Here is a 57,671-nt window from a genome sequence, read left to right on the forward strand (position 1 = left end):
CCGGCGAGCGCATGTACCGCACGGGCGATCTCGCGCGTTATCGTGCCGATGGCAACATCGAGTTCCTCGGCCGCAACGATCACCAGGTGAAGGTGCGCGGCTTCCGTATCGAACTCGGCGAGATCGAAGCGCAACTCGTGGATCATGCCGCCGTGCGTGAAGCGGTGGTCATCGCGCGGGCCCGAAGCGAAGCCTCGCAGGATCAGCAACTCATCGCTTATGTCACGCTGCTTGCCGATGTCGATGCCAGTGTCTTGCGCGAGCATCTCGCGGAGCGCCTGCCCGATTACATGGTGCCATCGGCGATCGTCATGCTCGATGCACTGCCGCTCACGCCTAACGGCAAGCTCGACCGTCACGCGCTGCCCGATCCGCACGCCGATGCCTTTGCGCTGCGTCCCTTCGAAGCGCCTTTGGGTGAGACCGAATCATCGCTCGCCGATCTGTGGGCCGAGTTGCTGGGCCTCGATCGCGTGGGCCGGCAGGATAACTTCTTCGCGCTCGGCGGCCATTCGCTGCTGGCCGTGACGCTCATCGAACGCATGCGCCGCATCGGCCTGCACGCCAACGTGCGCGATCTCTTCGCGACGCCCGTCCTCAGTACGCTCGCGGCATCGATCGAGCGCGGTGCGATTCCGGACGATATCGTCGTGCCGCCCAATGTCATCACGCGCGACACGACTGCGCTCACGCCTGCCATGCTGCCGCTCATCGCCTTGACGCAAGCGGATATCGATCACATCGTCGGGCAAGTGCCTGGTGGTCTCGCCAACGTGCAAGACATTTACGCGCTTGCACCGCTTCAGGAAGGCATTCTGTTCCATCACATGCTGACCACCGAGGGCGACCCGTATCTGCAAACCGCGCGTATCGCCTTCGATAGCCGCGCGCGTCTCGATGCCTGGCTCGATGCGCTGCAACGGATCATCGCACGGCACGACATCCTGCGCACCGCCTTCATTCACGATGGCATCAGCACGCCCGCGCAAGTCGTCTGTCGCGAAGCGCCTGTCACCATCGACGAGATCGAGCTCGATCCCGCGCACGGTCCGGCAGCCGATCAACTCGCGCGTCTGTTCGATGCGCGCTCTCAACGCCTGCCTTTGCATCAGGCGCCCCTGCTTCGGCTCACCATCGCGAAGGAGCACGATTCGCCGCGCTGGCTCGCGCTGCTCGTGTGGCATCACCTGATCGGCGACCACGTTACGCTCGAAGTAATTCAGAAGGAGATCAGCGCACTGCTCGAGGGTCGTGCGGATGCTCTCAATGTGGCGCAACCGTTTCGCGATCTGGTTGCGCAGGCTCGGCTCGGCGCCACTCAGCAGGAGCATGAAGCGTTCTTCCGCGACATGCTCGCCGATGTCAGCGAGCCCACGCTGCCCTTTGGCTTCACCGATGTACATCACGACGGCTCCGCTGTTGCCGAAGCTCGCGTGACGTTGCCCGCGGCGTTGAACACGCGTCTGCGCACGCAGGCGCGAGAACTCGGCGTCAGTCTCGCCAGTCTCTGTCATCTCGCATGGGCGCGTGTGCTCGACGCGGCAAGCGCCAGCGATGGCCGCATCGTCTTCGGCACCGTGCTGCTCGGACGCATGCAGGCAGGTGTCGATCAGGCGCTCGGGCTGCTCATCAACACCTTGCCGATTCGTCTCGATGTGAACGATGCCTCTGTTGTCGATAGCGTGCGTGACACGCACCGACGTCTGGCGGCCTTGCTGCAGCATCAGCATGCCCCGCTCGCGCTCGCTCAGCGATGCAGTGGCGTGGCCGCGCCCGCGCCGCTCTTTAGCGCGCTGCTGAACTATCGGCACAATCAGGCCGTCGCCGATGAACAGTACGCCTTCGAGGGCATCGAACTGCTCGGCGCCGAAGAGCGCACCAACTATCCGCTCATGCTCGCTGTCGAAGACAACGGCGAGAGCCTTGGTTTGACCGCGCAAACGCTCGCGCCGCTGTCGCCCGATCAGTTGTGCGGGTACATGGAGCAAGCGTTATCGAGTCTCGTGCAGGCGCTCGAGCAGGCACCGCAGACGCCCGTCGATCAACTCGATGTGCTGCCGCCCGACACGCGTCAGTTACTGGTCCAGACGTGGAACGATACCGCCGCGCCTTACCCTGTCGAGCTGTGCATTCATCAGTTGTTCGAGCAGCAGGTCGAGCGCACACCCGATGCGATCGCGCTCGTCTTCGACGATCAAACGCTCACGTACGCGCAACTCAATGCGCGTGCCAATCGGCTCGCGCGTCGTCTGCTCGCGCTCGGGGTCGAGCCGGAAGATCGCGTGGCGCTGTGCGTGGAGCGTGGCATCGGCATGGTGGTGTCATTGCTCGCGATACTCAAAGCGGGCGGCGCCTATGTGCCGCTCGATCCGGCCTATCCCGGCGAGCGCCTGACTCACATCCTCACCGACTCGACACCTCGGCTGCTAATCGCCGATGCCACCGGCCGCGAAGCGCTCGGTGATACGGGTACGTTGAGCGTGCTCGATCCGAACGCATCGCTCGATGAATCGGCAGGCAATCCGCAAACAAGGCTCGCGCCGCATCATCTCGCTTACGTGCTCTTCACTTCGGGCTCCACAGGCAAGCCCAAAGGCGTGATGGTCGAGCATCGCGAGATGCTGAACTTCCTGTGCTCGATGCGCGATATCACCTCGATGAGCGCCGCCGACAAACTGCTCGCCGTCACGACGATATCCTTCGATATCGCGGGGCTGGAGTTGTATTTGCCCTTGAGCACCGGCGCGTGCATCGTGCTCGCGTCCCGCAGCGACGCGGCCGATCCGCTCGCGTTGCAAGCGCTCATCGATGCGCACGCCATCAGCTTCATGCAGGCGACGCCGGCCACCTGGCGCATGCTGCTCGATACGCAGTGGAGCGGCAGCGCGAAGCTTACCGCGCTGTGCGGCGGCGAAGCGTTGTCCGCGAACCTCGCGGCGCGTCTGAACGAGAAGGTCAAGGCGCTGTGGAATCTCTACGGTCCGACTGAAACAACGGTCTGGTCGTCGTGCTATCGCACGGGCCCCGAAGCGCATAGGTCATCGACGATATCGGTCGGTCGGCCGATCGCCAACACGCGTCTGTACGTGCTCGATGCGCACTACCGGCTCGTGCCGCCCGGTGCCGTGGGCGAGTTGTATATCGGTGGCGCGGGTGTGGCGCGCGGTTATCTCAATCGTCCCGATCTCACCGCCGAACGCTTCCTCGACGATCCATTCATTGCCGATGCCCGCATCTATCGCACGGGCGATCTCGCGCGTTATCGCGCCGATGGCAATCTCGAGTTCCTCGGACGCAACGATCATCAGGTCAAGATTCGCGGCTTCCGCATCGAACTCGGCGAGATCGAAGCGCAGCTCGCCAGTCATCCGGCCGTGCGCGAAGCCGTCGTAATCGCACGGGCACGGCGTGAAGCGACACAAGACCAGCAACTCATCGCCTATGTCACGGGACTTGCCGATGTCGATACGAACGCGCTTCGCGAGCATGTGAGTGCGCGCTTGCCCGATTACATGGTGCCATCTGCGTTCGTGACGCTCGATGCGCTGCCGCTCACGCCCAACGGCAAGCTCGATCGCCGCGCATTGCCCGATCCGCAGTGGCAGGATCTTGGCGCTTATGTCGCGCCGCGCACCTCGCTCGAACACACGCTCGCGCAGTGCTTCGCCAGCGTCCTCGGCCTCGAGCGCGTGAGTGTCTTCGACAACTTCTTCGCGCTTGGGGGGCATTCGCTGCTGGCCACGCAACTCGTATCGCGCTTGCGTCAGGCGCTTTCCATCGAATTGCCCTTGCGAACGTTGTTCGATGCGCCGACCGTGGCTTCGCTCGCCGAAACGTTGCAGCAGGAAACGGGTCACGTCAGCGCAATCCCGACACTGCAAGCGCGCACGCGGCCGCGGCATTTACCGCTGTCTTTCGCGCAGGAACGATTGTGGTTCCTCGAACAGCTCAACCCCGGACAATCCACCTATAACATTCCGGTAGCCGTGCGCCTGAGCGGGTCGCTCGATGTTCGGTCGCTCGAAACTGCTTTGAATGCCCTCCTGGAGCGTCACGAAAGCCTGCGTACTTCTTTCGTGCAACAAGGTGGTCAGGCCGTTCAATGCATCGCGGCGCAATTGCAAATCGCACTGCCCCTCGTCGAACTCGACACGCTCGCCACCGATGCGCAAGCCGCCGAAGTCCGCCGGATCACGCAAGCCGAAGCCACGCGAGCGTTCGATCTTCAGCACGGGCCGCTTCTTCGCGCGCAACTGCTTCGCCTCGCGCAAGACGAGCATATGCTGCTCTTCACGATGCATCACATCATCTCCGATGGCTGGTCCATCGGCGTGCTCGTGCGGGAACTCGGCGCCTGCTATAAGGCCATGTTGCATGACGAACCGCTCGCTTTGCCGCGCCTGGTCGTGCAGTATGCCGACTTCACATTGTGGCAGCGGGATTGGCTCGCCGGTGCGGAACTCGATCGACAGACGCAATACTGGTGCACTCAGCTCGCCGAACTCGCACCGCTCGATCTGCCGACCGATCGTCCTCGCCCTGCACGAATCAGCGGACGTGGCGCGACGTTGCCCTTTTCGCTGAGTCCTGACTTGTCGGAGCGCGTGAACACGCTCGCGCATCGCGAAGGCGTAACGCCGTACATGGTGGTGCTCGCCGCGTTCCAGACGCTTCTTGCTCGCCTGTCCGGGCAATCGCAAGTGGCAGTCGGCTCGCCGATCGCCAATCGCACGCATGCGCAGATCGAACCGCTCATCGGGCTGTTCGTTAATACGCTCGTATTGCGTGCGGATCTCTCGGGCGAGCCCTGCTTGCGTGAATTGCTCGCGCAAGTGCGCGATACGACGCTCGCCGCTTACGCGCATCAGGACCTGCCCTTCGAAAAACTCGTCGAAGCGCTCGCGCCGGTGCGTGACATGAGCCGCACGCCGCTGTTTCAAGTGATGCTCGTCTTGCAGAACGCGCCGCTCGAGGCACTTGCTTTGCCGGGCCTCACGCTGGAACTCCTGCCTCCGGCCGAAGCCGGCGCCAAGTTCGACCTCACGCTGAACCTGACTCATACGCACGACCGCTTCACAGGCAGCATCAGCTACGCGACCGATCTTTTCGATAAGCACACTATCGTTCGTTTCGGTGAACGCTTCACGCGATTGCTCGATCAGGCGCTCGCGCGGCCGGATGCACCGCTGCATGCGCTCGAGCTCGTGTTGCCTGAAGAGCATGCGCTGTTCAATCAATGGAACGATACGGCGTGCGCCTACCCCGACCACCTCTGCATGCATCAGCTCTTCGAGCAACAGGTTCGACGCACGCCCGATGCGACGGCGCTCGTCTTCGAAGACGAATCCCTTACGTATGCGGAGCTGAATGCGCGTGCGAATCGGCTTGCGCATCGACTGATCGCGCTGCGCGTGCAGCCGGAAGATCGCGTCGCGTTATGCATGGAGCGGCGCATCGGCATGATCGTCTCGTTGATAGCAACGCTCAAGGCGGGCGGCGCATACGTGCCGCTCGATCCTGCCTATCCCGGTGAACGGCTGAATCACATTCTTGCCGATGCCGAGCCGCGACTGCTGATCGCCGATGCAGTCGGCCGTGATGCGTTGGGCGACACAGGCCCGCTAACGGTACTCGATCTTCATGCATCCGACGAGGAAGCGCTCTCGCCGGCCGATCCGCAGGCACCTGTCGCGCCGCATAACCTCGCGTATGTGATCTATACGTCGGGATCGACGGGCAAGCCGAAGGGCGTCGCCATCGAACATCGAAATGCCGTCAACTTCCTCAGCTGGGCGCTGAACGCCTTCACATCGAAAGAGCTTTCACACACGCTGTTTGCCACATCGGTCAACTTCGATCTTTCGGTCTATGAATGCTTCGCACCGTTGACCTGCGGGGCCACAGTGCATCTCGTCGACAACGTCCTGGCACTTTCTAGAAAGCCGCACGATGTGAGCCTCGTCAACACGGTGCCATCGGCGATCACTTCGCTACTCGATGCGGGCGCATCGCTGGCGTCTGTCAAGACGATCAACCTTGCCGGCGAGCCGCTCAAGCTCGCACTGATGAAACGCATCTTCGCCGAGACCGATATCGAACGATTGTGCAATCTGTATGGGCCGTCCGAGACGACCACTTACTCGACGTGGATCGAGATGCATAAGGGCGATCGCGTGACGGAGACCATCGGCAAGCCGATCGGCAACACGCGCGTCTATCTGCTCGATGCTCGATGCAAGCCGGTGCCGCTCGGCACGGTGGGCGAAGTGTATATCGGCGGCGCGGGCGTGGCGCGTGGTTATCTCAACCGGCCTGAACTCACCGCCGAACGCTTCCTCGACGATCCGTTCATGCCCGGCGAGCGCATGTACCGCACGGGCGATCTCGCGCGTTATCGTGCCGATGGCAACATCGAGTTCCTCGGCCGCAACGATCACCAGGTGAAGGTGCGCGGCTTCCGTATCGAACTCGGCGAGATCGAAGCGCAACTCGTGGATCATGCCGCCGTGCGTGAAGCGGTGGTCATCGCGCGGGCCCGAAGCGAAGCCTCGCAGGATCAGCAACTCATCGCTTATGTCACGCTGCTTGCCGATGTCGATGCCAGTGTCTTGCGCGAGCATCTCGCGGAGCGCCTGCCCGATTACATGGTGCCATCGGCGATCGTCATGCTCGATGCACTGCCGCTCACGCCTAACGGCAAGCTCGACCGTCACGCGCTGCCCGATCCGCACGCCGATGCCTTTGCGCTGCGTCCCTTCGAAGCGCCTTTGGGTGAGACCGAATCATCGCTCGCCGATCTGTGGGCCGAGTTGCTGGGCCTCGATCGCGTGGGCCGGCAGGATAACTTCTTCGCGCTCGGCGGCCATTCGCTGCTGGCCGTGACGCTCATCGAACGCATGCGCCGCATCGGCCTGCACGCCAACGTGCGCGATCTCTTCGCGACGCCCGTCCTCAGTACGCTCGCGGCATCGATCGAGCGCGGTGCGATTCCGGACGATATCGTCGTGCCGCCCAATGTCATCACGCGCGACACGACTGCGCTCACGCCTGCCATGCTGCCGCTCATCGCCTTGACGCAAGCGGATATCGATCACATCGTCGGGCAAGTGCCTGGTGGTCTCGCCAACGTGCAAGACATTTACGCGCTTGCACCGCTTCAGGAAGGCATTCTGTTCCATCACATGCTGACCACCGAGGGCGACCCGTATCTGCAAACCGCGCGTATCGCCTTCGATAGCCGCGCGCGTCTCGATGCCTGGCTCGATGCGCTGCAACGGATCATCGCACGGCACGACATCCTGCGCACCGCCTTCATTCACGATGGCATCAGCACGCCCGCGCAAGTCGTCTGTCGCGAAGCGCCTGTCACCATCGACGAGATCGAGCTCGATCCCGCGCACGGTCCGGCAGCCGATCAACTCGCGCGTCTGTTCGATGCGCGCTCTCAACGCCTGCCTTTGCATCAGGCGCCCCTGCTTCGGCTCACCATCGCGAAGGAGCACGATTCGCCGCGCTGGCTCGCGCTGCTCGTGTGGCATCACCTGATCGGCGACCACGTTACGCTCGAAGTAATTCAGAAGGAGATCAGCGCACTGCTCGAGGGTCGTGCGGATGCTCTCAATGTGGCGCAACCGTTTCGCGATCTGGTTGCGCAGGCTCGGCTCGGCGCCACTCAGCAGGAGCATGAAGCGTTCTTCCGCGACATGCTCGCCGATGTCAGCGAGCCCACGCTGCCCTTTGGCTTCACCGATGTACATCACGACGGCTCCGCTGTTGCCGAAGCTCGCGTGACGTTGCCCGCGGCGTTGAACACGCGTCTGCGCACGCAGGCGCGAGAACTCGGCGTCAGTCTCGCCAGTCTCTGTCATCTCGCATGGGCGCGTGTGCTCGACGCGGCAAGCGCCAGCGATGGCCGCATCGTCTTCGGCACCGTGCTGCTCGGACGCATGCAGGCAGGTGTCGATCAGGCGCTCGGGCTGCTCATCAACACCTTGCCGATTCGTCTCGATGTGAACGATGCCTCTGTTGTCGATAGCGTGCGTGACACGCACCGACGTCTGGCGGCCTTGCTGCAGCATCAGCATGCCCCGCTCGCGCTCGCTCAGCGATGCAGTGGCGTGGCCGCGCCCGCGCCGCTCTTTAGCGCGCTGCTGAACTATCGGCACAATCAGGCCGTCGCCGATGAACAGTACGCCTTCGAGGGCATCGAACTGCTCGGCGCCGAAGAGCGCACCAACTATCCGCTCATGCTCGCTGTCGAAGACAACGGCGAGAGCCTTGGTTTGACCGCGCAAACGCTCGCGCCGCTGTCGCCCGATCAGTTGTGCGGGTACATGGAGCAAGCGTTATCGAGTCTCGTGCAGGCGCTCGAGCAGGCACCGCAGACGCCCGTCGATCAACTCGATGTGCTGCCGCCCGACACGCGTCAGTTACTGGTCCAGACGTGGAACGATACCGCCGCGCCTTACCCTGTCGAGCTGTGCATTCATCAGTTGTTCGAGCAGCAGGTCGAGCGCACACCCGATGCGATCGCGCTCGTCTTCGACGATCAAACGCTCACGTACGCGCAACTCAATGCGCGTGCCAATCGGCTCGCGCGTCGTCTGCTCGCGCTCGGGGTCGAGCCGGAAGATCGCGTGGCGCTGTGCGTGGAGCGTGGCATCGGCATGGTGGTGTCATTGCTCGCGATACTCAAAGCGGGCGGCGCCTATGTGCCGCTCGATCCGGCCTATCCCGGCGAGCGCCTGACTCACATCCTCACCGACTCGACACCTCGGCTGCTAATCGCCGATGCCACCGGCCGCGAAGCGCTCGGTGATACGGGTACGTTGAGCGTGCTCGATCCGAACGCATCGCTCGATGAATCGGCAGGCAATCCGCAAACAAGGCTCGCGCCGCATCATCTCGCTTACGTGCTCTTCACTTCGGGCTCCACAGGCAAGCCCAAAGGCGTGATGGTCGAGCATCGCGAGATGCTGAACTTCCTGTGCTCGATGCGCGATATCACCTCGATGAGCGCCGCCGACAAACTGCTCGCCGTCACGACGATATCCTTCGATATCGCGGGGCTGGAGTTGTATTTGCCCTTGAGCACCGGCGCGTGCATCGTGCTCGCGTCCCGCAGCGACGCGGCCGATCCGCTCGCGTTGCAAGCGCTCATCGATGCGCACGCCATCAGCTTCATGCAGGCGACGCCGGCCACCTGGCGCATGCTGCTCGATACGCAGTGGAGCGGCAGCGCGAAGCTTACCGCGCTGTGCGGCGGCGAAGCGTTGTCCGCGAACCTCGCGGCGCGTCTGAACGAGAAGGTCAAGGCGCTGTGGAATCTCTACGGTCCGACTGAAACAACGGTCTGGTCGTCGTGCTATCGCACGGGCCCCGAAGCGCATAGGTCATCGACGATATCGGTCGGTCGGCCGATCGCCAACACGCGTCTGTACGTGCTCGATGCGCACTACCGGCTCGTGCCGCCCGGTGCCGTGGGCGAGTTGTATATCGGTGGCGCGGGTGTGGCGCGCGGTTATCTCAATCGTCCCGATCTCACCGCCGAACGCTTCCTCGACGATCCATTCATTGCCGATGCCCGCATCTATCGCACGGGCGATCTCGCGCGTTATCGCGCCGATGGCAATCTCGAGTTCCTCGGACGCAACGATCATCAGGTCAAGATTCGCGGCTTCCGCATCGAACTCGGCGAGATCGAAGCGCAGCTCGCCAGTCATCCGGCCGTGCGCGAAGCCGTCGTAATCGCACGGGCACGGCGTGAAGCGACACAAGACCAGCAACTCATCGCCTATGTCACGGGACTTGCCGATGTCGATACGAACGCGCTTCGCGAGCATGTGAGTGCGCGCTTGCCCGATTACATGGTGCCATCTGCGTTCGTGACGCTCGATGCGCTGCCGCTCACGCCCAACGGCAAGCTCGATCGCCGCGCATTGCCCGATCCGCAGTGGCAGGATCTTGGCGCTTATGTCGCGCCGCGCACCTCGCTCGAACACACGCTCGCGCAGTGCTTCGCCAGCGTGCTCGGCCTCGAGCGCGTGAGTGTCTTCGACAACTTCTTCGCGCTTGGGGGGCATTCATTGCTGGCCGTTCAGTTGATGGCATCGATTCACGCGAAGCTCGGCCAGGACATTTCGATTCGCGTTCTCTTCAATGCGCCATCGGTGGCGGAACTGGCAAATCAACTGAACGCCGCACCTTCAAACAACGAATTCGATCCGATTCTGCCGATCCGCACACCGGGCGATGGCGCACCGCTCTTCTGCATTCATCCGGTCGGCGGATTGGCGTGGAGTTATGCGGGTCTCGCGAAGATCATCGATGGCGACCGGCCGATCTATGCGGTCCAGACGCCGGCGTTAAAGCACCCCGGTTACGGTCCCGCTAGCATCGCCGAGATGGCGGCCGACTACATCGCGCGCATCCGCACGATCCAGCCTCACGGTCCGTATCACCTCCTCGGCTGGTCATTTGGCGGACTGCTTGCGTACGAAATGGCGACGCAACTGCAAAGCCTCGGCGAGAAGGTCGGCGAACTCGTATTGCTGGATTCGCGTCTGCCTGACGGACTCGCTGCACCCGAAGTCGATGAATGCGCGCTGTTCGCAGCCACGTTCCCGAGCATGTCGCCCGATCTGATGCTCACGCTTCAGGCGATGCGATCGACCAACGAGCGCGTGGTCGCGCTGCGTGAGCATCGGCTGATACCCGCGTATATCACGGACGACCACATTACGACGCTGATAGGTACAACGCAGCGGAACATGCAGTTGCAATCGATGTTCACGCCCAAGTCGTTCCATGGCGATATCGTCTATTTCACGGCGACGCGCTCCGAAGCGCCCGGACAACCCCGACGTATCGCGCAATGGCGAGACTGCGTGAATGGTTCGATAGCGAATTACGACATCGATTGCATGCATACCGAGATGTGCCTGCCATCGTCGCTCGCGATGATCGGACAGAACCTTGCATCGATGAATGTGATCGGCGCGTCGGCGAAGTAGAGAACCAGCATCGCCACCGCTCAAGAGGCCGTGGCGATGCTATCGAACGAAGGCATGGAAGGAGTCAAACGAGTGCGCCGAGCCCGCCAATATGACGATCGCTCAACCTTCGCGCCGCTGCTTGCGATCGCTGTGCTTGCGCACGTTGCTGGCGAGTTCAGAAATGATTTCGGTGGCCGCGCCGATGATCTGATTGAAGTCGAATCCCGCGCGCGTCATCTCTCGATAGAACGATCGTGCAAGCATCTTGGAGAGCTGGCTCGGGTTCTGGACGGATTGCGCGACGATGTCGCCGATCGTCTGATCCGACGATCGCCTGATCGTTGCCTGGGCGAACGGCGAGGCGACGAGCTTCTCCAGCCGGTCCGCCTCGACGGATCGCGTGACGAACGTACCGAGAATCTGGAGCAGCTTCAGATCATGTTCATCGAATTGCCGTCCGAGCCGCGGTCCCGATACTTGCACGACGCCTATCGTCTTTCCATTCAGCGCGAGGACGGCGAACATCTTGTCGTGCGCGTCCGAGTATTCGACGATGGCCGTCTTCTCGCCAATATGGACTTCGCCGAATGCCTCGGTGTGCGCGGAGCACAACTCGGCGACGCGATCATCGACGGGTATCGAAACGACGCATCGCTTCACGTGCATTGCCTCGGCGACCATCGCTGCGAGGGCTTCCGGCGAGACGTCGACCCTCTCGGTGTCTGCAAACTCGACGAGCTGAGAATCCTGCTCTTCATAGGCATGTTCGGCGCTTTTCATGAGGACTCCACCGGTAGGTTGCGATGTGCGTCAGGTTATGCGTCGAAAGTTAGTTCGCCCTTAGCCCATGACCACGATTCGAAACGACCCGCGCCCTCATCGCCCGCTAACTTTCGAAAGACACACTAAGCCTGGTTCCAGATAGGTGCTCAAGATGAAACGTCCCTTATTCATGCAGCGGCGCAGTATCAAGGTTCGCGACGGCCGTTTTGATATCTCCGTTGAAGAGTCCGGAAGTATCGGCACGCCCTGCGTCTTGCTGCACGGCCGCGGCGAGTGCAGCGGCGTATGGCGAACGTTGACCGACGTAGCGTCGGCCGAACATCGCTTCGTGTCGATCGATTTAAGGGGCCACGGCGATTCGAGCTGGGACCCGGAGCGCGCTTACGATTCACCAACCCTTGCTGGCGACGTGTTACAGGTTCTGCTTGCAATGAACATAAGAAAGCCCGTTCTTATCGGTCATTCGCTCGGCGGCAGTGTCGCGTTGCAATTGGATGCCCTGCTCGGGCACCATGTTTCCGGACTGGTCATGGTGGACTTTGGACCGGAATCCGACGCATCGGGTTCACAACGCGTTCGTGCCGACATACGCGAGACGCCGGCTACGTTCGACACGATCGACGGATACGTATCGTGGTTGCTCGACCGGCGTCCGCTGGCGAACGGCCGTGCACTTCGCAATCTCGCCCTGCATGCGTTGCGCCGAACGCCGGCCGGCATGTTCGAGCCGAAGCTAGACCGGCGCGTCGCTGATGAGTCGCCGCAAAACATGGAGCCGCGCGCGGAACAGCTGTGGCAGATGATGGCGTCCGTGCGCTGCCCGACGCTCGTCGTGAGAGGCGTCGGGTCAGCGGTGCTCAAACCGCAGGATGCACAGCGCATGGCGCATCACGCGCTGCGCGAAGGACAGCTCGCCACGATATCCCGCGCCGGCCATGCGGTGATGACCGATAACCCCGATGAATTCAATCGCACGATCGAGGCATTCCTTGCTTCCCTGCCGCATGCCGCAAGCGGAGGTCAGTGATGTTCTCCATCATTCCCGCGCAGCTTCGCCGACAGTCCATGCCGCGACTGGTCATCGCAGTCATCGCCGGGTTCGCCGGGGCGCTGTGCAGTGCGGAGATCGCGCGTCTAATCAGCAAAGTCGCCGCCGGTCAGATCGAAACGCGCGGACTGGTGATCGTTTTCTTCGCGGTGTGCGCGGCGCAACTGCTGTTCAGAACGAGTTCGCAGATCATCGTGCTGGATTTCGGTCAGCAGGTGATATGCAGTCTTCGAATCGAGCTATGCCGCAAGATTCTGCGCACGCCCTACAAGAAGCTGCAAACGCTTGGCAAGCCGCGCCTGCTCGCCATTCTTACCACAGACATCAACACGTTCGCGCAAGCTTCGCAAATGCTGCCGCTCGCGTTCGGCAACGTGGTGCTCATCGCCGTATGCCTCGTGTATATGGCGTGGCTTTCGTGGCAGGCGTTCGCGTGCTTTTTCGTCTTTCTCGTCGTCGGAGGGGCGATTTATCATGTTATCGAGCGCTGGCCCTTGCGCGAAATGCAAGCGGTGAGAGATCAGCTCGATGTCATCTTCAGGCACTTTCGTTCCTTGCTGGAAGGCACGCGGGAATTGCAACTCAACGACGCGCGAGCCCGATACTTCACCGAGCACGTCGTTCATTCGACCGCACACGCATTCCGCCGATCGTTCACCCGCGCGATGCTCGTCTATTCGCTCGTCGCCAACGCGGGTGGCATGCTCTTCTATGTGGCGATCGGCCTGATTCTGCTCGTCGTGCCGCATTGGTTTCCACAATCGCACGGCGTGCTCGTGACGCTCACCCTCTTGCTTCTCTTCCTGATCCAGCCGGTCAGCGAAGTCATGACGACTTTGCCGATTCTTCGTCAGGCGTCGATTGCGCTGGGGCGCATCCGCATTCTCGATGCCGAGCTCACGCAGCAACCGGATGATGATGCTCATGTCACGCCAGACGATCCCTTCGGGGACGCAGCCGAAGGCGTGCCGCTGATCCGGTTCTCCGCCGTATCGCATCGATATCCGGGGCTGACGGAAGATCATCCGTTCACATTGGGGCCGATTGATCTATCGATTCGTCAGGGCGAAGTGGTCTACTTGATCGGCGGCAACGGCAGCGGCAAGACTACGCTCGCGATGCTGCTGCTCGGACTGTACGAACCCGAGCAAGGGCATGTGGAATTGAACGGCGTAAGAGTCGAGCGGGAGAACCTTGCGCATTATCGCGAGCGCTTCTCGGCCGTGTTCGCCGACTTTCATCTGTTCGATGAGGTGCTGTGTGAAGACCAGTCGCAGATTGCGAAGCAGGCGGCGCAGTATCTTCACAAGCTCGAACTCGATCACAAGGTCAGCATGAAGGGCAACCGGTTCAGCACGGTCAATCTCTCTTCCGGACAACGCAAGCGCATGGCGCTCATAGCGTCGTATCTGGAAGATCGCCCAATCTATCTGTTCGACGAATGGGCCGCCGATCAGGATCCCGTATTCAGGCGCGTGTTCTACACGCAGTTGATTCCCGAGCTCAAGCGCAAGGGGAAGACAGTCATCGTCATCTCTCACGACGATGCCTATTTCGAATGCGCCGATCGTCTCGTTCAGGTTGCGAACGGGCGCCTTACCGACGTATCCTCGGAAGCACTGAAAGAAGGCCTGTTCGCCGGACGCGGTGGCTCGGCAGTGGCGGAATGAGCTTGCCGTTCACTCGAACACCGCGTCTCCGCCCACGGCGTTGTGTCGCGACGCCTGCTGAATGCGGTGGCTACTAACGACACCGTGAGCCGCCCAGGCGGTGATGAGTTCACGGTACTGCTCGACGGCGTCGGTCACGCCAGCGAAGTCTGGAATAGCGGGATCGATGACGGGCTATGCCGACAAACTCGAACGCGCGAAACATGTCGGCGTGACGATTCTTTCCAAGCCGTTCAATATCGGCGACTTGCAGGCGCTGCTGCAGAGCGTGAAACTGTCGCGGCCGGCGGGTGCATAGCGTTGCGATCGTCCGTTATGGAATGCTGTGCTCGGAACCACATGGCTAAAGGAAGCGAATATGGACTTTGATGTAATGGTGCTCGGCGCGGGTATCGTCGGAACCTCGATAGCCGTTCACTTGCAGCGCCGTGGAGCGAAGGTCGCGCTGATCGACCGAAAGGCGCCCGGTAACGAGACATCGCTGGGCAATGCCGGCATCATCCAGCGAGAAGGCGTCTACCCGTATGCCTTTCCGCGCGACCTTGCCACGATCTCGCGATACGCGTCGAACCGCGCAACCGACGTCAGATACCATGCGGCCGCCATGCCGAAGCTGCTGCCGTTCCTGCTTCGCTACTGGCATCATTCCCGACCCGACCGTCACGCGAAGATCGCGCGTGCTTATTCGGCGCTGATCGGACATAGCGTTTCCGAACATCGGGAACTGATCGACGCAGCCGGTGCTGACGCGCTGCTGAGAACCGGAGGATGGATCAACGCTTTCCGGACAACCAAAGCGTTCGACATTGCCGTGAACGAGGCTTCGCGCTGGAAAGACGAATATGGCATTCCGTTCGATGCCCTTTCCTACGAGGCCCTGCATGACGCGGAGCCTTCGCTCGGCCGCGCACTCAAAGCGGCTCTCCGATACACATCCGCAGATTCGGTGAGCGATCCGTCGGGCCTCGTGCGGGCGTATGCGAAGCTGTTCGAGACGCTTGGCGGCACCGTATTGATCGGCGATGCATCGACGCTCGAAACCGGATGGCGGTTGACTACCGCATCAGGCGTCGTATCGGCGAAACAGGCCGTCGTCGCGCTGGGACCGTGGTCGACTGATGCGATTGCGAAGCTGGGCTATCGCTTTCCGCTCGAGGTCAAACGCGGCTATCACATGCACTACGCGGCGAAGCCCGGTGCAACGCTTAATCAACCTGTGCTCGATGCGGAAGTCGGCTATGTCATCACGCCCATGACACGCGGCATCCGCTTGACGACAGGCGTCGAGCTCGGCCTCAGGGATTCGCCGAAGACGCCCGTGCAACTGGCGGCGGTGGAGCCTTTCGCTCGCGAAACGTTTCCGCTCGGCGAGCGCCTCGATGCGCAACCCTGGCTCGGGCGCCGACCGTGCACGCCCGACATGATGCCCGTGATCGGCCCGGCGCCGCGCCATGCAAATCTGTGGTTCGCCTTCGGTCATGCGCATCATGGGCTCACGCTCGGCCCGGTCACCGGACGCATCATCGCCGAGATGATGACCGGCGAGACTCCGCTCGTGGACCCTCGCCCGTTTCGTGCGGACCGGTTCTGATCGAGCGATGCGCTAAGCGCGATTCGCCATCAGCAACAGCGTTTGCCCGTCCTGCAGCACAGCTCCGTGCTGGTTCAGCACGGTCAGCCTCAACGTCGCGATGCCGCGGTCGGTTCGTTTGGTGACGCGCTTCTCCACGACTTCGATACGCACCTGGATTCGATCGCCGATCATCAGCGGCGCGCGAAACGCCCAGTTCCAGCTCAACGTCGCGAGTGCGCTGAAGCGGACGTCGCTGCGCGTCTTGAGGCCGTCGGCCAGCGCGAGTCCCAGAAGTCCATGCGCGATGCGCCCGGGAAAGCCCGCCTCCTGCGCGGCGACATCGTCCATATGCAGGTCGTACAGATCGCCCGAGACGCCCGCGTAGTTGACGACGTGCGACTCCGTGACCGTCATCCCCGAGGTGACGTAGTGATCGCCGGGTTCGATGTCGTTGAGGTCGTATTTGCCCGCCGGAAGCAGACGTCCCGTGCGCGCGTCTTCGTTGATTGCCTGGCTCATGTCCTGTCTCTTGTCTCTGTTGTCTCTGTTGCGTCAGCAAACCGATTGCAGGCGCTGCGCGCATACGGCCAGCACTTCGTCCGGCGCGACCTTCCACCACCGGTCGCGCGAAAAGATTTCCACTTCCATCATGCCGGCGTAGCCCGCGTCTTCCATCTCGCGCCGAAAGCCCGCCAGATCGATGACGCCATCGCCCATCATGCCGCGATCCATCAGCATGTCCTTCGTGTCGGCGTGCCAGTCGCACACGTGATACGCGAGAATCCGCCGCGCGCGGCCCGCCGCCGCGATGGATGCCGACAGCAGCGGGTCCCACCAGCAGTGATACACGTCGATGGCGATGCCCAGCATCGACGGATCGTCCGGCGCGATGCGTTCGCACATCGCGAGCGCCTGCCCGATCGTGTTGACGACGGAACGGTCCGCCGCGTACATCGGATGCAAAGGCTCGATGGCAAGCGGCACCTTCAGCTTGCGCGCCTCTTCGAGCAGACGCGCGATGCTCTCGTCGACCCGAGCGCGCGCGCCCGCCAGATCGCGGCCGTTCGCATTCACGCCGCCCACGACGAGCACGAAACAGCGCGCGTCGAGCTCGGCGGCATCGTGCAGCGCCGCGATATTGCCGTCGATGCTCGCGCGCCGGTCCGCTGGCGTCGCGCCGGTCAGATACGCCGAACGGCAATAGCCGGTGACCGTGAGTTGCAGCGCGCGAAGCCGGCGCGCGACCGCTTGCGCGCCGATCGCCTCGACCTCGTGCCGCCACGGCGCGACGCCGCCGAAGCCCGCGCGCGCGATCCGCTCCAGCGTCACATCGAGCGATTCGCGATGCCCGAGCGTCGCGGTATTGATGGCGCATCGTTTCAGTGAATCCATCTCGCGCTCCCTTGCATCGTTCACAAGCCGAAGGTCTGCATGACGAGCCGCATCCGGTGCACCGCGAGTTCCGGATCGCGCAGAAGGTTGGCGGCATCGGCGAGACGGAACACGTCCGCGAGATAGAGCGGCGGACGCGCGCCGTGATGGCCGCCCGGCATGAAGAAGTGCGGCTGGAATCCGTTCAGGTACGCGAGAAAGACGACGCCCGTCTTGTAGTACTGCGTCGGCGCGCGGAAGATGTGCCGCGAGAGCGCGACCGTGGGTTCGAGCACGCGCTCGTATCGCCCGATATCGCCGCTGGCGAGCGCGGCGAGCGCCTTCGACGCGGCGGGCGCGATCGCATCGAAGATGCCGAGCAGCGCGTGCGAGAAGCCCGCTTCGTCGCCCTTGATGAGCGACGGATAGTTGAAGTCGTCGCCCGTGTACATCTTCACGCCTTCGGGCAGACGGCGGCGGAACGCGATCTCGCGCGCGTCGTCGAGCAGCGAAATCTTGATGCCGTCGATTTTGTGCGCGTTCTCCGCGATCACCGCGAGGCAGGCATCGGCGGCTTCGTCGAGATTGTCGCTGCCCCAGTAGCCTTTCAGCTCGGGATCGAACATGTCACCGAGCCAGTGCAGGATCACGGGCCGTTCGCACATCGCGAGCACTTCGCGGTAAACGCGCCGATAGTCGTCGCGATGCCGCGCGACGCGTGCGAGCGCGCGGCTCGCCATCAGGATCACGCGGCTGCCGGTGCGCTGGATGGCGTCGAGCTGCATCGCATAGGCGCGAATCACGTCATCGCACGATGTCACCGCGTGCGCGCTCAGATGGTCGGTGCCGCAGCCCGACGCGATGAGCGCCTGAGGCATGTCGCGCGTTTCGGCCATCGTGCGTTGCACGAGTTCGAGCGCGATTTCCCACGACAGACCCATGCCGCGCTGCGCGGTGTCCATCGCTTCGGCAATGCCGAGGCCCTGCCCGATCAGATAACGCCGGTACTCGATGGTGCGCGGCCAGTCGAGCGCGGCGGGCTGATTCAGTTCGCCGCTGCGATGCGGATCGGCGACGACGTGCGCCGCCGAATACGCGATGCGGTTGAACGTTGCGCCCGCCGGCGCACCGCTGATCGGATCGCCTGTGAGCGTGTAGGTGTCGAACTGGCCGGAAGCGGCCGGAAGAACGATTTGCATGATGGTGGTTGCGCGCTCAGGCGTGCTCGTCGGAGAAACATGAAAACGAGGCGGGCATTTCGATGCCGAAGAACGTCGCGAACGCCGCGAGTTGCCCTTCGATCATCGGCCGGCCGTTGGTCGCGCGGCAGCCGCACTGCCGCGCATGTTCGAGCAGCGGGGTTTCGGCGGGCGTCATGATGATGTCGACCACCTGAAGCGCCGGCGCAAACGCGCCGAACGCCGCGGGCATGCCGTCACCCGGCCGCATGCCGACCGGCGAGCAGTTGACGAGCAGATCGATGCCCGCGAGATTCGCCGGATCGATATCGACGCTCGCCGGGCAGTCCGGATAGAACCGGTTCAGCCGCGCCGCCAGTTGCTCGGGCAACTCGCGCTGCGGATCGGCAAGCGCGATGCTCGCCGCGCCCGCTTCCGCCAGCGCATGCGCCACCGCCGCGCCCGCGCCGCCCGCGCCGAGCTGCTTCACATGCTTGCCGCGCACCTCGAAACCGATGCGCTTTAAGCCCAGCACGAGGCCGGTGCCGTCGAACATGTCGCCGAACCAGCTTCCGTCGGGACGCTCACGCATGACGTTGATCGCGCCGACACGGCGGGCGGTGTCGGAGACTTCATCGACCATCGACATGGCGCGCACCTTGTGCGGCACCGTGACGACGAGCCCGTCGACGTTGCCGAGCGCCTGAAGCCCGGCCATGACCGGCTGGAACACGTTGACGGGGACATCGAACGGCAGGCAGACCGCATCGATGCCGCCCGCTTCGAACAGCGCGTTCATCAGTTGCGGCGTTTTCACCTGCGTCACCGGATTGCCGACAATGCCGAACAAGCGCGTCGCCCCGCCGATGCGATATCTGCGCGTGGCTGGCTGCGTCACCGCTGTCCCTCCGCCAAACCAGCGAGGCGCGCATGACGCGGCCACGGTTGCGTGTCCATCGCGGCATCGAGGCCTATCGGCTCGGGGCGGAACAGGCGTTCGTCCATCAGCTTGAGATCGGGCGAGATGACTGGCCTGAACGCCATGTGCGCGAGCACGTCGCGTTCGAGATCGATGCCCGGCGCGATCTCGATCAGTTCCAGCGCACCCTCGATGGCGCGAAACACCGCGCGCTCGGTGACGAAGAGCGTCGTCTGATTGCGTTCCTGCGCGTACGGCCCGCTGTACGACACCTGCTGGAGCTTCGACACGAACTTGCGGTGCGCGCCTTCCTTGAGAATCTGCAACTGCCCGCCTTCGCACGACACTTGCAGGCTGCCCGCCGTGAACGTGCCGCCGAATACCATCTTGCGCGCGTTCTGGCTGATGTTGATGAACCCGCCCACGCCGATCAGCTTGTTCGCGAAGCGGCTGATGTTCACGCTGCCCTGCGAATCGATTTCCACGGCCGAAAGAAACGCGATGTCGATGCCGCCGCCATCGTAGAAATCGAACTGTGACGGCATGTCCACGATGGCGCTGTAGTTGCGCGCCGCGCCCGCGTCGAGACCCGCGGCAGGCGCGCCGCCGATCAGCCCTTGCTCGTTGGTCAGAACGATGTGATGCAGCACGTCCTCTTCCGCCGCGACGAGCCCGATGCCCGTGCATACGCCCGAACCCACGTTGCACACCACGCCGACGCGCAGTTCCATCGCGAGACGCCGCGCGATGATCTTGCGTTCGTCGAGCGGCAGCCGCGGAAAACCGCCGAGCGGAATGCGCAGTTCGCCGCTGAACGCGGGATCGTAGGCGGTCTGGTAGGTCACCGGCTGATCCGGCTCGACGACCACCGCATCCACCAACATGCCGGGAATCTTCACCGTCTTGGCGGGCAGCGTACCGCGCCGCGCGAGCCGCTTGACCTGCACGATCACGAGGCCGCCGTTGCGCCGGGTCGCCTGCGCCATCGAAAGCATGTCGCCGAACACGGCTTCGCCTTCCATCGATACATTGCCATCTTCGTCGGCCGTCGTGCCGCGCAGGAACGCGACATCGACTTCGAAAGGCTTGTAGAACAGCCACTCGCGCCCTTCGATTTCGATCAGGCTCACGAGCTTGTCGTCGCTCGGCGCACCTTGCAGGCCGCCGCCGTTACGCGGATCGACGAAGGTATGCAGGCCGACGTGGCTGACGAGTCCCGGCCTACCCGCCGCCATTTCGCGCGTGAGTTGCGACAGCGCGCCCTGCGGCAACGTCCACGCTTCGAGTTCCTTGTTCAGCGCCATCTGCGCGAGCGGGGGCGAATCGACCAGCGTGCCGCACACGACGCGCTTGAGCAGCCCAGGATGCGCGAGCCGCGATGCGCCGCGCTCGCCGCGATCGCCGAGACCGACCGGATGCACGGACGTAATCCGGCGCGGCGCGCCCTGCGCGAGAAAGCGGCGCTCGAGCGCCTCGATGAGCGATTCGGGCACGGCATGTCCGCTTCCCGATCCTCCGATCATCAACGTGTCGCCGTCCTTCAGTAGGGATGCAGCCTGGTCGGCGGTCAAAATTTGCATGTTCTGTGCTCCGGTGTTTTCTGTGTCTGTCGATGCGTGCCTCTGCTACGCCGCCGAGCGCGATTCCGCAAATACCTGCTCGTCATCGCGGTGACGCGAAAGATGCTTGCCGAGCAGCGCGGCGATCAGCGTGAACAGGCAAAACGCGGCGAGGTACAGCATCACGTAGGTCGGCTTGCCGTCGGCATAGGCGACCAGCGCCGTGGCGATGAACGGCGTCGGCCCGCCGATGAACGCGCCCGAAAACTCGCGGCACATGGCGATGCCGGAGAAGCGGTACTGCGTCGGAAAGAGGTTGGAGAGGAACGCGCCCTGCGCGCCGCACGTGCAGCCCCAGCTGATGCCGTAGACCGCGCTCATCGCGATCGTGGCGAGCACGACGTCCTTCGAATCGATCGCATGAAAGAGCGGCCACACGAGCGCGAGCGCGATCATCGCGCCGGCGGCGAACACGTTGCCGCTGCCGTACTTGTCCGCGAGCATGCCGCCGACTGGCGCGCAGAAGAGCGAAAAGCCGAGCGCGATGATGAGCACGACCAGACTGTCCGCCTTCGCCATGCCGACGGTGTTCGTCATGTAGCTCAGCGCGAAGGTGTTGAGCACGTACGACAGCGCCTGATGGCCGCCCATCGCGAAGAAGCCGCACAGCAGTTCGCGCCGGCTCTTGCGAAACAGTTCGGCCACGGGCACTTTCGCGCCCTTGGCCTTTTCGCTCGCCTTCTCCATCGCCGCTACGTATTCGGGCGTCTCGTCGAGTTTCGAACGGATGTAGATGGCGACGCCGAACAGCGCGAGCGACAGCAGGAACGGCACGCGCCACACCCACGAGAAGAGGATGTCCTCGGGCACGTACGAAATCATCAGGAAGGTGGCGATGGCGATCATCACGCCGAAGTTGGTTGCGGCGTTCGGAATCGACGTGAAGAATGCGCGGCGGCTCGGCGGCGTGTATTCGGCGATCAGCGTGATCGCGCCCGCGAGTTCCGCGCCCGCGCCGAAGCCCTGCATCATGCGCAGGAGCACGAGCAGAATCGGCGCGAGGATGCCCGCCTGCTGCCAGGTCGGCAACAAACCGAGGCCGACGGTCGCCGCGCCCATGATCGTCACGCAGAAGACGAGCGCGGGCTTGCGGCCGTATTTATCGCCGATGTGGGAAATGACGATGCCGCCCAGCGGCCGGATGATGAAGCCCACGGCAAACGTCGCGAACGCGGCGAGCGTGCCCGCCAGCGACGACAAATGCGGAAAAAACAGCTTGTTGATGATGAGACCCGATGCCGCCGCGTAAAGCCCATAGTCGTACCATTCGATGATGGTTCCGAGCGTGGACGCGAATACGGCGCGCCGGATGTTCCTGCGGTCTGCCCGCGCGAGTGCTGGTTGCATGGCGCTGTCTCCTGCTTCTCTTGTCTGATCTCGTGTGCGATGCCGCGCGCCTGAAGGTCGCGGCATCCGTTGACGGTTTCGCTGCTGATCGTGTCGATCGTGTCGATCTCGTGAATCAGGTCCGGCCGCGATTGCCGAACGCGTTGGCGCCCTCCTCGTAATTGCCCGAGGCGAAGCAGAGCGAGGTCAGCTCGTTCTCGTAGCGGATGCCTTCGTCCACGCTCATCGAGAGCGCCGCGCGCACCGCCGCCTTCACCGACTGCGTGGCGATCGGGCTGAAACCGGCCATCTTGCGGCACAGCGCCATGGCGTGATCGACGACGGCCTCGTCGTCCACCACCATCTCGACCAGGCCGATGCTGCGCGCCTCGTCCGCATCGATGGTGTCGCCGGTCAACAGAAGGCGCATCGCCTGTCCGTAGCCGACCAGACGCGGCAGCATCTGCGAGGCGCCGCCGCCGCCCACCCATCCGCGCAGCACTTCGGGCGCGCCGAACTTCGCGCTCCGGCCGGCCACGCGGATATCGGCGCCGAGCATCATTTCCAGTCCGCCTCCGAGCACCCAGCCCTTCAATGCGGCGACGACGGGCTTGCTGAAATCGCGCACGACCATCGCGTAATCGGTGCGCGCGCGGAACTCCCACGCGGTCCGGTACGTCTTGAGCGAATGCAAGTCGCTGCCCGCGCTGAACGCGCGCTCGCCTTCGCCGCGCAGCAGCACCACGTGAACCGTCTCGTCGCGCTCGATGTCCTGCCGGATGCCGACGAGCGCCTGCGTCATCTCGGGTGTGATCGCGTTCATCTTTTCCGGCCGGTTGATGACGATCTCCGCCACCGCGCCGTGCTTGCGCATCAGTATCTGTTCCTGCATCGCGCCTCCTTTTTGCCGACTGCCGGAGCAGTCATGTCCCTTTGCGTTTTCCCTTATACTTACTTACTAGTAAGTAGCTTGAGCGGACATTAACATCTATCCCGAACGTCGCGCAACGGGAATTTCGAGGACGGAGAAATGGAGGCTACACAGTGGATGCGAAGACGCTCGAAGCACACGGAGGAACGCGGCCGGCCGATAGGGGTCGTGTAAAATCAGCCGTTGCTTCGCCCCGTATGAGGCTTAGTCACCACACCGATCCTCACCGAGGGAAAACCTTGAGTCAGACCGAGAAGACCGCAAGAACCGACAAGACGGCTCCAGCTACCCGGCAGCGGTCGTCCATGTACGACAGCATCAAGGACGTGGCCAAACGGCTTCTGATCGCGCACGGTTATCACAAGACGACGTTCGGCGTGATCGCGAAGGAGCTCGGCATCACGACGACCAACATCCACTATCACTTCGGCAACAAGAACAGTCTCGTCGAGGAGGTGGTGAAGGATTACGTGGCAGGCGCAACGGAAGGTCAGAAGAATATCTGGCTCGACGAAACCATGTCCTTGCAGGAAAAGGTGCAGGCGGAAATCGCCTTCAACCGCAATCTCTTTCGCAAGTACAACCCCAACGGCAAGACGCGCAAGCCGTGGAGCCTGATCGGCCGGCTGCGCCTCGAAAGCGACGTCCTCACCGACGAAGCGCGCGCCGCGCTCGCGGGCTTCACTACCGAAATCCACGGCGCGGTGGAGTTCGCGGTAGCGCATGCGAGCCGCAGCGGCGAGCTTAAGCGCGACACGCCCAAGGAAGACCTGATCTTCCTGCTCACGCATCTGATCGACAGCCTGTCGGTGTTCGCACAGGACGCGGGCGGCTTCGAGCGTGTCGAGCAGTTCATGAACTCGTTCTCGCGCGTCGTCCTCGCGAAATACACGAAGTAATGTTCGGGCATAGCAAGCATCTGCAGTACACAGTCCGCGTCGCCGCTCCCAATCCGGGTCTGGCGAATCTGCGGCTCGAGCAATTCGGCGGTCCGCAGGAGTTGCATAACAACCGCGTATGATCGGAAGGTTGACACGACTCTCGACTTTCTTGTCATCGGATTAATCGAGTTCACTCACAGTATCGAACAAGGATGAACCTGATTGAACGCGTTCCGCTGATCGGGTCCGCGCTTTGCTCTACATCGTGACACCTGACAATCCGAAATGGAGAACACGATGCCCCGCCCGACCCCCACCCAGGACACGACTGCCGCGACTTCCGCCGTCACGCAAAGTCAGGATGCCATTCAATTGCTGACGGATGATCATCGCGCCGTCGAAAAGCTGTTCGATGCGTTCGAGAAAACCCAGAAGGACGATCTGGATGCCAAGTCCACACTCGTGCGACGCGCCTGTGAAGAGCTCACGGTTCACGCGATGATCGAGGAAGAACTGCTTTATCCCGCAGCGCAGGAAGCGCTAGAAGAAGACGACCGCCCCGATGTCGAGGAAGCCTATGTCGAACACTTTCTCGTGAAGGTGCTGATCGACAAATTCACGAAGCTCAAAGCAGGCGAACCCGGTTTCGATGCCACCTTCAAGGTGATGAGCGAGATGGTGCGTCATCACATCGAAGAAGAAGAGTCAGACTTGTTTCCCAAGCTGCGAAAGTCCGGCGCCGATCTCGGTGCGCTCGGCAAGAAGCTGATTCAGCGCAAGGGAAAGCTGGAGGCGAAGATCCCGAAAGATGCTGGCGATAACACGATGCGCCTGCATTGATTCTGGCCAATATAAAGAAGAAGCGGCGCGCCCGACGTTGGGCGCGCGCATCCGCTGGTCATCCGCGCAGCGCGTCGAGCACATCGGAGAACGCACGATGTGTCGATGCGCTCAATCCCGCGCCGACCGCCGTCTGCACCGTTCGGCGCACACCGAGAATGGCGATGCCGACGAGCGCGAGTGCAATCAACTCGGCGTTGGGAGAGCGCAGAAACCACGGCACGGGGCGCGTCGTCGGCAGCGCACGCGGAACGCGCGTGACACGCAAGGGTCCGTCCGCAGTGTGCGCGGCAATCAGCTCCGCGCGCGATTCCGCCATGCGCGCGAGCACGGCTCCCTGAGCTTCGGCATGCTTCATTGCGCTGCCTCCCTGATGGCATCCGCGTCGCGTTGCAATTGTTCGCGCAGCATTTGAAACGGCTGCGCCGGCTTGCGCGACATCATCACAATGACGGCGATCACCGCAACCGCGAACCAGGCGCCCGCGACGCACCACGCCGTCAGCACGAGATACGGCGTGCTCGCCGCGGTCACGATTACGGCGATCGACACGAAAGACAACGTGAACAGCGCACCGATCGTGAGCGCCACGAGCGCGACCACTTCGTGCAATACGCGCTTCTTGGTTTCAGCGAGTTCGATCGGAATCAGCTCGCCATAGTCGACGAGGCGTCTCGTGCAGAAGTGGCCGATCCTGCGCCAGTTGGCGATCTTTCTCTGGATTGTCATCGTTGCTGCTCCAGCGAGGTTTCAGTCGAGACGGAGTGTCCTGTCACCACCTGGAGCACCGCGCATGCCTGCGATACCCACCCGCGCAACGTGAACGCATTGGCCCGAGAGCTGCGGCCGAAATGAGAATCGGTGGCACAGCCGTTGCTGAAATGTGATGCGCCGACCTCGCTTTTCGTCGACGATTTTTTTGGCCCTTTAGCACTTTATCCACGACGTGGTCGATTCAGGCCGCGTCTTCGCCAGCGCAAGACCTCGCGCTGAGACTCGCGGTACCAGACTGCAAGTGACGTAATCCCGCTCCTCTCAGTCGCTGCGAGCCCAACGACATGTGCAACCCAGACGAGCGCTGGTTCAAGGCAGGGACCCCGCTCGCCTTACACAAGGAAACGTCATCATGTTTGTTCATAACAAGCGCCTGCAATACACCGTGCGCGTCGCCGGTCCGAATCCCGGCCTCGCCAATCTCATGCTGGAACAGTTCGGCGGCCCGCAAGGCGAACTCGCCGCGGCCTGTCGTTATTTCACTCAGGCAGTTGCGGAAGACGATCCGGGCCGCAAGGACCTGCTTTTCGATATCGCCACCGAGGAGTTGAGCCATCTCGAAGTGATCGGCTCCATCGTCGCGATGCTGAACAAGGGCGCGAAGGGTCAGCTCGCGGAAGCGGTGGAATCGGAAGCGGAGTTGTACCGGTCACTCACGGGCGGCGGCAACGACTCGCACACCACCGCGCTGCTTTACGGCGGCGGCCCCGCGCTCACCAACTCCGCGGGCGTGCCGTGGACCGCAGCCTACATCGACACCATCGGTGAACCGACCGCCGATCTGCGCTCGAACATCGCGGCCGAGGCCCGCGCGAAGATCGTCTATGAGCGTCTCATCAATGTGACCGACGATCCCGGCATCAGGGACGCGCTCGGCTTTCTGATGACGCGCGAGATCGCACATCAGAAGTCGTTCGAGAAGGCCTTGCACGCCATTCAGCCAAACTTCCCGCAAGGCAAGTTGCCGGGCAATCCGGAGTTCACGAGCGTCTACTTCAACATGTCGAAGGACGGCGATGCACGCGGTCCGTGGAATGAAGGCGGCGACTGGAAGTTCGTCGAAGATCCGCAGCCGGCCGTGGATGGCGGCGACGGCACCGCGACGGTGAGCGTATCGGAGCAGGACGTAGAGACGCTCCAGGCGATGGTCTCGCGCACCGCATCCGATCCGTCGAGCGATCCGACAACGGGCGCGGATCTCGGCGCAGGCAAGGCGAGCTGACGCGCGACCCGCGCCTTGCGCGGCGATGGCGAACCATCGTTCGGTTTGCCATCGCCGCGATGCGGGACTGTTACTTCAAATCATCAGGTACTTTGCCGCCGTTTTCCGCGAGCTTCTGCATGACCTGCTTGTGAAGCCATATATTCATCGCGGCCGAGTCCTCCGTATTTCCCGTGTAATGCAATTCCGCCGCGAGTTCCTTGCGCGCAGACAGGCTGCTGTCGAGGCCGAGCAGCTTCATCAGATCGACGATCGACGTTCGCCAGTTGAGTCGTTCGCCGTGACTTGCCTGCATCTTGGTCAGCACCGCTTCGACATCGACTTCCTGCATAGGCGCGGCGGCCTGCGTCGGCGCGGACTGCGCAGGCGCGGAACCAGGCGCGGCAGCGGGCGTTGATGAAGCCGGCGCGGCCGGCGCGGCCGGCTGTCCGGCGGCTGGGCTCGCGTTGGCGGGCGCGCTGTCGTGGTGAAAGATCTTGTTCAGGATATTGGAAAAGATACTCATGACGTCTCCTTTGGAAGTGAGCCCTCGGTACGTGCAAGTGTCATGCCGCAGCGCTGCCGACACATCCGTCATTCGACGCAGCGATAATCCGACGCGGAATAACGCTTGCTGTATGAGTGTCGTGCCGTAAAAGCACGGTAGCGCGAATTCCCCACAATAAAGTAGCCCCGCAATGCGGCGAGGAGTCATCGTGGACATGTCATCCTGTTCCCCTTCCATCACGACCATGATCCGCATGGATCACACGCACGTGATGGCGGCCTTTCATCGCTATCACGCGCAAACGCCTTGGTGGAGAAAACGCGCCATCGTCGAGCTTGCCTGCACGGCACTGGAAATTCATGCACAACTGGAAGAAGAAATCTTCTATCCCGCGCTCAGCGAGGTCATGGCCGGCGACGAGCGTCTCACGAAGAGCAAGCCCGAGCACGACGCGATGAGGGAAGAGATCGCCAAGCTGCGTGCAATGGGTCCGCAAGACGCCGCGTACGATGCGCGCTTCATGCAGCTCATGCGCGAAGTGATGCATCACGTCGCGGACGAAGAAACTGTCTTGCTGCCGACCGCCGAGCGCGCGCTCGCGTCACAGCTATCCGAACTCGGCATGCGCATGACGAAGCGCCGCATGCAACTCGTCGCTCAACATCATCCGTCTGCGATCGCGGCGAATACGGCCGGCACGTTTCCGCTCGCGTCGCTTGCCGTCATCTCGCTGGGCGCGCTCGCTATCGCGCGTTGTCTGCGGCCCGCAGGCGCGCGCCGCATCGCACGTGATGCGTGATTCACGTCACGCTTCGCGGCGTGCCGTTGACCTCGACGATCAACACCGGAATCGACTTGGCCGCCGGCACTTTGCTTTCCTTCGCGTGATGCCATAGCGGCAGCAGCGGGTTGCACTCCGGGTAATAACCCGCGATGCATCCCTGCGGTATGTCGTAGGGCTGTATGCGCAAGCCTGCGACGCGTCGCTCGAAACCATCGTCGGAAATCGTGCGCAACGTCACGCGGTCGTCTTTCTTGAGCCCGTGGCGCGTCATGTCGGCCTCGCACATGAAGATCACCATGCGCTCGCCGCGGATGCCGCGAAATCGGTCGTCGAGACTATAGATCGTCGTGTTGAACTGGCTGTCGCTGCGCAGCGTCATGAGACGCAACGATTGCGGCTCGCGCTCGGGCATGTCGGGATCTTCGATAAGAGTCTCGGGCACGAAGAACTCCGCCTTGCCGCTCTTCGTCTTCCACTTGCGTTCGCGCGCCGGCAGATCGCGCGGGAAGCCACCCGGCGTCCACATTCTTTCGTTGAAGTCGTGAAAGGTCTCGGGATAGGTCTTCGCGATCTCGTCGCGCACCAGCGCATAGTCGTTGCGCCACCGGTCCCAGTCCACGGTCGAGCGTGCGCCGAGCGTGTGCTTTGCCAGTTCCGCGACGATATACGGCTCCGAGCGCGCATCGTGCGATGCAGGTTCTGCCACACCGCGCGAGCCATGAATGCAGCCAGTGCTGTCTTCCATCGACACGGCCTGCGCCCCGCTTGCCTGCGTGTCGATTTCGATGCGGCTCAGGCAAGGCAAGATGTACGACTTCTCGCCGTGCACGAGATGACTTCGATTCAGTTTCGTCGCAACATTGACCGTGAGCTTCAGGTTGCGCCAGGCCGGTTCGATCCGCATGCGGTCCGGAACCGAACGCACGAGATTGCCGCCGAGATTGATGATCGCGCTGACTTTGCCGTCGAGCATCGCCTCGAAAGTTTCAACGATGTTCATGCCCTTCTCGCGCGGCGGCTCGAATCCGAACTGGCTTGCGAGCTTGTCGAGCGGCGCGAGTTCTGGCTTCTCGGTAATGCCCACTGTGCGTTGCCCCTGCACGTTCGAATGTCCGCGCACCGGCGACGGCCCCGCGCCCGGCTTGCCGATGTTGCCGCGCAAAAACAGGAGATTGCACAGCATGCGCACGTTCTGCACGCCCTCTCTGTGTTGCGTGATCCCCATGCCGTAGTGCGCCATCACCGCGTTCGCACGCATGTATTCCGCGGCCGCGGCTTCGAGGTCCGCACGCGGCAGTCCCGCCACGCGCTCGATCTCGCTCCACGACGCGGCGCGCACATAGTCCGCGAAGGCTTCGAACCCCACGGTGTGCGTATCGATGAAATCGACATCGAGCACGCGCGGCTCGCCGCGTTCCTTCGCGCGATCGTCGGCATCGATGACGGTCTTGCAGATGCCCAGCAACGCCGCCGTGTCGCCGCCCGTCTTCACCTGATGGTATTGCGTGCTGATCTGCGTATGCGCAGGCGTCATCATCTCGAGCGGCGATTGCGGATTGGCGAACTTCAAAAGGCCCGGCTCGCGCAACGGGTTGAACGTGATGATCGGCACGCCGCGTTTTCTGGCGTCTTGAAGCTGATGCAGCATGCGCGGGCTATTGGTCCCGACGTTCTGCCCGAAAAAGAACATGAGATCGGTCTTCTCGAAGTCGTCGAGCGTAACCGTGCCGACGCCCACGCCAATGGCTTCCTTCAGTCCGACGCTCGTGCTTTCGTGACACATGTTCGAGCTGTCCGGCAGATTGTTGGTGCCGTACATGCGTGCGAAAAGCTGGTACATGTACGACGTTTCCAGCGATGCGCGCCCCGACGCATAGAACGCGACGCCCTTCGGATCGAACGCGCGCAACTCGCGGCCGATATCCTCGAACGCTTCTTCCCAGGTGACGCTCACGTACTTGTCCGTAGTGGCGTAATAGCGCAATGGCGCGGTCAGACGTCCTGCGTCTTCGAGATCGTGGTCATGCCACGCGCACAGCTCCGCGACGGTGTGAAGCTCGAAGAACTGCGGCGTCATGCGCTTCGCCGTGAGATCCCACGCAGTCGCCTTCGCGCCGCTTTCGCAGAACTCGAACGTGTGCGGATCGGCCGGCTTCGCCCATGAGCAGCTCACGCACGCGAAGCCTTCGGGCTTGTTCTGCTTGAGCAGCACAGTGCTGAGTTTGAGCGGCACCTTCTCGTGAATGAGCGCACCCGTGACCGCCCTGAGCGATCCCCATCCGCCCGACGAATACGGGTATGCGCCGTTCTTGCGAGCGGCATTGTCTGATTCGGCCATGTCTTTGCCTCGAGCGTCGTCTTAATGCTTCTATGCGAGGCTCAAGCAAACCGCATTCCCTTTCCGATAGCCTTCGCTTTCGTGGCACAGCGATTGCTCCCTAGTCTGAACGTCCGCCTTCTGTCCAGCGAGCGATCATGCAGAGCGCACTGAGCCCGGCAGGCATTCAGGCCAGCCGTATCCTAGATCTTTGGCATCTGACACTGGCCGTCTGCTGCATCGTTTTCGCAGCGATCCTGCTCGCCTGCCTGATCGCAATGATCCGCGCGCCACGTGCCGATCACGCGACGCCTGCGGACCTGTCCGCCATCGGCCGCCGCGAGCCGCAGGTGCGCTTCTGGGTCGTCGCTTCGACAGCCGTTTCCACATTTCTCCTCTTCGGGCTGGTGCTCGCGGACGTACTTACGGATCGAGCGCTCTCGCGCCTTCCGGTCGACAACGCGCTGCGTATAGAGATGACGGGTTATCAATGGTGGTGGCAGGCGCGCTATCTTCCCGATGGCGAGGCGCCCGGTTTCGTGCTCGCAAACGAGCTGCACGTCCCGGTCGGGCGGCCAGTCGTCGTATCGTTAAAGGCCGCCGATGTCATCCACACGTTCTGGGTGCCGAACCTGCACGGCAAGAGGGACATGATTCCCGGGCGCGATGCGACCATCGAATTCCGCGCCGATAAAGCAGGCGTTTATCGCGGGCAATGCGCCGAGTTCTGCGGCTACGAACACGCGCTGATGGCCTTCTCGATCACAGCCGATCCACCCGCGCAGTACGAAGCATGGGCCGCGCAACAGCGCAAGGCTGCGCAAACGCCTTCGGACGAAATCGCCGTGCGTGGCCGCGACGTGTTCATGAGCCAGGATTGCGCGCGCTGTCACACCGTCCGCGGCAGCGGAGCGCAAGGCACGCTCGGCCCGGATCTTACGCACATCGCGAGCCGCCGGACGCTCGCCGCCGGCACGCTGGCGAACAATCGCGACAACCTGACTGGATGGATAGTCGATCCGCGCGCGCTCAAGCCCGGCACGGTCATGCCGCCCACGCGCCTGCCGCCCGCCGACCTGAATGCGCTGCTCACGTGGATGGAGACGCTCAAATGAGCAACGAGCCGAACGCCCCCAGTCTCGTCGACGGCCCGCACGCATCGCCCGAAGTGCGCGCGGCGCTCGCGGCGACGTGGAGCGACCCGCCCGGGTTCATCGGCATGTTGTGCGCGGTCAATCACAAGACGATCGCAAGGCGCTTCATCGTCACGACATTTGTGTTCTTCCTGCTTGCGGGACTGCTCGCGCTCGTCATGCGCGCGCAGCTCGCGCGTGCCGATCAGCGCCTGATCGGGCCGAATCTCTATAACGAACTCTTCACGATGCACGGCACGACGATGATGTTCCTCTTCGCCGTGCCCGTGATGCAGGCGGTCGCCACATTCCTCGTGCCGCTGATGATCGGCGCGCGCAGCATCGCCTTTCCGCGCGTGAACGCCTATGCCTACTGGGTTTTTCTGTTCGGCGGGCTGCTGCTCTTCGCGTCGCTCGCCGTGAACACCGCGCCGAACGCGGGCTGGTTCAGCTATGTGCCGCTTGCCGGTCCCGATTACTCGCCGAACAAGGGCGCCGATATCTGGGCGCAGATGATCACGTTCACCGAGTTGTCGGGCCTGCTCGAAGCGGTCGTGCTCATCACGACGATCTTCAAGCTGCGCGCGCCCGGCATGTCGCTTAACCGCATGCCGCTGTTCGTGTGGGCCACGCTCGTCACGCAGTTCATGGTCATCTTCGCGATGCCTGCTGTCATGTTGTGCAGCACCGCGCTGATTCTCGACCGCCTCGTCGGCACGCATTTCTATAACCCGGCCAAGGGCGGCGACGTGCTCTTGTGGCAACACCTTTTCTGGTTCTTCGGTCATCCCGAGGTCTATCTGATCTTCATTCCGCCGCTCGGCTTCATCTCGTCGATCATTCCGACTTTCGCGCGCCGCCCGATGTTCGGCTATCCCGCGATGGTGCTGTCACTCATAGCCACTGCGTTTCTTGCGTTCGGACTGTGGGTGCACCACATGTTCGCGACCAACATCCCGGAGCTGGGCAAGAGCTTCTTCACCGCCGCGAGCCTGATGATCGCGATTCCATCGGCCATTCAGATCTTTTGCTGGATCGGCACACTGTGGACAGGAAAGCTCAATCTGCGCGTGCCGTTGCTCTTCGTGCTCGCATTCTTCTTCATCCTCGTGATGGGCGGGATGACCGGCATTATGGTGGCATCCGTGCCGCTCGACCTGCAGGTGCATGACACGTACTTCGTCGTCGCGCATCTGCATTATGTGTTGCTGGGCGGCGCCGTGTTTCCGTTGTTCGGCGCGTTCTATTACTGGTTCCCGAAGTTCGCGGGCCGCATGCTCGGCGAGCGGCTCGGCAAATGGCAGTTCTGGCTGTTCTTCATCGGCTTCAACGTAACGTTCTTTCCGATGCATCTGCTCGGCCTCGAAGGCATGCCGCGGCGCGTGTGGACTTATCCGCACGGGCTCGGCTGGGACGCCATGAACATGACGGCGACCATCGGCGCATATGTGATCGCGTTGAGCGTGCTGCTTTTCATCGTCAATGTCGTGCAGAGCGCGCGCAGTCAAGTGCCGGCGAGGGCCGATCCTTGGGGCGCGGGCACGCTCGAATGGAGCGTGCCGTCTCCGCCGCCGCCCCATAACTTCGATGCGATTCCCGTCGTGCATGGCCGCGATCCGCTGTGGGAGCCTTCCGCGCAACCGAGGTTCGTCGCGGGCCTCGCCGCCGATGCGCGCGAAGTGCTCGTGACGAGCGTGCTCGATGCGCAGCCCGATCATCGGCCGCTGTTTCCGAGGCCGTCGATCTGGCCATTCGTCAGCGCCGTCGCGACGACCGTGCTCTTCATCGGCTCGATCTATACGCCGTGGGCGATCGTGTGGGCGTCGCTGCCGGTCGCGGTCGCCATGATCCTCTGGTTCTGGCCGAGCCGCAGCGAGAACCGCGTGGCGCTCGAGCGGGAGCAAAGTCCATGAATCACACTCGCCCCGACGATATCGACACGAGCGATCTCGTGCTCGACGTGCGTACGCTGCCGACCTTCGCGTTCAGCCATCGCAGCCTGATGTGGTGGAGCACGACGGGCCTGATGCTGATCGAAGGCACGGTCTTCGCGATCGCAGTCATCATGTACTTCTATCTGCGCACGCGCGCCCCGGCCTGGCCAATGGCCGCCGATGCGCCCGGCCTGCTCTGGGGCTCACTCAATACGGCTGTGCTGATCGCGAGCCTGTGGCCGAATCAGCTTGCAAAAAACGCTGCGGAACGTGGCGAGCGCCGCAAGGCTGCGATATGGCTCGTCGTTTGCCTTGTGGCATCGCTCGCGTTTCTCGTGATACGCGGGTTCGAGTTCGCCTCGCTGAACGTGAGCTGGTACGCCAATGCGTATGGCTCCGTCGTCTGGCTGCTGCTCGGGCTGCATACGACGCACCTGATCACCGACACCATCGATACCGCCGTGCTCACCGTGCTGCTTTTCACGGGGCCATTCGAAGGCAAACGTCTCGTCGATGTCAGCGAGAACGCGCTCTATTGGTACTTCGTCGTGTTGACCTGGCTGCCGATCTACGCCGTGATCTATTGGGCCGCTCGCTTATGAAAACCTGGCTTGCGCTGCTCGGCGCGCCTTCGATCGTGCTCGGATGCCTCAGCGTGAACTACGCGCTGGTGACGCCCGCGTGCCGCCTGGGCGGCCATGCCTTGCTCGACGGCGTGAGCGGCGCGAGCCTGCTCGTCTGCGTCGCCGCGACGCTCCTCGCGTGGCAGCGCTGGCGCGACGCGCGGCGCACGCTCGGCCTGCCGACGCCCGATGCCGGCGATCGTCCCGCGCGCGCAGGATTCATCGCGGCGGTGGCGGCGGGCGTGGGCGCGCTGTCGGTCTTGTCCGTGATCGCGATTTCGATACCGCAATGGCTACTGTCCGCCTGTTGAAACGCGCGCTGCCTTGCGCCCTCGCCGCATGCGCCGATGTCCATGCCCATGGCGTGACGACGGACGCTTCGCCGCTCGCGTGGACGTTCGAGCCGTGGGTCGTCGGCGTGCTGGTGCTAAGCGCGGCGCTCTACATCGCCGGATACCTGAGGCTGCGCACGCGAGGCGCGCAAGGTCGCTCGCAACGCACCGGCAGACTCCTTGCGTTTTTAGCGGGCTGGCTCACGCTCGTCGGTGCGCTCGTATCGCCGCTGCATGCGCTGAGCGACTGGCTTTTCTCGGCGCATATGCTTCAGCACGAGCTTCTGATGCTCGTGGCCGCGCCGCTTCTCGTGATCGGCCGGCCGCTCGCGGTGTGGCTTTGGGCTTTTCCTGCGAATGCGCGAACGCGCATCGGCGTGGCGACGCGCTCGCGCTGGATCAGACATCCATGGCGCTTGCTCACGCTGCCCGCCGTCGCCTGGACCCTGCACGCCGCAGCGCTCTGGTGCTGGCATGCGCCGCGCTTTTTCGAAGCGGCGCTCGCGCGCCCCGGCATCCACACGCTTCAGCATGCGAGCTTTCTCGCGAGCGCGCTGCTTTTCTGGTGGTCGGTGTTCGGCCGCGCATCGGAGGCGCATGGCGCGCCCAATGCACACGCGATGCTTTCGCTCTTCACGACGATGGTCCATACCGGCGCGCTCGGCGCACTGCTCACGCTCGCGCCGGGCGTCTGGTATCCGTCGTGCATCGAGACGACGCTCGCGCTCGGCTTCGATCCGCTTCAGGATCAGCAACTCGGCGGCCTCGTGATGTGGGTGCCGGGCGGGCTCGCGTATCTGGTGGGCGCACTGCTCGTCGGCGCCCGCTGGCTCGCGCGGCGGCCGCCACGCATCGGGAGCGGCGCGCGATGACGATGAAATCCATGCGTGCGCTTGCGCACTTCGCCATGCTCGCGCTGCTATCGCCTGTTGCGGTCATGGCAAACGATGCGGCGCCATCGCCCGACTTAATCGCGCGCGGCGCGTATCTCGCGAAAGCGGCCGACTGCGCGGGCTGCCATACTGCGACGCCGGACGGCGCGCCCTATGCGGGCGGGCTCGAAATGACCTCGCCGTTCGGCACTATCGTAAGCAGCAACATCACCCCGGATCGCGAGACGGGCATCGGTGCTTATAGCTATGAGGATTTCGCGAAGGCGCTGCGGGAAGGCGTCGCGCGCGGCGGCAAGGGACTGTATCCCGCGATGCCCTATCCCGCCTTCGTCAAGATCACCGACGCCGACATGCGTGCGCTCTACGCCTACATGATGCACGGCGTGCCGCCCATTAGGTATCGGCCGCCGGAAAGCAAGGTGCCGTTTCCGTTCAATCAGCGCTGGGCGCTGCGCGTGTGGCGGATGGCGTTCGCGCCGAAGGACACGTTCGAGCCGAACGCCGCGCGGGATGCGTCATGGAATCGCGGGGCGTATCTGGTGCAGTCGCTCGGACACTGCGGGTCGTGTCATACGCCGCGCGGTATCGCCTATCAGGAACGGGGCTATGACGAGTCATCGAAGACGTATCTGTCGGGCGGCATCAATGACAACTGGTTTGCGCCGAACCTGCGCGCGGACATGGGCTCGGGGCTCGGGCGCCTGTCCGCGGAGGATATCGCCGCGTTTCTCGGGACCGGCCACGGCGCGGGCATCGTCGCGTATGGAAGCATGGTCCAGACGGTGGAAGACAGCCTGCAATATCTCAGCGATGACGACTTGCGCGCGATCGCCGTCTATCTCAAGAGCCTGCCCGCGACGGGCGCCGCAGATGGCGCATATGATCCCGCGCTCGCAGCGAGGGGCCGTCTCAAGACGCGCGCACCCGATGTCCCGCCCGAGCAAGGCGCCGCAGTATACGCGGGTTTCTGCGCGCAATGCCATCGCGATGACGGCAAAGGCGTCCCGAAAGCGTTCCCTTCGCTCGCGGGCAATCCCTCGGTCCTCAGTGAGGACACGACTTCGCTGATACGGCTCGTCGTCGAAGGCGGTAACAGCCCGGCGACGATCCACGGTCCGCCGCGCCAGCCGATGCCCGCCTTCGCCGGCCGCCTGACCGACGTGCAGATCGCGCAAGTGCTGACCTACGTGCGTGCATCGTGGGGCAACGACGCGCGCCCCGTTACGACGAATGACGTCGCCTCGATGCGCAGCAAGTTGCACAAATAACGCAGGCAATCATCGGGCGGCGTGCCGCGGGAGATCGAGCTTCAACGCGCCGTGCACAGAGGCGCATTGACCTGAATGGGCGGCGCCTTGTCATCGAATGGCGGCTGACGCACGAAGCTTTCGATCACGCCGGGCCTGAAAATCAGGCAGTAAGTAGAGCCGCCATATTGAAAGTAGCCGAGCTCTTCGCCCTTGCGCACACGCTGTCCGGGCAGCGCATCGATCATGCATGACGAGACTTCCGCCATGCCGCCGAAGACGCACGCCACTTCGCCGATGGCCGGATCGTCGCAATCGATGACGATCACCGCACGCGCGGCAACCGCCGTGATATAGCCTTGCGAATCGTTGAGGCTGCTCGGGTCGTAACCTTCGGCATCGGCGTCGGAGTAATACGTGCCATCGACGAGATACGCCTTCACGATCGTTCCGCTCACCGGCGCATGCCAGCGATGATAGAAAAAGGCACTGAGAAAGGCCTGATACACCGTTCCGCCGACGAAGCGACGCGCGAGATCCGCTACATGCCTTGCCGCTGCCGCGCGATTACTTCTGCACGCCCGGTTGCAGCGCCGCTGCATCGCGCCCCGCGCGCGGCGTCATGCGCGCGAAAAACACGACACCCGCAGCCACGACCGACATCACCGCGAGCCCCGTCAAGCCGCCCTGAATCGAACCCGTCTTCTGTTCGAGGAAGCCGAACGTGGCCGGCGCGACGAAGCCGCCGAGATTGCCGATCGAGTTGATCAGCGCGAGCACGGGCGCCGCGATGCGCGCATCGAGATAACCTTGTGGAATCGGCCAGAAGCATGACGATGCAGCCTTGAAACCGATCGCCGCGAAGCAGATCGCGACAAACGAGAAGACCGGACTGCCGAGACCCGCGGCATACATGCCGGCCGCCGCGATCAGCAGTACGCACGCGACCCACGCCTGCTGAAACTTGAAGCGTGCCGCGAGCGCCGCGAACAGATACATCGCGACGATGGAGATAAGCCACGGAATCGAGTTGAAGAGGCCGACCTGGAAATCGTTGAGATGCCCCATCTTGCGGATGATGCTCGGCAGCCAGAACGTCGCGCCGTAGATCGTCAGCGAGACCGAGAAATAGATCAGGCAGAAGATCAGGATCTGCGGATCGCGCAGCAGACTCCACGACGATGGCTTCTTCGTGTGCGCGGCATCGCGACGGCGCTGCTCGTCCTCGATTTCGGCGACGACCGCATCCTGCTCGGCGGGCGTGAGCCATTTCGCGTCGCGCGGCTTCGAATCGAGCCAGAACCATACGAAGCCGGCGAGCACGACCGACGCCATGCCTTCGATGATGAACATCCACTGCCAGCCGCGCAGCCCCACGCCCTCGATCAGCATCAGCCCGCCCGAGATCGGGCCGGAGAATACCGAAGCCAGCGCCGAGCCGCTCAGAAAGACGGCCATCGCCTTGCCGCGTTCATCGCGCGGCAGCCATTGCGTGAAATAGAGCACGACGCCCGGGAAGAAGCCCGCTTCGGCCGCGCCGAGCAGAAGCCGCATCGCATAGAAGGAGGTCTCGCCCTTCACGAAGGCCATGCCCACGGCCGCGAGCCCCCACGTGATCATGATGCGTGTGAGCCACGCCTTCGCGCCGAAGCGCTGCATCAGCATGTTCGACGGCACCTCGAACACCGCGTAGCTCACGAAGAACAAGCCCGCGCCGAGTCCATAGGCCGCCGCGCCGATGCCGAGATCCGCGCTCAGATGCTGGCGCACGAAACCAATGTTCACGCGGTCGATGTAATTGACGATGAACATCACGACGAAAAGCGGCAGCACATGCCACTTGATCTTGCGGACGGCGCTCGACAGCGCGCTGGAACTGCTCATGAAGTTGTCTCCTGGAATGCGCGTGTACTTGTTCTATGACTCAGAAGCGCGGGTTCTTGCCGGTGAAGTCCGGCTGATACTTGCGCATCTGCGAGAGGTCGTCGCGATTGCGCACGCCGCACGTCAGGTATTGCTCGTGCAATGCGGCGAGCTGCTCGCGATCGAGCTCGACACCGAGACCCGGCGTCGTCGGCACGCGCACCGCGCCGTTATCGAATTTGACGCGGCCGCCCTTGATCACTTCTTCCTCCTGCCACGGGTAATGTGTGTCGCACGCATACGTGAGGTTCGGCACGCTCGCCGCGACATGCGTCATCGCCATCAGGCTGATGCCGAGGTGCGAGTTCGAATGCATCGACATGCCGAAGCCCCACAGCCGGGCCATGCGCGCGAGGGTCTGCGTTGCGCGCAGCCCGCCCCAGTAGTGGTGATCGGAGAGCAGCACCTTGATCGAGCCCATGTTGCAGCCGCGACGGAAGTCGTCCATCGTGGTGATGACCATGTTGGTCGCGAGCGGCAGCTTCGTGTGCTTTTGCAGTTCGGCCATGCCTTCGAGGCCGGGGCATGGGTCCTCGTAGTATTCGAGAATCTCGTCGAGCTCGGGCGCGGCCGCGATGCTCGTCTCGAGTGTCCAGTTCGCGTTCGGATCGAGGCGCAGCGGCACGCCGGGAAACGCCTTCGCGAGCGCCTGCATGCAGGCGATTTCATGCGCGGGCTCGAACACGCCGCCCTTTAGCTTGATGCTCTGGAAACCGTACAGGTCGATCATGCGCTGCGCCTGCGCGACGATCTGCTCCGGGCTGATGCCCTCGCCCCACGCGTCGGGTGCATAGGGCTCGCCGATATGTTCCGCGTACTTGAAAAACAGATATGCGCTGTACGGCACGGCGTCGCGGACCTTGCCGCCGAGGAGATCGACGACCGGCGCACCGACGATCTGCCCTTGCAGATCGAGCATCGCCACTTCGAACGTGCTGATGACCTTCGGCGCATTTTTCGCGGCATGCGAGCCGGGGGCGAGTTCGAACTCGACGGCGCCGGGCGTCGCCTTGATCGTCGCGCGCACACGCTCTTCCATCCGGTTCAGGTCGAACGGCGACAGGCCGATCACAAGCTCTCTGGCCTGATCGAGCACGCGCAGCATCGGCTCGTCGCCATACGTTTCGGAGATGCCGACACGCCCGTCGCTCGTCTCCAGCTCGACGATAGCGCGCAACGCCCAAGGCTCATGGATGCCCGCGGCGTTAAGCAACGGGCCGTCGCGAAAGGCGATCGGCGTGATTCGAACCTGGGTGATGGCGATATCGCGGGTCATGTCGGGCATCTTCGAAAGTTGCAGGAGTTCCGGCATCGTAAAGCACTAATACATTAGTGTGTCAGTCGGGTATACGCTCATCGTCCTTTTCGAAGTTGCCCCGCCACATGCCGCCGAGCGCGGCTATAGTACTAATGTTTCAGTCGCGAACCGCTTTCCCTCTGACATGAAAAACGCCGCTTCCGCCACGGTCCATCGCCTCGACCGCTCCCGCCATGCCGCGCCGCAGGTTTTCGAGCGGCTGCGCGAAATGATCCTTTCGCTCGAACTGGAGCCCGGTACGGTGCTGTCGCGCACAGAACTCGCAACGCGCTACGGCCTCAGCCAGACGCCTGTGCGCGATGCGCTGATGAAGCTCGGCGAAGAAGGACTCGTCGACATCTTTCCGCAACACGCGACGGTCGTAAGCCAGATCAGCGTGGCGTCGGCGATGCAGGCGCATTTTCTGCGCCGCTCGATCGAACTCGAAGTCGTGCGCACGCTGGCGCGGGACCACAGGGCGTCGCTGGTCGCGCGGCTGCGCGCGACGATCGCGGAACAGACGGAGTGGCTCGATCCGAAGGACGTCGAGCAGTTTTCAGCGCTCGACCAGGCTTTCCATCGGCAAATGTATGAGGCCGCGGGCGTACCGCAACTCTGGGACCTCGTGCGCAGACTGAGCGGCCATATCGACCGCCTGCGCCGTCTGCATTTGCCGGTCGAGGGCAAGACGATGGCCGTGGTGCGAGATCACACGGAAATCGTCGATGCCATTGAAAAAGGCGATGCCGACGCAGCCGATGCCGCGCTGCGCAGGCATTTATCCGGCACGCTCAGTCAGGTGGACGAGATTCGCACACGCCACCCGACTTTCGTGACCGATCACTGAGCGGGGGCGTCATTCAGACGCCGTGGGCGCGCAGGCGAGCCGAGTACCAGCGCGAAAACTGCTCCACATAGCTCTCCGTGAACGGCGAGAACACAGCGGGCCGATAGGCGGGATCCTGCGTGCCTTCATGCGTGATCTCGACCAGATGCTTGTCCTGCGCGTTGGTCGCGACCCACACTTCCGTCAGATCCTGAATCTGATAATCGACGCCCTCGACCGCATCCGCGTGCACGAGCCATTTCGAGCGCACGAGCGTTTTATCCGGCGCGAGCGGGATGATGTACGAGATGACCGCGTGGTCGCTCATCACGTGCGTCCATGCGTTGTGCGTCCAGAGATGCGTGTCGCCCAGATCGCGCCGCTGCAGATTGCCGAGCAGCTTTTGACTCGCGACCTTCGTGCTGATGGTCTGCGATTCGCCGTGTCCCGCGATGACGAGTTGCTGCGTTCTGAACTGCGTGATGGCATCCTCGTCCAGCCATTCGACGGTCGCGCTCGTGAAGCCGTCGCGCTCCCAGCTTGCCTGACATGCCGCGTTCCGGGCCTTGTAGGCCTCGATTTCCCCGAGCGCTTCCTCCGTGAGATTTTCCGTGCTGAAGCCGAAATCCTCGGGCAGAAACGAAGCGGTCAGTTCCGGATGCGTCGCCGCGCAGTGATAGCACTCGCGGTTGTTCTCGATCACGAGCTTCCAGTTGCCGTTCTCGATGATCTCAGATTCGAACGCGATCTTCGTGTTGCGCAGGTCGAACGGCGCGAACCGCGGCGCCATCGTGTCTTCGAGCTTCGCGATGTCCGTCGGCGGTTCGTCGGCAAGGCACACGAAGATATGCGTGCCGACGATGCGCGTATGCACCGGCAGCAGGCTGCGGCACTTCGGATCGAAATCTCGGCCCATGTGCGCGGCGTGGCGCAGGCTGCCGTCGAGATCGTAGGTCCACTGGTGATACGGGCACACCAGCATGCCGACCGTCGATTTCCCGGCCTCCTTCAGGCGCGCGCCGCGATGACGGCAGACGTTGCGATAAGTGCGGATGTTCTCCTCGTCGTCGCGAACGATGATGATCGAAGCCCGGCCGATATCCACCGTGGAGACATCACCCGGTTCCGGCACGTCCGCCGTCACGCCGACCAGAATCCAGTGCTTATGGAAAAAGACCTCGACATCCTTCTCGAACACGTCCTGCCGCCCGAACAGCTCGCCGGGCAATCCGTGGCCGGGCTCGCGGCTGCGGATCAGTTCGCCAAGAGTCTTGCATTGCACTTCGGACATCGTCGCTCTCCATCGTTCAGGGATCGGGACTTCGAGTGGTCCCGCGATAACCCGAGTATTGGATCGCTGAAAAATAGCGTCAATACGCTTTATTTTCCGTGACAGATGACTTTGGGTTATGCGTGCGCATCGCCGCGCAGCCACTTGATCAGAGCGTCGATAGCGGGCGTGATGGCGCGGCCGTGCGGCACCACGGCGAAGTAGCAATCGTCCGGCTTGAACGACGCCACTTGCAGCCTGACCAGTTCGCCGCTTTCGAGGAAATCGTGAACGAGCCGGCCCCATCCGAGCGCGACGCCCTGGCCGTAACGCGCGGCCTGGATCGCGTCCGTGTAGAGGCTGCAACGCAGCGCGAAATTCAGGCGCATCGGCCTGAAGCCGACCGCGTGAAACCATTCTTCCCAGCCCATCCAGCCTTCCGAAGTCGAATCCGATTCGACGAGCACGGTGCCCGCGAGCGCTTCCAGCGACATCGGCTCTGCCTGCGCCTCGAGCCATGATGGCGAACAGACCGGAAATACCTCCTCGTCGAAGAGCAGCGTCGCCGTGCCGTCCGGCCAGACGCCGTTGCCGAAGCGCACCGCGACATCGATCTCCTTGTGCCGCAGATCCGCCGTGAACATTTGCGTGGACAGGCGCAGTTGCAGATCGGGCTGCGCGGCCTTGAGCGACGCGAGCCGCGGCAAGAGACGGAAGTGCGAGAACGCGGAAGTAGCGGCCAGCACGAGCTCCTGCTGCACGGGGCCGCGCGCGATGCGGTCGAACACGCTCGCGATCTTCTGCATGGATTCGGCGACGACGCGATACAGCGCCTCGCCTTCGCCGGTCAGTTCGATCGCGCGATGCAGGCGGCGAAACAGCCGCGTGCCCAGGGTTTCTTCGAGGAACCGCACCTGCCGGCTCACGGCGGCCTGCGTGACGCCCAGTTCGTGCGCCGCGAGTGTGAAGCTGCCGAGCCGCGCGACAGCTTCGAACTCGACCAGCGCAGTCACCGACGGAATGAGCCGCCGATACCCTTTCGTTTTTTCGGTTGCAGGTTTCATGCGTCGCTCAGAGAACGGCCTTCGATTCGGCCGCGGGCCATTGCTGCATCATCGTGCCGATTTCCTCGTCGAGCCATTCGCGAAACTGCATGTATTCCGGGCGCGATTTCGCGTTGCGATGCGTGATCAGATAGTGATGACGGTCATGGAACACGAGCGCGTCGTCGACGGGACGGACCAGCTTCTTTTGTTCGACCTGACGATGCACGAGATGATGCCAGCCGAGCAACGTCCCTTCGCCTGCTTCGGCCTGCGCGACGAGCAGCCGATAGTCGTTGCTTTCGAAATTGTCGTGCTGATCGAGGCGTTCGGAACCGTCGCCTTGCTGATACCAGTTCTTCCACACGCGCCAGTCGACGTGCTCGCACACTTGCGCGCGACCGAGCAGCGAAAGGCTCAGCGTGGGATGCGCGAGCAGATCGAGCGGCTTGAGCGTGCGCCCACGGAAATAGCGCTCATGAAAAGGCGCGCTGCACACCGGATACACGATGTCGTGAAAGAGCGGTTCGACTTCATACTCCGCCTCGCGCGGCGGATTCTTCGTGATGATGACATCGGGCTGCATGAGCTCGTCGAGCTCCATGAAGTGCTCGGTCACCATCACATGCAGGCGGATGTCCGGAAAGCGCTGGCGAAACGCGGGCAGCCTGAACGAAAGCCAGAGCGCCGAAAAGGTATGAGAGATGCAGAGCGTCAACGCGTGGCGATCGACGCGCCGCACCGCCTGCGCCGCCTCCGCGATGTTCATGATCGAGAGATACGACGCGTTGTAGAGAATGCGGCCCGCGTCGGTCAGCGCGATGTGCCGGCCAGTGCGCTCGAAAAGCGCCACTTCGAGCGTGTCTTCGAGTTCCTTGATCTGCCGGCTTACCGCCGCCTGCGTGACGCACAGCACTTCCGCGGCTTGCGTGAAGCTTTCGTAGCGCGCCGCGGTGACGAAACACCGGAGCGCGCGCAGCGACGGCATCTGGGCGAGTAGCCGGTCCGCGAACTGCTGTTTCTTCTGCATGTGAATCACCTTCGAGGGGCGCGATGATCGCCTGACCTCGTTATCCACGCCCTTTCACGCGGCGCATGATGTTGTCGAGCGCCTCCGCATAATGCGCGTACGTGCCCCGCTCCGACAACTCACGGTTGAACTGCTCGTTGAGGCCGCCGGGCGTGCTCGCGTGCCCGATCATCGCGGAGAAAGGCTCGGTGCCAGAGGTCGCTTCATGTGCAAGCCCCACATGATAGCCCGACAAAAACGAACGGGCCGACGCATACGGCACGCCTTGCGCCACGAGCCACGACGCCTGTTCCTCGAGCAGCGCGAAGAAGGCGGCCATCGTCGCGGTCGCGGCGGACAGGGCATCGAACTGATGCTCGTCGTCGACTTCGACCGCTTCGCCGAGCGGCGCGAACAGCGTCCGTGCGATGTCGTCGTGCGGGCAGATCGCCGTGCTGCCCTTGCCCGCCGCTACGGCGGGCAGCGGCACCGCGCGCACGATTCTCGCCGAACGGCGCACCAAAGCCCGGATCTGATCGAGGGATTTCCCCGCGATAAAGCTGATGACGTGATGCCGCGCATCGAATGTAAGCTCGCTCAAAACGTCCTGTGCGATCTGCGGCACGACCGCAAGACAGACGACGTCCGACGTATCGAGCACGCGCTGATTGCTTTCGCAGACTTCGATACGCGCGTCGAGCGCGGCCAAGCGCGCCGCAGTTTTCGCATTGCGTGGCGACAGCGCCACGCGCTCGAAAGAAACGCCGAAGCGGATCATGCCGGTCACGACCGCCGCCGTGATCGTGCCGGTGCCGATGAAGCCAATGCGCATGTTGCCTCGTCCGATGATCAGTCGAGCTTCAGCCAGGTCGTCTTCAGCTCGCAATATTGGTCGTGCGCGTAGACCGACTTGTCGCGTCCGCCGAAACCGGACTGCTTGAAGCCGCCGAAGGGTGTCGAGAGATCGCCCTCGCCGAAGCAGTTCACGGTCACGGTGCCCGCGCGGATGCGCGCCGCGACTTTATGCGCCTGGTTCACGTTGTCGGTCCATAGCGATGCCGCGAGTCCGTAGCACGTATCGTTCGCGATGCGCACGGCCTCGTCGACGTCAGCATATTCGATAAAGCAGACGACCGGGCCGAAGACCTCGTCGCGCGCGATGCTCATTTCCGGCGTGACGTTGTCGAAGATCGTCGGCTCGACGAACCAGCCGCCCGTTTCAATCAGCGTCGCGTTTCCGCCGCTCGCGACACGCGCACCCTCGGCCTTCGCCTTCTCGATGTGGCCAAGCACCTTGCGATAATGCGCCTCCTCGATGAGCGAGCCGAGCTTGACATCGGGATCGAGCGGATCGCCGGTTTTCCAGCCTTCGAGCACGGCCTGCACCTTTTGCAGCAGTTCGGCCTTCTGGCTCGTGTGAACAAGAATGCGCGAGCCCGCGCTGCAGTTCTCGCCCATGTTCCAGAACGCGGCGGCGACAGCCTGCTCCGCGACGGCATCGAGATTCGCGACGTCGGGCAATACGACTTGCGGATTCTTTCCGCCGCATTCGAGCACGACGCGCTTCAGGTTCGTATCGGCGGAATAGCGCAGGAAGCGCTTGCCCGTTTCGGTCGAGCCCGTGAAGGCGATGAGATCGACATCCGCGTGCGTGCCGAGCGCCTGACCCGCGCTTTCGCCGAAGCCCGTCACGACGCTGAACACGCCGGGCGGCACGCCCGCTTCCAGTGCGAGATCGGCGATGCGCAGCGTCGAGAGCGAGGTCTGCTCCGCAGGCTTCACGATGACGCTGTTGCCCACGGACAGCGCCGGCCCGATCTTCCACGCCAGCATCAGCGCCGGAAAATTCCACGGCAGCACTGCGCCGACGACACCGATCGGCTCACGCGTGATCATGCTCACGACGTTCGGACCGGACGGCGACAGCGCGTCGTAACGCTTGTCCGTCACCTCGGCATGCCAGCGGATGCACGCCGCCGACTCGGGAATGTCGAGCCCCATGCATTCGCTGATCGGCTTGCCGGCTTCGAGCGCTTCGAGGAGCGCGAGCTCTTCGGCGTTTTCATCGATCAGTTGCGCAAGGCGCCGCAGGACCGCCTTTCTCTGCGATGGCGCGGCCTTCGACCACACGCCCGATTCGAACGCCTCACGCGCCGCGACGACCGCGCGGTCGATGTCCTTGGCGTCGCACTTCGCGACCTCCGCGAGCACCTTGCCGGTCGAAGGATTCAGCGTGCCGAACGTTTCATTCGATGCGGCATTGCAGCGTGCTCCCGCGATGAATGCGCGGCCGTCGAGCGACAGGTGTTCCGCCTGACGTTTCCATTCCTGATACGTCGTCATGTCATGTCCTCAGAGATTCAAAGCTCGGCGCCCGCCGAGAATTCCTTCATCCAGATCGCCGCCGATACCGCGACGTCCGCGATCGGCCGCATCGGCAGCGAACGCGGATGCGGCTGTTTCAGCAGTTGATCGATCAGTTCGTTCGATTGCCCGAGCGCGTGTTCGGCGATGAGCTTGCCCGCCGCCGATCCGCGACTCAGGCCGAGCCCGTTGCAGCCGACGGCCTCGTACACGCCGTCGTCGCGTTGCCCGAATAGCGCGCCGTTATTTGCCGAAAGGCACAACGCGCCGCCCCATGTGTATTGCAGCTCGACGTCCGCGAGCATCGGAAAGCGCCGGTCGAACGAGCGTTGATGCAGATGTTTCGCTTTCGCGAGGTCGCCTTCCGACACCGAAAGATTGGGCCGGAACGCGAAATGGTTGCGCACGCAAATACGGTTCGTGGCGAGACGGCGCACGGTGGTGCCCATCGGATCGGCCGGAATGAGCGCCCAGGAATTCGTGCCGCCGAGTTTTGCGATCTCGTCGTCGGTCATGACACGCGACATCGACGCGAACGTATAGACCGGCAGCAAGCCGTTCGGATGGCCGCCAAAGGTGGCTGCATACGCATTGGTGCACAGCACGACGCGCTTCGCCTCGATACTGCCGTTCGCGAAGCTCAGCAGCTTCGTCTGGCCGCGCGTATCCATGCCCTTTACCGCGCTCATTTCGAACACGGTTACGTTCGACGGTTGCGTCGCAGCGAGGCCGCGCATAAGCGCCGCCGGCTGAACCGTGCTGCATCCCGGCGTGAAGAGCGCGCTCTGATAGAAGCGCGTGCCCGTCACGCCGGCGATCGCGGCCTCGTCGAGCCACTCGCATGGCTCGTCGATACGCGCGAGCCCATCCGCGAAATGAGTCAGCGCCGCATGGCCCTTCTTGTTCACCGAGGCGTGATACTTTCCGTCGTCGCGCCAGTCGCAATCGATACCGTTCGCCTTGACCGTGCTGCGCACATAGCCGATGCCATGCCGTTGCAGGCGCACGTCCGCCTTGTCGGCCTCGACACTGCGCGAATAACTCTCGCTGCTGATGTCATGCGGCAAATCGACGAAAAAGCCGGAATTGCGCCCCGCTGTCGAACGCCCGATGCGATCAGCCTCCACGAGCGCGATCGAGGCATCCGGTGCAAGTTCGGCAAGCCGGCGCGCCGCACACAAACCGGTGATACCCCCGCCGACCACGACGAAGTCGAAGCGCGCTTCGCCCGTCACACTTCTGGCGGGCGCGACGGGTGGCAGGCTCTCCCACCAGCCGTTCACGCCGTCAGGCGCGGGAAACCGCATGAAGTCCAGTTTCGAGGCCATTCACGTTACTGAGCGTTGCGCAGCAAGGGTTGAACGATCTTGGCGAAGGCACTGCGCTCTTCGTCGTTGAGCGTGCCGAGCGGCGCACGTGCGTTGCCGACGCGCGTGCCCGCGAGTTCGCATCCGTAACGCACATACTGGATGAATTTCCCGCTGCGCTCGAGCAGTTCGAGCACGGGGAGCAATTGCGCCATCAGCTTGCGGCCAGCATTGAAATCACCGCGCTTCACGCATGCTTCGAGCAACTCGCCATGCGCTTCAGGCAGAAAGTTCGATGCCCCCGCGACCCAGCTTCGCGCGCCCCATGCGAAGAACTCGAGCGCCTGATCGTCCATGCCGCAACTGAGAACGAAGCGCTCGGGCAGATGCGTGGCGAGATGATGCAGATGCGCAATATCGCCCGTGCTCTCCTTCATCGCCGCGAAGTTGGGGCGCGCGAGCAGCTTGTCGAGGACTTCATCGCCGATAGCCGTGCCGGTGCGTGCCGGGAAGTTGTAGAGCATGATCGGCATGTCGAGCGCGTCATCGACCTTCAGCAGATGATCGAGCAACTCTTCCTGCGTCGGCTGCACGTAATACGGCGCTGCGATGAGCAACGCGTCATAGCCCGCGCGTTTCGCCTCCTGTCCGATACGCAGGACTTCTTTCGTCGTGGTCGCGTTGATGCCCGCCGTGAGATACGTCTTTCCGCCGACGGTGGAGGCCACCGTATCGAACGTCTTTACGCGCTCGTCGAAGCTGAGCGCGTAGTACTCGCCGGTAGTGCCGCCGACGCCCATGCCCGATACGCGGCCCACGAGACTGGCGGCGTGCTGACCGAGCATTTCATGATCGATTTCGCCGTCGTCCTTGAACGGGGTGACGAGCGGAGTGTGTACGCCTTCGAAGCTCATGTTTGTCTCTCGATGAATGGAGGGTGTGTGCTCATGCGCGGTGCGCGTCAGGCGTCACTGCGCGAGCCACGCCTTTACCTTGTCCGGATGCGCGTCGACGAACTTCTTCGCGGCGGTTGCGTAATCGTTGGTCGAATTGCCTTCGAACTCGATCGCCTCGACATCCGCGAGCGTCAGCTTGTAGTGTTTGAAGAATACATCCGCGCGTGGAAACTTGGTCGCGAACTGCTTCGATGCGAAGGCGTGAATCTGTTCCTCGCCGCCGAGCGTGCCCTTCGGGTCCTTCAGATAGCGCATCTGCCACTTCTGAAACAGCCAGTGCGGGCTCCATACGGTCGCGACGATCCATTGCTTCGATCCATACGCACGCTGCACCGATGCGAGCATGCCCGCCTCGCTCGACGATTGCAGCTTGTAGCCGGACAGGTCATAAGCCTTGATTGTCCGCTCCGACGCCTGCATGAGACCGCCGCCCGGTTCGATGCCCTGGATCACGCCGTTGAGTTGCTTCTGCACCTCGGGCTTCTTCAGGTCTTCGATCGACGAAAGCTGCGACTCGGGCACATACGCTGGCACCGCCCAGCCGTTCTTGCCGCCCGTGTAAATGATGCCGACATCATCGAGCGTGTCCTTGTAGCGCGCCACATACTGACCGTGCGTCACCGGCAGCCATCCGCCGACCATGATGTCGAGATCGCCGCGCGACACGCCCTGATACTGGATGCCGATATCCGCCTGGACGAACTGCACCGGCTGCTGGAGCTTCGTTTCGAGCACGTACTTCGCGACATTCGCGACCGCGAGCACATCGGCCCAGTTCGTGACGGCGATCTTGATCGGCTCGGCCGAGATCGCCGGGCTCGAGCCGGCCCCGAACGCCACGATGGCCGGCGTCACGATCTTGACGATGAGGGATTTGATGAAGCTGTTTTTCATTTCGGACTCCGTAACTGACAATGCAGTATTAATGTGTAGTCGACGCTGTGATGCTCAGGTCTGAGCGGTGCTTCCGGCCGCGGCGGGCTTGGCCGGCGTGGAGATGACTTTCTTCTTCGACTTCTTCGACTTCACGCCGAAACTCTCCGTCAAACGATCCAGAATGATTGCGAGCAGAACTACGCCGAGCCCGCCTTCGAAGCCGATGCCGATATCGAGCCGCTGAATCCCGCTCAGGACGTATTCGCCGAGGCCGCCCGCGCCGATCATCGAAGCGACCACCACCATCGACAACGCCATCATGATCGTCTGGTTCACGCCCGCCATGATCGAAGGCAATGCATTCGGCAACTGGATCTTCCAAAGCAGTTGCGCATCCGTGCTGCCGAAGGACCGGCCCGCTTCGAGCAGTTCCTCCCGCACCTGGCGAATGCCGAGCGTGGTCAGACGCACGACCGGCGGCATTGCGAACACGATCGTCGCGATCACCGCGGGCACGCGCCCGAGACCGAACAGAATGACCGCGGGAATCAGATAGACGAACGCGGGCATCGTCTGCATGAAATCGAGCAAGGAACGCAGCACGACTTCCACACGTCTGTTGCGTGCGCCCCAGATGCCGAGCGGCACGCCGATCACGAGGCTGAAGAACGTCGCCGCGATGACGAGCGCGAGCGTCGAAACCGTCTGCGCCCAGAGGCCCATGTAATTGATCACGTAGAGCGCCGCGCCGACGAACACCGCGAATACGACACCCCTTCTCCACAGCGCAAGTCCCATGAGAATCACGAGCATCGCGATGAACGGCACCGCGCCCAGGCCATCTTCGAGCAGCTTGATGACCGCGCCGAGCGCGGCCGAGAACGCGTCGAAGCCGCCGCGAAAGTGCGAGAAGAGAAAGTTGACTGCGTCGTCGGCGAACTTTCCAAAGATCGAGGAATTCATGCTGCCCTCCGCTCCATGACCTGCTTGAGAATCGTGCGGCACGACACCACGCCCGCGAGTCTGCCCTGTTCATCGGTGACCGGCACGTCGTGCTCCTGACCGAGCGCGATGGTCGCGAGTTGATGCAAATCGGCTGTCAGCGGGACCGCCGCGACGTCGCGGAGCAAGGCGTCGGCGATGGGCCGTTTGCCGCTCTTGTGCAGCGATGCAGGCGTCACGCAGCCCTGATAGCGCCCCGCCTCGTCGCAGACGTATCCGCACTCGGCGCCGCTGTCGATCAGGCTGTTCAGATAGCGCTCCGACGGCGCGCTCGTGCTGCACGCGATGAGACCGCGTTCGACCTTCGTCATCAGACTCGATGCTTCGAGGAAGCGCGATACATCGACATTGCGGAAGAAGTCGCGCACGTAATCGTCGGCGGGCGACTGGATGAGCTCGGCCGGCGTGCCAACCTGAATCAGGCGGCCGTCCTTCATGATGCCGATGCGCCCGCCGATCTTCACCGCTTCTTCGATATCGTGCGAGATGAAGACAATCGTGCGCTGTTCTTCCTTTTGCAAGCGCAGCAGTTCGTTCTGCATTTCGAAGCGGATGAGCGGATCGAGCGCAGAGAATGCCTCGTCCATCAACAGTACCGAAGGGTTCACCGCGAGCGCGCGAGCAAGGCCGACGCGCTGCTGCATGCCGCCGGACAGTTCGCTCGGCAACAGCTTTTCGTAGGAAGCGAGGCCGACGCGCGTCAGTGCCGCGCGTGCGATGTCATAACGATCCGCCTTCTTCCTGCCCGCGACTTCGAGGCCGTAGGCAATGTTGTCGATGACGGAGCGATTCGGCAGCAGCGCGAAAGACTGGAACACCATCGCCATTTTTTCGCGGCGCACGGCGCGCAGTTCGGGCGTGCTCATCGGCGCGATGTCGCGGCCTTCGAGGATCACTTGTCCCGACGTCGGCTCGATCAGGCGGTTGAGCAGACGCACGAGCGTCGACTTGCCCGAGCCCGACAAGCCCATGATGACAAAGATCTCGCCCGCGTTGACGGCGAGGCTGACATCATCGACGGCGACCATGTTGCCTGTTTGCGCGAAGATTTCGTTGCGGCCGAGGCCTTGCTTCAACAGCGCCTGAGCGCGCTCCGGCTTCGCGCCGAAGATCTTCGAAAGATTCTTGACCGTGAGGATCTCGGTCTGGGATGCCGCAACCGTTCGGGCCGGCGAAGCGATTCCCGGCTGCGAGGAAATCGGATTCGTGACGTCGTTCGGTGCGAGCGTCAGGTTGGGAATCATCGGGTCATTCCACCTAGCAAGTTCGAAAAAGGGATATGTCGCTGCCGGAACTTCCCGGCGTTCTTTGCGTTGAATGAAGCGTACATGGCCAATTTCGATCACCCACCGACATTTTGTGAGCACTTTCCGATACTTCTGGTAATGCATCGGCGCATCGCACAAGGTGCCCGAGAATGGTGCAGCGTTGCGCGAATATCGCAGCGCCATGGCGGACGCGGCTTTGCGGGCGAAAGCCCTACGCGTGGACGATGAGCGCCACGCGGCCGTTCGCAAAAGACGCTAGGGAATGTCCCTAGCCTGGGTCGTCTGGATAACTTTTTCTGCTGGTAAAGGCGATAACGCCGCGCATCGGGCGCGGCGTCGAAGGAGAAAGTCAGCAAGCGAATTACCCGAAGGTAAAGCTATACGCCTGCGCACCCGGGTCGAGAAACTCGATTTCGAAAGTGCGATCAACGATCGGACCCGTCTGACGCACGAGCTGATAAAGACGCGCGCTCGTCACGACGCCGCTGCCATCGGCGGCGATGTCCGCGCCATGCGATGCGCCCGGCGCCGCACCATCGATCGTCACGCGAAATCGGACTGGCTTGCCATCCGGCGACGGTCCGAGCACGAGATGCAGATCGCGCGCATGAAAGCGATACGCGATGCGCGCGTGCGGCGCGGCCGGCGCCGCAGCCTCTTCTCCCACGTTCCACTGTCCTTCGAGCGCCCAGTCGTTAAGCGATAGTCGCGCGGGCAGCGTGTAGGTCTCGATGCCATCGGGCATCACGCGTTGCGGCGATGCGAAGCCTTGCGCCTGTTTGTAGCCCACATAGGTCTCGCCTGAGCCGATGTTCGCCGGATCGGCCGCGGCCTGCGCCCCGTTGGCCTGCACGGTGTGTACATCGCGCACGTTCATCGTCGCGCCGCTATCGGCGAGCAACTCGCGAATCGCGTTCTCGGCCTCGCGGTATCCGCCTTCGCCGAAATGATGAAAGCGCACGCGCCCTTGCGCATCGACGATATAGAACGCCGGCCAGTACTGATTGCCGAACGCGCGCCAGATGGCGTAATCGTTGTCGATAGCAACCGGGTACGTGATGTTCAGGTTCGCGAGCGCGCGCTTCACGTTGCCGGTGTCGCGCTCGAAGCCGAACTCGGGCGTATGCACGCCGACGACGACGAGCCCGTCATCGCCATAACGTTGCGCCCACGTCTTGAGATACGGCAAGGTGCGCAGGCAGTTGATGCACGAGTACGTCCAGAAGTTGACCACGACGACCTTGCCGCGCAATGCGTCGGTGGAAAGCGGCTTGGCGTTGAGCCAGGTCGTCGCGCCGTCGAGCGATGGCAGTCTGCCCTGAACCGGCAGCGCGGCCGGCATCGATACGCGCATGACGCGCGCACCTTGCTGTGCATCGCGCGAAGTCTGCTTCGCCTTCAGCATGCCGACGAGCTTGCTCTCGATGCCGGTCGTCGGCGCGCCGGGGATATGCGCGAGCAAGCGCGTGTCGAAGCCCGTTGCTATCGCGGCCACGGTCAATACGACGAGCGCGCCCATTGCACGCCGCAGATGCTCGCCCACGCCGAGCGAGCGCTTGACGACATCCAGCGCGCGCTTGCCGAGGCTCGACGCGATCGCAAGCGAACTGGCCGCGCCGACGCCATAGGCAACGAGTGCCGCAGCCGTGTGCCAGCTCGCGCCATGCAAGGCGGCGCCCGTGAGGATCACGCCGAGAATCGGCCCTGCGCACGGCGCCCACAGCAGCCCGGTCGCCGCGCCGAGCAGCATGGACGACGCGACACGGCGCGTCGTCCCCTGGGTTTGCGAACGCGCGACGAGGCGATCCGCAAGCGCCGACAACGGACGCGTGAGCCGCGCGGCAATCGACGGAAACAGGAGCGCTGCGCCGAACAGCGCGAGCGTCGCGAGCGCGATCCAGCGGCCGTACTGATTCAGTTGCGCGGCGCCCGCGAGACCCGCGACGCCGAGGCCGGTCACGAGCGCGAACGTGCCCGCGAGTCCGATGAGAAGCGGCAGGCGGTCGGTGATGAAGGGCCTGTCCGAACGCGCGAATACGAACGGAACGACCGGCAGAATGCATGGGCTCAATACGGTGAACACGCCGCCGAGCAATGCGATGACGATGAGTGACATGAGATCGGTGTTCCGTGAAAAGCGGTTGGACGGACCGGCATCGAACGCCGGGAATACGGCACAACAAGCATGTGTCGTATTCCAGCGCCTTCATGTATCGCGGGAATGTCAGAAACGGCGCGCCGTGCAACGCCGTGTATCGGCCGCGCCGCCGGATACATGGCGATACAAACGGGACACGCGCCCGATACATCGGCGCGCTTCAATACGCTTTAACGCATCACCGAAAAGGAGAACCGTCATGTTCGCTCGACTCAAGATCGCCGCCGTCGCCACCGCGATGGTCGCAGCGCTCGGCGCCGTCGCGGCGCTCGCCGCTTTCTCATCGACCGGCTCCGCGGCCGGCATGAAAACGACGCAGCAGACCGGCGCGCAGGCGCCCGACTTCACCGGCATCGATAACTGGTTCAACAGCGCGCCGCTCGATCTCGCGCAGTTGCGCGGCAAAGTCGTGCTCGTCGATTTCTGGACTTTCGATTGCATCAACTGCGCACATACGCTGCCGCACGTGAAGGACTGGTACGCGCGCTATCGGGACAAAGGACTCGTCGTGGTCGGCGTGCATACGCCCGAGTATTCCTTCGAGCGCGATGCCGGCAACCTCAGGAAAGCGATCGCCAAATATGGAATCGAATATCCCGTCGCGCAGGACAATCGATACGCAACCTGGAATGCGTATGACAACCAGTACTGGCCCGCGCTCTATCTGATCGATCAGAACGGCAAGATCGTGTACACGCACTTCGGGGAAGGGCGCTATGCGCAGACCGAAGAAACGATTCGCAAGCTGCTCGGCTTGAGCTAAAAAAAACGCGCCAGCAAAGGCGCGTTTTTTCATTCGATTGCGCGCGAACGCTCAACCCTGTCGCGCAACGACGCCCTCTGCATCGGTATCGCGCGTCGAGCCTTTCGCCGGGCGCCCTGCCCAATAGCCCGCGAGCATCGATCCCGACAGGTTGTGCCACACCGAGAACAGCGCGCCGGGCAACGCTGCAATCGGCGTGAAATACAGCTTGCCGAGCGTCGCCGCGAGCCCCGAGTTCTGCATGCCGACTTCGATTGCAAGCGTGCGGCAGACGGCTTCGTCGAAGCCGAGCAGGCGGCCGCCCCAGTAGCCGCCCAGTAAGCCGATGCCGTTGTGCAGCACCACGCCCACCGCGACGACCATGCCCACCGACGCGATGCTCTTCTGCGTGCCGCCGACGACCGCCGCGATGATCAGCAGAATCGACACCATCGACACGAGCGGCAGCGCCCATTCGATCTTGCGCACGAGCTTGCCGAACAGATGATTCACGACGAGGCCGATGACGATCGGCAACGCGACGATCTGCACGATGCTCATCAGCATCCCGTACACGTCGACGGAAATCGATGCATCGACATAAAAACGCGTGAGCAGCGGGGTCGCGAACACGCCGACGAGGGTCGACAGCGCGCTGATCGTGACAGACAGCGCCACATCGCCACGCGCGAGATAGATCATCACGTTCGAAGCCGTACCGCTCGCGACGCTGCCGACGAGCACCATGCCCGCCGTCAGATCGGGCGGCATGCGCAGCGCCTTCGCAATCGCCCACGCGGCGAGCGGCATCACGAGATAATGCAGGACGATGCCCGCGATGACCGGCGCGGGCCGCGTGAATACGCGCCTGAAATCGTCGATGGAGAGCGTGACGCCCATCGACAGCATGATGATCGTCAGAAGCATCGTGACGTGCGGCGCGATGCCCGTCACTGACGAAGGCGCGCTGTAGGCGGCGATGGAAACGAGCACGGCCCAGAGCGGAAAAAGGCGGGTGATGCGGGCAAGCATGAAAACAATCCTCGAAGGTCGTTGCGTATCGTGTGTGGTTCAGCGAAAGCGGCGGTTCGCGGGATGACCGGACGGGCGCAGACGGACGAATGTTTGCCTTCGTGGGGCGGACGCGGCCCGCGACACCGCACACGCACGGGTCACATGCGATTGCGGCCGAACGGCGGGCAGGCGCCGCATTTTACCCGGCGTGCGGCCGTGTTTCAGGGACCGCTTAACTCACGCGATGCAATCGCCCGGCTCTTTCGACTCATTCGCATCTAATTCTTCGGCGGCATCATGCGCATCAAACAACTGGTCTGAAGGAGATGAACATGACACCGATCGCCATCATTCAAGGCACGCCGACATGGGTCTGGGTGCTGCTCGCGTTTCTGCTGTATCGCGGCATCAAGGCAATGCAGGCCAGCACTACGCCGCTTTCGAAGCTCGCGATCATCCCGCTGGTTTTTGCGGGCATGGGTATCGCGCATCTGATTTCGTCGCCGCTCACGGGCGTGGCCGCCGTCGCCGCGTGGATCCTCGCGCTTGCCGCGGGCGTCATCGCTGGCGTGTTCAACGCGAGCCGGAGCCGCTTCATTGTCGATCCGATCGCTCGCACCGTGATGCTGCCGGGGTCGATCGTGCCCTTGCTGCTGATCGCCACTACGTTTATCGCGAAGTTCTGGCTCGGCTTCGAGATGGCGACCGCGACGAATCTCTCCGCGCTCGCGACGTATGGGGTCATCGATGCCGCCGTGTCGGGTGTCGTCGCGGGCATGTTCGCCGGACGCTTCTTCACGTACTGGAAAACGATGCACGCTCTGGGCGCGTCGTGGGCCTGATCGATGCTGGCTCGCCGAACGTGGAACGCACGAGGTCCGCAGCATGAGCGTCAAATGCAGCCTCCAAGGAAATGCCGTCACACTTGTTACTCCCGGCCATTCGCTTTCGAGTTCAGACTGATTTCACGGACAACAACTCAAGAGGTTGCACAAGCCATGACTACATCAGACGAAAAAGGAACAGCGGGCGCACGCACTGAAATGCGTACGCCACCCGTCGTGTCGGAGCAAGCGTGGGAAGCGGCGCGACAGCAGTTGCTCGTGAAGGAAAAAGCTCACACGCGCGCCCGCGATGCGCTCGCTGCCGAGCGGCGCCGCATGCCGTGGATGGCCGTGAAAACGGACTATATGTTCGAGGGCCCCGACGGCAAAATCGGCTTTGTCGATCTGTTCGACGGACGGCGTCAGTTGATTGTGTATCGCGCGTTTTATGAGCCCGGCGTGTTCGGCTGGCCCGAGCATGCGTGCCGTGGCTGCTCGCTCGTCGCCGATCAGGTCGCTCATCTTGCGCATCTGAATGCACGCGATACGACATTGGTATTCGTATCGCGTGCGCCGCAAGAGGACATCGCTCGGCTGAAGCAACGCATGGGCTGGAACATTCCGTGGTTCACGCTGACGGATCGTTTCGATGCCGATTTCGGGGTCGACGAATGGCACGGCACGAACGTGTTTTTCCGTGATGGAGATAACGTATTCCGCACGTATTTCCTCAACAATCGCGGCGACGAGCAGATGGGCAATACGTGGAACTATCTCGACATCACGCCGCTTGGACGTCAGGAGCTGTGGGAAGACTCGCCTGAAGGCTATCCGCAGACACCGACCTACAAGTGGTGGAACTGGCACGATAGCTATATCGACGATGCGCCGCCCGACAAGAAATGGGTCGAGG

The 57,671-nt window shown here is 63.0% G+C and carries 44 protein-coding genes and 3 pseudogenes (1 of these 47 running past the window's edge); 20 read left to right on the forward strand and 27 right to left on the reverse strand.

Annotation, left to right across the window (positions count from 1 at the left end):
• Nucleotides 1-8 precede the first annotated feature (8 nt).
• A pseudogene (locus NCR38_RS22935) lies at nt 9-11,012 on the forward strand (amino acid adenylation domain-containing protein); the annotation flags it as partial.
• 102 nt (nt 11,013-11,114) lie between these two features.
• On the opposite strand, the gene NCR38_RS22940 reads toward NCR38_RS22935, so the two are convergent.
• Nucleotides 11,115-11,774: a hypothetical protein gene (locus NCR38_RS22940; RefSeq protein WP_061117035.1), complete on the reverse strand. Its 660-nt coding sequence runs from the start codon at nt 11,772-11,774 to the stop codon at nt 11,115-11,117.
• 154 nt (nt 11,775-11,928) lie between these two features.
• Between NCR38_RS22940 and NCR38_RS22945 the strand changes: the two genes are divergently transcribed.
• From NCR38_RS22945 to NCR38_RS22955, 4 genes are all read left to right on the forward strand, one after another.
• The gene (locus tag NCR38_RS22945) at nt 11,929-12,804 is read left to right on the forward strand and encodes an alpha/beta fold hydrolase (RefSeq protein WP_250477714.1); all 876 of its coding nucleotides are present in this window, start codon (nt 11,929-11,931) and stop codon (nt 12,802-12,804) included.
• A complete protein-coding gene (locus NCR38_RS22950; RefSeq protein ID WP_250477670.1) occupies nt 12,804-14,495 on the forward strand; it encodes a cyclic peptide export ABC transporter in 1,692 nt (563 codons plus the stop codon). The genes NCR38_RS22945 and NCR38_RS22950 overlap by 1 nt, the downstream gene beginning before the upstream one ends.
• Nucleotides 14,496-14,661: 166 nt before the next feature.
• Nucleotides 14,662-14,793, forward strand: coding sequence for a hypothetical protein (locus NCR38_RS34195; protein ID WP_284502358.1), 132 nt, complete (start codon nt 14,662-14,664; stop codon nt 14,791-14,793).
• A 60-nt stretch (nt 14,794-14,853) separates the two neighbouring features.
• The gene (locus tag NCR38_RS22955) at nt 14,854-16,086 is read left to right on the forward strand and encodes an FAD-binding oxidoreductase (RefSeq protein WP_061117037.1); all 1,233 of its coding nucleotides are present in this window, start codon (nt 14,854-14,856) and stop codon (nt 16,084-16,086) included.
• A 12-nt stretch (nt 16,087-16,098) separates the two neighbouring features.
• Here NCR38_RS22955 and NCR38_RS22960 read toward each other — a convergent pair whose 3' ends face one another.
• From NCR38_RS22960 to NCR38_RS22990, 7 genes are all read right to left on the reverse strand, one after another.
• Entirely contained in the window at nt 16,099-16,587 is a 489-nt protein-coding gene (locus NCR38_RS22960) for a MaoC/PaaZ C-terminal domain-containing protein (protein WP_061117038.1), read from the reverse strand.
• Between the two features lie 33 nt (nt 16,588-16,620).
• Nucleotides 16,621-17,460, reverse strand: a complete 840-nt coding sequence (locus NCR38_RS22965) for a sugar phosphate isomerase/epimerase (RefSeq protein ID WP_061117039.1) — start codon at nt 17,458-17,460, stop codon at nt 16,621-16,623.
• 20 nt (nt 17,461-17,480) lie between these two features.
• On the reverse strand, nt 17,481-18,638 hold the full coding sequence (locus NCR38_RS22970) for a dihydrodipicolinate synthase family protein (protein WP_061117040.1): 1,158 nt from the start codon (nt 18,636-18,638) through the stop codon (nt 17,481-17,483).
• 16 nt (nt 18,639-18,654) lie between these two features.
• Nucleotides 18,655-19,515 (reverse strand): shikimate dehydrogenase, encoded by an 861-nt coding sequence (locus tag NCR38_RS22975; protein ID WP_061117041.1) that lies wholly within the window; start codon nt 19,513-19,515, stop codon nt 18,655-18,657.
• On the reverse strand, nt 19,512-21,116 hold the full coding sequence (locus NCR38_RS22980) for an acyl CoA:acetate/3-ketoacid CoA transferase (RefSeq protein ID WP_061117042.1): 1,605 nt from the start codon (nt 21,114-21,116) through the stop codon (nt 19,512-19,514). The genes NCR38_RS22975 and NCR38_RS22980 overlap by 4 nt, the downstream gene beginning before the upstream one ends.
• Nucleotides 21,117-21,161: 45 nt before the next feature.
• Complete coding sequence (locus NCR38_RS22985; protein ID WP_061117043.1) at nt 21,162-22,502, reverse strand: MFS transporter; 1,341 nt, start codon at nt 22,500-22,502, stop codon at nt 21,162-21,164.
• A 115-nt stretch (nt 22,503-22,617) separates the two neighbouring features.
• Nucleotides 22,618-23,373 (reverse strand): enoyl-CoA hydratase/isomerase family protein, encoded by a 756-nt coding sequence (locus NCR38_RS22990; RefSeq protein WP_061117044.1) that lies wholly within the window; start codon nt 23,371-23,373, stop codon nt 22,618-22,620.
• Nucleotides 23,374-23,717: 344 nt separating this feature from the next.
• Here NCR38_RS22990 and NCR38_RS22995 point away from each other — a divergent pair, with 344 nt between their 5' ends.
• The 3 genes and pseudogenes from NCR38_RS22995 (at nt 23,718) to NCR38_RS23005 (ending at nt 25,133) form a co-directional block, all read left to right on the forward strand.
• The gene (locus NCR38_RS22995; RefSeq protein ID WP_061117045.1) at nt 23,718-24,311 is read left to right on the forward strand and encodes a TetR/AcrR family transcriptional regulator; all 594 of its coding nucleotides are present in this window, start codon (nt 23,718-23,720) and stop codon (nt 24,309-24,311) included.
• A pseudogene (locus NCR38_RS23000) lies at nt 24,311-24,409 on the forward strand (manganese catalase family protein); the annotation flags it as partial. The gene NCR38_RS22995 and the pseudogene NCR38_RS23000, both read left to right, overlap by 1 nt.
• Before the next feature lie 181 nt (nt 24,410-24,590).
• Complete coding sequence (locus tag NCR38_RS23005; protein ID WP_250477671.1) at nt 24,591-25,133, forward strand: hemerythrin domain-containing protein; 543 nt, start codon at nt 24,591-24,593, stop codon at nt 25,131-25,133.
• 58 nt (nt 25,134-25,191) lie between these two features.
• Here the strand turns inward: NCR38_RS23005 and NCR38_RS23010 are convergent, their stop codons facing one another.
• Nucleotides 25,192-25,491 (reverse strand): hypothetical protein, encoded by a 300-nt coding sequence (locus tag NCR38_RS23010; protein ID WP_250477672.1) that lies wholly within the window; start codon nt 25,489-25,491, stop codon nt 25,192-25,194.
• Entirely contained in the window at nt 25,488-25,862 is a 375-nt protein-coding gene (locus tag NCR38_RS23015; protein WP_061117047.1) for a phage holin family protein, read from the reverse strand. Before NCR38_RS23015 ends, NCR38_RS23010 begins: the two co-directional genes overlap by 4 nt.
• 397 nt (nt 25,863-26,259) lie before the next feature.
• On the opposite strand from NCR38_RS23015, the gene NCR38_RS23020 reads away from it, so the two are divergent.
• A complete protein-coding gene (locus NCR38_RS23020; protein WP_061117048.1) occupies nt 26,260-27,129 on the forward strand; it encodes a manganese catalase family protein in 870 nt (289 codons plus the stop codon).
• Nucleotides 27,130-27,199: 70 nt separating this feature from the next.
• Here NCR38_RS23020 and NCR38_RS23025 read toward each other — a convergent pair whose 3' ends face one another.
• The gene (locus NCR38_RS23025) at nt 27,200-27,634 is read right to left on the reverse strand and encodes a DUF3597 domain-containing protein (RefSeq protein WP_061117049.1); all 435 of its coding nucleotides are present in this window, start codon (nt 27,632-27,634) and stop codon (nt 27,200-27,202) included.
• Nucleotides 27,635-27,830: 196 nt separating this feature from the next.
• Between NCR38_RS23025 and NCR38_RS23030 the strand changes: the two genes are divergently transcribed.
• The gene (locus tag NCR38_RS23030; protein ID WP_086960847.1) at nt 27,831-28,415 is read left to right on the forward strand and encodes a hemerythrin domain-containing protein; all 585 of its coding nucleotides are present in this window, start codon (nt 27,831-27,833) and stop codon (nt 28,413-28,415) included.
• Nucleotide 28,416: 1 nt separating this feature from the next.
• Here the strand turns inward: NCR38_RS23030 and NCR38_RS23035 are convergent, their stop codons facing one another.
• Nucleotides 28,417-30,738, reverse strand: coding sequence for an FdhF/YdeP family oxidoreductase (locus NCR38_RS23035; protein ID WP_061117051.1), 2,322 nt, complete (start codon nt 30,736-30,738; stop codon nt 28,417-28,419).
• 137 nt (nt 30,739-30,875) lie between these two features.
• Between NCR38_RS23035 and NCR38_RS23040 the strand changes: the two genes are divergently transcribed.
• The 6 genes from NCR38_RS23040 to NCR38_RS23065 are packed head-to-tail and all read left to right on the forward strand — an operon-like array spanning nt 30,876 to nt 36,900.
• On the forward strand, nt 30,876-31,832 hold the full coding sequence (locus NCR38_RS23040; protein ID WP_061117052.1) for a cytochrome c oxidase subunit II: 957 nt from the start codon (nt 30,876-30,878) through the stop codon (nt 31,830-31,832).
• Nucleotides 31,829-33,763 (forward strand): cytochrome c oxidase subunit I, encoded by a 1,935-nt coding sequence (ctaD, locus tag NCR38_RS23045; RefSeq protein ID WP_061117053.1) that lies wholly within the window; start codon nt 31,829-31,831, stop codon nt 33,761-33,763. Before NCR38_RS23040 ends, ctaD begins: the two co-directional genes overlap by 4 nt.
• Nucleotides 33,760-34,386 carry a cytochrome c oxidase subunit 3 gene (locus NCR38_RS23050; RefSeq protein ID WP_061117054.1) on the forward strand — a complete coding sequence of 209 codons (627 nt, stop codon included), beginning with the start codon at nt 33,760-33,762 and terminating at the stop codon, nt 34,384-34,386. Before ctaD ends, NCR38_RS23050 begins: the two co-directional genes overlap by 4 nt.
• Nucleotides 34,383-34,718, forward strand: a complete 336-nt coding sequence (locus NCR38_RS23055; protein WP_061117055.1) for a hypothetical protein — start codon at nt 34,383-34,385, stop codon at nt 34,716-34,718. Before NCR38_RS23050 ends, NCR38_RS23055 begins: the two co-directional genes overlap by 4 nt.
• Nucleotides 34,697-35,611: a cytochrome c oxidase assembly protein gene (locus tag NCR38_RS23060; protein ID WP_061117056.1), complete on the forward strand. Its 915-nt coding sequence runs from the start codon at nt 34,697-34,699 to the stop codon at nt 35,609-35,611. The genes NCR38_RS23055 and NCR38_RS23060 overlap by 22 nt, the downstream gene beginning before the upstream one ends.
• Nucleotides 35,608-36,900, forward strand: a complete 1,293-nt coding sequence (locus NCR38_RS23065) for a cytochrome c (protein ID WP_086960849.1) — start codon at nt 35,608-35,610, stop codon at nt 36,898-36,900. The genes NCR38_RS23060 and NCR38_RS23065 overlap by 4 nt, the downstream gene beginning before the upstream one ends.
• A 41-nt stretch (nt 36,901-36,941) precedes the next feature.
• Here NCR38_RS23065 and NCR38_RS23070 read toward each other — a convergent pair.
• The 3 genes and pseudogenes from NCR38_RS23070 to NCR38_RS23080 form a co-directional block, all read right to left on the reverse strand.
• Nucleotides 36,942-37,418: pseudogene (locus NCR38_RS23070) on the reverse strand (phosphatidylserine decarboxylase); the annotation flags it as partial.
• Nucleotides 37,419-37,446: 28 nt separating this feature from the next.
• Nucleotides 37,447-38,763: an MFS transporter gene (locus NCR38_RS23075; protein WP_061117057.1), complete on the reverse strand. Its 1,317-nt coding sequence runs from the start codon at nt 38,761-38,763 to the stop codon at nt 37,447-37,449.
• Between the two features lie 40 nt (nt 38,764-38,803).
• Nucleotides 38,804-40,078: a glucarate dehydratase family protein gene (locus NCR38_RS23080; protein WP_250477673.1), complete on the reverse strand. Its 1,275-nt coding sequence runs from the start codon at nt 40,076-40,078 to the stop codon at nt 38,804-38,806.
• 166 nt (nt 40,079-40,244) lie between these two features.
• Here NCR38_RS23080 and NCR38_RS23085 point away from each other — a divergent pair, with 166 nt between their 5' ends.
• A complete protein-coding gene (locus NCR38_RS23085) occupies nt 40,245-40,946 on the forward strand; it encodes a GntR family transcriptional regulator (RefSeq protein WP_061117058.1) in 702 nt (233 codons plus the stop codon).
• A gap of 13 nt (nt 40,947-40,959) precedes the next feature.
• On the opposite strand, the gene NCR38_RS23090 is transcribed toward NCR38_RS23085, so the two are convergent.
• From NCR38_RS23090 to NCR38_RS23140, 11 genes are all read right to left on the reverse strand, one after another.
• A complete protein-coding gene (locus NCR38_RS23090) occupies nt 40,960-42,216 on the reverse strand; it encodes an SRPBCC family protein (protein ID WP_250477674.1) in 1,257 nt (418 codons plus the stop codon).
• Nucleotides 42,217-42,332: 116 nt separating this feature from the next.
• The gene (locus NCR38_RS23095; RefSeq protein ID WP_061117060.1) at nt 42,333-43,259 is read right to left on the reverse strand and encodes a LysR substrate-binding domain-containing protein; all 927 of its coding nucleotides are present in this window, start codon (nt 43,257-43,259) and stop codon (nt 42,333-42,335) included.
• Nucleotides 43,260-43,266: 7 nt separating this feature from the next.
• A complete protein-coding gene (locus NCR38_RS23100; protein ID WP_061117061.1) occupies nt 43,267-44,268 on the reverse strand; it encodes a LysR family transcriptional regulator in 1,002 nt (333 codons plus the stop codon).
• 40 nt (nt 44,269-44,308) lie between these two features.
• A complete protein-coding gene (locus tag NCR38_RS23105) occupies nt 44,309-45,079 on the reverse strand; it encodes a pyrroline-5-carboxylate reductase (RefSeq protein ID WP_061117062.1) in 771 nt (256 codons plus the stop codon).
• Between the two features lie 17 nt (nt 45,080-45,096).
• Complete coding sequence (locus NCR38_RS23110) at nt 45,097-46,590, reverse strand: aldehyde dehydrogenase (RefSeq protein ID WP_061117063.1); 1,494 nt, start codon at nt 46,588-46,590, stop codon at nt 45,097-45,099.
• Between the two features lie 17 nt (nt 46,591-46,607).
• Complete coding sequence (locus tag NCR38_RS23115; RefSeq protein ID WP_061117064.1) at nt 46,608-47,939, reverse strand: FAD-binding oxidoreductase; 1,332 nt, start codon at nt 47,937-47,939, stop codon at nt 46,608-46,610.
• A 5-nt stretch (nt 47,940-47,944) separates the two neighbouring features.
• The gene (locus NCR38_RS23120) at nt 47,945-48,832 is read right to left on the reverse strand and encodes a dihydrodipicolinate synthase family protein (protein ID WP_061117065.1); all 888 of its coding nucleotides are present in this window, start codon (nt 48,830-48,832) and stop codon (nt 47,945-47,947) included.
• Between the two features lie 54 nt (nt 48,833-48,886).
• Nucleotides 48,887-49,768, reverse strand: a complete 882-nt coding sequence (locus NCR38_RS23125) for a glycine betaine ABC transporter substrate-binding protein (RefSeq protein ID WP_061117066.1) — start codon at nt 49,766-49,768, stop codon at nt 48,887-48,889.
• A gap of 54 nt (nt 49,769-49,822) precedes the next feature.
• Nucleotides 49,823-50,713 carry a proline/glycine betaine ABC transporter permease gene (locus NCR38_RS23130; RefSeq protein WP_061117067.1) on the reverse strand — a complete coding sequence of 297 codons (891 nt, stop codon included), beginning with the start codon at nt 50,711-50,713 and terminating at the stop codon, nt 49,823-49,825.
• Nucleotides 50,710-51,996, reverse strand: a complete 1,287-nt coding sequence (locus tag NCR38_RS23135) for a glycine betaine/L-proline ABC transporter ATP-binding protein (protein ID WP_061117267.1) — start codon at nt 51,994-51,996, stop codon at nt 50,710-50,712. The genes NCR38_RS23130 and NCR38_RS23135 overlap by 4 nt, the downstream gene beginning before the upstream one ends.
• 385 nt (nt 51,997-52,381) lie before the next feature.
• The gene (locus NCR38_RS23140; protein ID WP_061117068.1) at nt 52,382-54,136 is read right to left on the reverse strand and encodes a cytochrome c biogenesis protein DipZ; all 1,755 of its coding nucleotides are present in this window, start codon (nt 54,134-54,136) and stop codon (nt 52,382-52,384) included.
• A 241-nt stretch (nt 54,137-54,377) separates the two neighbouring features.
• On the opposite strand from NCR38_RS23140, the gene NCR38_RS23145 reads away from it, so the two are divergent.
• Nucleotides 54,378-54,941 (forward strand): thioredoxin family protein, encoded by a 564-nt coding sequence (locus NCR38_RS23145; RefSeq protein ID WP_061117069.1) that lies wholly within the window; start codon nt 54,378-54,380, stop codon nt 54,939-54,941.
• A gap of 51 nt (nt 54,942-54,992) precedes the next feature.
• Here the strand turns inward: NCR38_RS23145 and NCR38_RS23150 are convergent, their stop codons facing one another.
• On the reverse strand, nt 54,993-55,952 hold the full coding sequence (locus NCR38_RS23150; protein ID WP_061117070.1) for a bile acid:sodium symporter family protein: 960 nt from the start codon (nt 55,950-55,952) through the stop codon (nt 54,993-54,995).
• A 314-nt stretch (nt 55,953-56,266) separates the two neighbouring features.
• Between NCR38_RS23150 and NCR38_RS23155 the strand changes: the two genes are divergently transcribed.
• Both NCR38_RS23155 and NCR38_RS23160 read left to right on the forward strand, forming a co-directional pair.
• A complete protein-coding gene (locus NCR38_RS23155; protein ID WP_061117268.1) occupies nt 56,267-56,776 on the forward strand; it encodes a DUF6622 family protein in 510 nt (169 codons plus the stop codon).
• Between the two features lie 156 nt (nt 56,777-56,932).
• Nucleotides 56,933-57,671 carry the 5' portion of a DUF899 domain-containing protein gene (locus NCR38_RS23160; protein WP_061117071.1) on the forward strand. 56 nt of this gene lie beyond the right edge of the window, so only the first 739 of its 795 coding nucleotides appear in the window; its start codon is at nt 56,933-56,935; its stop codon lies beyond the right edge, outside the window.

This window comes from Caballeronia sp. INML1 (genome assembly GCF_023631085.1).
In the GTDB taxonomy this organism is placed as follows: Bacteria; Pseudomonadota; Gammaproteobacteria; order Burkholderiales; family Burkholderiaceae; genus Caballeronia; species Caballeronia turbans.

Coding starts and splice junctions, on each gene's coding strand:
- NCR38_RS22940 (WP_061117035.1), bottom strand. CDS start 11,774: ATGAAAAGCGCCGAACATGCCTATGAAGAGCAGGATTCTCAGCTCGTC.
- NCR38_RS22945 (WP_250477714.1), top strand. CDS start 11,929: ATGAAACGTCCCTTATTCATGCAGCGGCGCAGTATCAAGGTTCGCGAC.
- NCR38_RS22950 (WP_250477670.1), top strand. CDS start 12,804: ATGTTCTCCATCATTCCCGCGCAGCTTCGCCGACAGTCCATGCCGCGA.
- NCR38_RS34195 (WP_284502358.1), top strand. CDS start 14,662: ATGACGGGCTATGCCGACAAACTCGAACGCGCGAAACATGTCGGCGTG.
- NCR38_RS22955 (WP_061117037.1), top strand. CDS start 14,854: ATGGACTTTGATGTAATGGTGCTCGGCGCGGGTATCGTCGGAACCTCG.
- NCR38_RS22960 (WP_061117038.1), bottom strand. CDS start 16,587: ATGAGCCAGGCAATCAACGAAGACGCGCGCACGGGACGTCTGCTTCCG.
- NCR38_RS22965 (WP_061117039.1), bottom strand. CDS start 17,460: ATGGATTCACTGAAACGATGCGCCATCAATACCGCGACGCTCGGGCAT.
- NCR38_RS22970 (WP_061117040.1), bottom strand. CDS start 18,638: ATGCAAATCGTTCTTCCGGCCGCTTCCGGCCAGTTCGACACCTACACG.
- NCR38_RS22980 (WP_061117042.1), bottom strand. CDS start 21,116: ATGCAAATTTTGACCGCCGACCAGGCTGCATCCCTACTGAAGGACGGC.
- NCR38_RS22985 (WP_061117043.1), bottom strand. CDS start 22,502: ATGCAACCAGCACTCGCGCGGGCAGACCGCAGGAACATCCGGCGCGCC.
- NCR38_RS22990 (WP_061117044.1), bottom strand. CDS start 23,373: ATGCAGGAACAGATACTGATGCGCAAGCACGGCGCGGTGGCGGAGATC.
- NCR38_RS22995 (WP_061117045.1), top strand. CDS start 23,718: ATGTACGACAGCATCAAGGACGTGGCCAAACGGCTTCTGATCGCGCAC.
- NCR38_RS23005 (WP_250477671.1), top strand. CDS start 24,591: ATGCCCCGCCCGACCCCCACCCAGGACACGACTGCCGCGACTTCCGCC.
- NCR38_RS23010 (WP_250477672.1), bottom strand. CDS start 25,491: ATGAAGCATGCCGAAGCTCAGGGAGCCGTGCTCGCGCGCATGGCGGAA.
- NCR38_RS23015 (WP_061117047.1), bottom strand. CDS start 25,862: ATGACAATCCAGAGAAAGATCGCCAACTGGCGCAGGATCGGCCACTTC.
- NCR38_RS23020 (WP_061117048.1), top strand. CDS start 26,260: ATGTTTGTTCATAACAAGCGCCTGCAATACACCGTGCGCGTCGCCGGT.
- NCR38_RS23025 (WP_061117049.1), bottom strand. CDS start 27,634: ATGAGTATCTTTTCCAATATCCTGAACAAGATCTTTCACCACGACAGC.
- NCR38_RS23030 (WP_086960847.1), top strand. CDS start 27,831: ATGTCATCCTGTTCCCCTTCCATCACGACCATGATCCGCATGGATCAC.
- NCR38_RS23035 (WP_061117051.1), bottom strand. CDS start 30,738: ATGGCCGAATCAGACAATGCCGCTCGCAAGAACGGCGCATACCCGTAT.
- NCR38_RS23040 (WP_061117052.1), top strand. CDS start 30,876: ATGCAGAGCGCACTGAGCCCGGCAGGCATTCAGGCCAGCCGTATCCTA.
- ctaD (WP_061117053.1), top strand. CDS start 31,829: ATGAGCAACGAGCCGAACGCCCCCAGTCTCGTCGACGGCCCGCACGCA.
- NCR38_RS23050 (WP_061117054.1), top strand. CDS start 33,760: ATGAATCACACTCGCCCCGACGATATCGACACGAGCGATCTCGTGCTC.
- NCR38_RS23055 (WP_061117055.1), top strand. CDS start 34,383: ATGAAAACCTGGCTTGCGCTGCTCGGCGCGCCTTCGATCGTGCTCGGA.
- NCR38_RS23060 (WP_061117056.1), top strand. CDS start 34,697: ATGGCTACTGTCCGCCTGTTGAAACGCGCGCTGCCTTGCGCCCTCGCC.
- NCR38_RS23065 (WP_086960849.1), top strand. CDS start 35,608: ATGACGATGAAATCCATGCGTGCGCTTGCGCACTTCGCCATGCTCGCG.
- NCR38_RS23075 (WP_061117057.1), bottom strand. CDS start 38,763: ATGAGCAGTTCCAGCGCGCTGTCGAGCGCCGTCCGCAAGATCAAGTGG.
- NCR38_RS23080 (WP_250477673.1), bottom strand. CDS start 40,078: ATGACCCGCGATATCGCCATCACCCAGGTTCGAATCACGCCGATCGCC.
- NCR38_RS23085 (WP_061117058.1), top strand. CDS start 40,245: ATGAAAAACGCCGCTTCCGCCACGGTCCATCGCCTCGACCGCTCCCGC.
- NCR38_RS23090 (WP_250477674.1), bottom strand. CDS start 42,216: ATGTCCGAAGTGCAATGCAAGACTCTTGGCGAACTGATCCGCAGCCGC.
- NCR38_RS23095 (WP_061117060.1), bottom strand. CDS start 43,259: ATGAAACCTGCAACCGAAAAAACGAAAGGGTATCGGCGGCTCATTCCG.
- NCR38_RS23100 (WP_061117061.1), bottom strand. CDS start 44,268: ATGCAGAAGAAACAGCAGTTCGCGGACCGGCTACTCGCCCAGATGCCG.
- NCR38_RS23105 (WP_061117062.1), bottom strand. CDS start 45,079: ATGCGCATTGGCTTCATCGGCACCGGCACGATCACGGCGGCGGTCGTG.
- NCR38_RS23110 (WP_061117063.1), bottom strand. CDS start 46,590: ATGACGACGTATCAGGAATGGAAACGTCAGGCGGAACACCTGTCGCTC.
- NCR38_RS23115 (WP_061117064.1), bottom strand. CDS start 47,939: ATGGCCTCGAAACTGGACTTCATGCGGTTTCCCGCGCCTGACGGCGTG.
- NCR38_RS23120 (WP_061117065.1), bottom strand. CDS start 48,832: ATGAGCTTCGAAGGCGTACACACTCCGCTCGTCACCCCGTTCAAGGAC.
- NCR38_RS23125 (WP_061117066.1), bottom strand. CDS start 49,768: ATGAAAAACAGCTTCATCAAATCCCTCATCGTCAAGATCGTGACGCCG.
- NCR38_RS23130 (WP_061117067.1), bottom strand. CDS start 50,713: ATGAATTCCTCGATCTTTGGAAAGTTCGCCGACGACGCAGTCAACTTT.
- NCR38_RS23135 (WP_061117267.1), bottom strand. CDS start 51,996: ATGATTCCCAACCTGACGCTCGCACCGAACGACGTCACGAATCCGATT.
- NCR38_RS23140 (WP_061117068.1), bottom strand. CDS start 54,136: ATGTCACTCATCGTCATCGCATTGCTCGGCGGCGTGTTCACCGTATTG.
- NCR38_RS23145 (WP_061117069.1), top strand. CDS start 54,378: ATGTTCGCTCGACTCAAGATCGCCGCCGTCGCCACCGCGATGGTCGCA.
- NCR38_RS23150 (WP_061117070.1), bottom strand. CDS start 55,952: ATGCTTGCCCGCATCACCCGCCTTTTTCCGCTCTGGGCCGTGCTCGTT.
- NCR38_RS23155 (WP_061117268.1), top strand. CDS start 56,267: ATGACACCGATCGCCATCATTCAAGGCACGCCGACATGGGTCTGGGTG.